Genomic DNA, 54,563 nt, shown 5'->3' with positions numbered 1-54,563 from the left:
AGGCCGATCTCCGCGAGGTACTCGCGGTGTTCGATCGCCTTGACGATCTTCTGGATCTCGCCCTCTTGGTCGCCGGTCAGCACGAGGTCGGCCAGCGTCGTCTCGATCTCCTCGGGGGCGCGGACGTTGACGAGGTCGAGCATCTCGCCGTCCTCGTCCTCGTCGAAGTACTCGGAGAGCAGCGCGTCGATCCAGACGCGGTCGGCCTGGACCGGCCGCACGTCGTCTCGGGCCTCCTCGCGGGTCACCGGCGCCGTCAGGTCCTCCGCGGCCTCCATCGCGGCGACGAGCGTCGGGTTCCCGGCGATCCGGTCGTCGCCCGCGCGGTCGCGGTACCACTCCAGCCCCATCGCCGGCTGGGTCAGAGAGATCTCGCCGGAGAACTCCGTGCGTTGGGTGAAGAGGAGGTCGGAGACCGCGTCCCACGGCCGCTCGACGCCGGTGGCGGTGCGGGTGGTCTCGTCGGTCGCCTTGAGCGGTCGCTCCACGCCGCCGGGGGCGTCGTCGGCGGCGTCGGCCGACCAGAACACCTGCCGGAATCGGGGCGGCAGGTCGTTCTCGTCGAGGTCGCGGTCCTGCGTGTAGAAGTGCGTCGTCAACACGAACTCGACGACGTCGAGCGCCGGGTCACTCATCCGCGCGAAGTAGCGCCGGGACGCGGTTAAGAGCGTCGAAGCACGGGCGGTGCGGGCGGACCGGCGACCGGCGCCAACGGACGCGCCGTCGGGGCGCGCGAACGGGAGCGTCGGCGGTGACGGACGGGAGCGTCGGCGGGGGTGTGAACGGACGCCGTATCGAACCCTTATTAGCCCTGGTCCGCGACGTATCGCGCATGAGTTCCGAAGACGCGGCCGCACCGGGGGACGCCGCCGGCGACGGCGCGAGCGAGACGGGCGACGCGAGCGACACGGACCACGAGAACGCGCTTCAGGACGTCATCGCCGTCGACCCCGACGACGTCGCGCAGGGCACGGTGAACCGGCTCGACGCGCACACCGGCGACGGGATCCGCCACCGCGCGTTCACCTGCCTCGTCTTCGACACCGACGGCCGGATCCTGCTGGCCCAGCGCGCGCCGACCAAGCGCCTGTGGGACGGCCACTGGGACGGCACGGTCGCCTCTCACCCCGTCGAGGGGCAGTCCCAGGAGGAGGCCACCGAGCAGCGCCTCGAAGAGGAGCTCGGCATCTCGCCGGACCAGTACGACGACCTCCGCGTGACGGACAAGTTCGAGTACAAGCGCTACTACCCCAACGAGGGCGTCGAGTGGGAGGTGTGCGCGGTGCTGAAGGTCACCCTCGACGACACCTCGCTCGACCCGGACGAGGAGGAGATCGGCGGCATGCTGTGGGCCGACTACGACCACCTCCACGAGAACCCCGCGCTGTACCGGCAGCTCCGCCTCTGCCCGTGGTTCGAGATCGCGATGCGGCGCGACTTCTCCTGAGCGGTCGAACCGGCGCACCCCGGCCGAGCAGGTCCGTGCCGCCGTCGGTCTCCCTCCGAACCGAAGCAGCGAGTTGAAGGCGCTCCCGCGCCGCGTTCCGGTATGACCGTCGTCGCCCTGCTGGCGAACCCGCCCCGCGAGGGGCTCGTCGGAACCGCGATCGCCGAGTCGACGCCGCTGTCGCCCGCCGAGGCGGCCGACCTCTACGAGGCGCAGTTCCGCGACGCCGTCCTCGCGGTCGAGCGCTCGGGCGGCGAGCTCCTCGTCAACTATCCCGACGAGGAGGACCTCCCCGCCGAGTACCGGACCGAGACGAGCCCGGAGGCGGAGCTGCGGACGCTGGTCGCGGACACCCTCGGCGGCACCGACGAGGTCCGCTTCGAGCGGCAGGTCGGCTCCTCGTTCGGCGCGCGCGCCGGCAACACCGTCACGCACCTGCTGCGCGAGGAGGGCGCCGACTCCGTCGCGGTCGTCACCCCCACCGCGCCGCTGCTCTCGCGGACGATCGTCGACTCCGCGGCGATGAAGCTGCGGACGACCGAGGTCGTCCTCGGGCCCTCGTCGAACGGCCGGGCGTACTACGCGGGCTTCACCGAGCCGATCGACTTCGACGGCGCGTTCGAGGCGCCCGCGCTGCCGACGCTCGCGGAGCGCGGGCGCGACGCTGACCGCTCGGTCGACTTCGTCGAGCCGTCGCCCTCGCTGGAGACCGGCGAGGACCTGCTCGACGTGGTGCCGAACCTCCGGGCGCGGTTCGCCGCCGAGCGCGTGGTGCCGGACTACACGGCCGCGTTCGTCCACGAGAAGGGACTGGACGTGGTCGTCGAAGACGGGGAGCAGCGGCTGGTTCGAGACTGATCGGTCGGTGCCGGGCGGTGCGGTCGAGTTCGTCGGATCCGACACCACTTAGTCGACCGACGCCGAGCGGTGACGTGTGGTGGGATGGCAGAGTGGCCCATTGCGCCTGCCTTGAAAGCAGGTAGCCTCACGGCTTCCTGGGTTCGAATCCCAGTCCCACCGCTTCTCCGCGAACGCTGGTGAGCGGAGAGCGGTAGCTGTGATTCGAATCAGGGAGCGACCCGAATCTTGATCGGTCGCGAAACCGAATGTGGTTATCAGTACGTGGCGTCCGTCGATTTCGGTCGGCACCGCGATCGGTCGGGTTCGAGGCCCGAACCGCAACACCACCGGTGACGGTCGCGTACACCCGATAACACTCGCGTCCGGTGACCCGTGGTAGCGCGTGCCGCATTATCTTTAACAGCGTTCCGACACATGTTCGTGGTAGGTGATACAAGCATGAGCTACGAACTCGATCCGCTGCCGTACGACTACGACGCGCTTGAGCCGCACATCTCCGAGCAGGTGCTCGAATGGCATCACGACACCCACCACCAGGGGTACGTCAACGGCTGGAACTCGGCCGAAGAGACGCTCGAAGAGAACCGTGAGAACCACGACTTCTCTTCGTCGGCCGGCGCCATCCGCAACGTGACCCACAACTCCTCGGGCCACATCCTCCACGACCTGTTCTGGCAGAACATGTCGCCGGAGGGCGGCGACGAGCCCGAGGGCGCGCTCGCGGACCGCATCGAGGAGGACTTCGGCTCGTACGAGGCCTGGAAGGGCGAGTTCGAAGCCGCTGCGGGCAACGCGAGCGGCTGGGCGCTGCTGGTGTACGACACGTTCTCGAACCAGCTCCGCAACGTCGTGGTCGACAAGCACGACCAGGGCGCGATCTGGGGCGGCCACCCGATCCTCGCGCTGGACGTCTGGGAGCACTCCTACTACCACGACTACGGCCCGGCCCGCGGCGAGTTCGTCGACAACTTCTTCGAGGTCGTCGACTGGCAGGAGCCGTCGTCCCGCTACGAGCAGGCCGTCGAGCTGTTCGAGTAAGCGCGTCCCTCGGGACGCGTTACGCGCGTCGAGATCCGGGTTTTTTCGCAGGACGCCACGCGGTTAGTGACTGCTCCGTTCAGGCTGATTGATTTATAAACGGTTCCCGATGGGTCAGCGGTGAACATCTCCACATCTCCGCCCGTCTACTCATAAACGATCGACTACGGACCGGCGGAATACACCGCCAAATCCCCAGCCGCTCGTTTATAAATAGTTGACTGCGGACCGGCGGAGAACACCTCCAAAGCCCCAGCCGCTCGTTTATAAATAGTTGATTGCTGATTGGCGGAACACACCTCCAAAGCCCCAGCCGCGAGGGCGGCGTACACTCGCTGCGCTCCTCGCTCAGTCGCTGACGCTCCTTCGCTGCGGTGCTTGCGTCGTCATCAGAACGCGAAGCGTTCTGATTGGCTCACGAGAGCTCCGCTCTCGTGAACGCCTACGCCGCCCTCGCGACTGCCCCTTTGAGTCCCACCCCGCACCGCTCCGCACGGCACCTCTCACCTCCCCAGCCTCGTCGCGGCCGCTTAAAAGCGGCCGCGACTCCCTCGCGCGTGCGGTTCGCGGCCTGCTGGCCGCTCACCGGCACGCGCCACCGCGTCGTACTGAGTGTCGTTAACTCAATTCGGTCCGTATCGGCAGCGTTTACGGACGCGGTCGCGTAGCCTCGCGCATGCCCGAACCGAAGTCGGCGTTCGACGCCACCTACCCGTGCGACTTCTACGAGCCCGCGGAGCTGTTCGAACCGGATCAGATGTACACCATCCCCGAGATCGGTCGCCTGCTTCAGGGGTTAGAGCCGGACGCCGAGGTCGACCCCGACACCGAGGCCGTCCTCGTCGACTGGGCGGTCCCGTGGGTGATGGTCCACGCCGAGGAGATGGTCGTCGCCGAGCCGCTGAGCGAGGACGGCCCGGGGTACTACGGGCTCGCGGAGCACGCCGCTCCGGACGACAGCGAGGCGACCGACGCCGACGAGTCCGCGTGACCGGGGACGCCTCCGATCCGCCGGTCTACCTCGTCGCCGGCGGCGCGCGCGTCGACGCCGGGAAGACCACCTTCTCCGCGGGGCTGGTCGCACACCTCGCCGAGCAGGCGGGCGACGCGGTCGGCGTCAAGCCCCGCGCGGGCAACGACTTCTGGTTCGACCACGACGACTACCGGGTCGCGACGGACGCGGGCCGGCTGTACGGGAAGGACGCACGCACGCTCGCGGCCGCGAACACCCGCGTGCTGGCGACGGTCGACGACGAGTCCCCGTCGCCCTCGGCGGTCACGCCCGAGTCGATCAACCCCGTTCACCGGCTCTGGAAGCCGACGCCCGGCCGGACCGGAATGCTCGGCGACGCCGACCGCACCTTCCTCTGCGACCGCGTGACGACCGACTCCGGCACGCGGTTCGTCGTCAACGGCGCGGCCGAGGAGGCTGGACTGCTCCCGAGCGAACTGACCGAGCGCCTCCCGCTCGCGGACGCGACTCGCGTGAGCGACGTCCCCGAGTTCAACGAGGTGATGGCCGAGGCGCACCTCCCCGCGATCGAACGGCTCGCGGGACGGGTCGCGCGCACCCCGGTCCCGCGAGTCGTCGAGTCGTACGCCGACGTCGCCGGGACGCTCCCCCGCGACGGGCCGGTCGCGCCGGACGCCGTCGCCGTCGTCGACCCCGGCCGCGCGCGGATCTACGCGGGCGACCGCTACGCGAAGGCCCGGGCCGTCGCCGCCGGGAGCCCGCGCGAGGGGTCCCGCGAGGAGCACGTCGACGCGGTGACGGAGATGATCGAACCGCTCGCGACCGAACCGTTGCCGGCGCTGTCCGGCGAGGTTCGCGGCGCTCCCGATCGCGTGGCGGCGGCGTACGAACCCGCGTACGTGTCGCTCGTCGGCGCGGTCGAGAACTGAAAAAGCGCCGCGCGCGGCCGCCGAACTCAGGCGTTTCGCTTCGTGTAGTGTTCCAGCGCGGACTCGATCGACGAGAGGTCCGTGTTCACCCGACTGTCCGCGACGCGCATGAAGCCGGGCGTGTACGACGACGAGTAATCGAAGATGCGGTTGACGGCGCGCTTGGGCGCGGAGACGGCGCTGAAGTCGGTGACCGTGTACACCCGCGTGGTCGGGAACGCGGTCCAGAACGTGCCGCTCGCCCAGCGGTCGTCGTCCGCGAACGCCTCGCCGACGCGGCCGGTCGCGACGTACTCGTCGTCCGCGTAGAACAGCAGGAGGTCGCCCGCCGCCATCTTCTCGAACGTCGAGCCGTTGCCGCTGTCGTCGTCGACGGCCCACAGGCGGGCCTCGTCGAGGTCCGCGAGTGGCTCCGGGCGGTCCGGGTAGTCGGTGAGGTCGACGGGGGACCGGACCGTTCGGTCGAAGTTCTCCGGGTCTATCGGGACCAGGAAGACGTTCTCGCTCATTACCCGTCGTTTCGCCGGCAGAGGTTTAAAGCCGTTCGTTGATGCGTCAGGTCGAGCCCCCTCCGGTCACGCGTCGTAGTCGGCGTACAGGCGGTCCATCCGCGCCGCCATCACGAAGTCGGCGCGCGTCAGGCCGCCGACCTCGTGGCTCCACATCTCGACCCCGACCTCGCCCCACGACAGCGCGATGTCCGGGTGGTGCCACTCCTGCTCGGCGAGCTCGCCCACGTCGTTCGTGAACGCCAGCGCGGTCTCGAAGTCGGGGAACTCGTAGCTCGCCTCCAAGTGGTGGTCGTCGACGACTTCCCACGCGTCGCCCAGGTCGTCGAGGTAGTCGGCGCACTCGTCGGCGTCGAGCGGCTCCGCGTCGTCGCCGGCCGGTTCGACAGGCTCGTCCGCGAGCGGTGAGGACATACCCCACTTTGGGCGACGAGCGGTTTGTACCTTCCGCGGGCGGACCCCGCCGCTCCCGACGAGCGAGAGTCCGGAGCTCACCGGAGCCGCGAGAGCGCGTCGCGGACCGTCCGGCGGAGCCGGGCGAGTCGTCCGTCGTCGCCCTCCGCGTCAGGCTCCGCCGCTCCCGGCTCCGAGAGCTCCCAGCCGGCCTTCTCGGCGGCCTCGTCGACCCGCAGGAACTCGTAGCCGGTCTCGGTCGCGACGCGCTCGTCCGCGCGGGTGGTGCCGACGAACACGTACCGCGGGGCGGCGCTCTCCTCGCGGACGTCCGCGAGCGTCCCCCACTTGTCCCAGCTCGTGAGCGCGTAGTCGTTGTCGACCCCGTGGTCGCGGGCGAACGCCGCGACCTGATCCGCCTCGTTCGCGACGATGCCGACGTGGCGGCTCCACCGGCGCGCGTCGGCGAACGCCGCGGCCGGGTCAGCGAGCGACCGCGCGGCGCCGAGCGAGAAGACGAGCGTCACGTCGCCGTCGCCGGGCTCCGTGGCGTCGATTCCCATCTCGGTCGGAGCAACGCGCCGGGGGCGCCTAAACGCTGTGGGGAGGCTTATGTCGGGCCGTCTCCTCGGCCCCATCGATGGAGTTCGAGTCCACCTTCGGCACGGCCGCGCCGCTGCTCGGCATGGTCCACCTCCCGCCGCTCCCCGGGGCCCCGCGAGCGCCCGACGACGGGCGCGAGGCGATGCGCGCGGCGGTCGACCGGGCCGCGAGCGACGCGCGGGCGCTCGACCGCGGCGGCGTCGACGGGATCGTGATCGAGAACTTCGGCGACGCGCCGTTCTACCCCGACGAGGTCCCGCCCCACGTCGTCGCGGGCGTGACGCGCGCCGCGACCGCGGTCGCCGACGAGACGGACCTCCCGCTCGGGATCAACGTCCTCAGAAACGACGCCGAGGCCGCGCTCTCGGTCGCCGCCGCGGTCGGCGCCGACTTCGTCCGCGTGAACGTCCACACCGGCGCCCGGGTGACCGACCAGGGGATCGTCCAAGGGCGCGCCCACGAGACGCTCCGCCTCCGCGACCGCCTCGGCGTCGACGTCGGCGTCTTCGCCGACACCGACGTGAAACACTCCGCGCCGCTGACCCCGGCGGGATACACCGCCGAGTCGTTCGCAGACACGGCCGAGCGCGGCCTCGCCGACGCCGTCATCGCCTCCGGACCCGGGACCGGCGAGGCGGTCGACGCGGACGCGCTGGAAGCGGTCGTCGCCGAGCGCGACCGCCACGGCCTCGACACGCCCGTCCTCGTCGGCAGCGGCGTCACGCCGGAGACGGTCGCCGACCTGCTCGGCGTCGCGGATGGCGCCATCGTCGGCACCGCGCTCAAGGACGGCGGCGAGACGACGGCCCCGGTCGACGCCGACCGCGTTGCGGACCTCGTCGCGGCCGCCGACGCGGTGCGGTGACCTCGTCGGCTCCGTTCCGTTCGTCGATTTCAGTCGGTCCCGAACCCGCGCTCCGCGAGGAACGACTCGACCTCGCACCGCGTCGGGAGCCCCGGCTGCGTGAACCGGCTCGTACAGTTGATCGCCGCGACCGCGGCCGCGAACCTGACGCCGGAGGCGACCTCGTCGCGGCCGCCGTCGCGGTCGCCGTCGCCGTCCGGCTCCCCGGACGCCTCCGGTGACCGTCCCGCGATCCACCGGTCGATCAGCCCGGCGGTGAACGCGTCGCCGGCGCCGGTCGCGTCGACCGTCTCGACGTCGAACGCGTCGAACTCGGTCGCCTCGCCGCCGGCGACCGCCGTCATCCCGTCCGCGCCGTGCGTGAGGACGGCGCGAGGCCACGTCGGCCCGCGTCGCGACCGCGATGCGGACGCCGCGTCGGATCCCGCGTCGGACGCGACCGCTCGGCGCTGCGCGTCCGCGATCCGCCCGACCGCCGCCTTCGCCGAGCCGAAGAACGCCGGGGCGGCGACCCCGTCGGCGACGAACAGGTCGGCCCGGTGGAGGAACCGGTGGATCGTCGCCGGTTCCGTCCCGCGTCCGACCAGCTCCTCGACGGACCCGGAGAGGTCGAAGATCAGCGCGGGCGGGGTTGCGCCCGAGTCGGCCGCGCTCTCCCGGAGCGACTCGACGCGGTCGAGCACCCGCCGCGCCGCGCGGTCGGGGGCGTAGGCGGTGAGGAAGACGGCGTCGGCGTCGGCCATCGCCGCGAGCGCGTCGTCGCCGAGCCGGAGGCCGCGGAAGCTCTCGCCCGCGGTGACGATGGCGCGCTCCCCGTCGGGGTCGCGGAGGATGAGCGAGCGCGTGTGGGGGTCGTCGCCGACCGCGACGTGGGTCCCGTCGACGCCGGTCTCGTCGAGGTACGCCAGCGCGCGCCGGCCGTACTCGTCGTCGCCGACGCGGCTGACGAGGCCGGCGTCGCGCCCGAGGCGGTCGAGCGCGACCGCGACGTTCGCGCCGACGCCGCCGAACGCGGAGGTCACCTCGTGAGCGAACGCGCCGCCGTCCGGCTCGGGGAGGTTGCTGATCGCGTACCACTCGTCGATGGCCGCGGCGCCGACGGAGAGGACCGCGGGGGTGCCGTCGTCGCGGATGCCGTCGCCGCGGATACCGTCGTCGGGCTCCGCCTCGGCCCCGGCGTCGGGCCCCGATCCTGACCTGGTGTTCGATCCGGTCGTCACGGCTCGCGGAAGAAGTCGTCGTGGACCGCCATCGCGGCGTCGACGGCGATCGGGCCCTCGACGGTCGTGTCGCCGTCGGCGCGCCGGATCACCTCTTCGAGGGGGATCGGCACCACGTCGCCGGAGAGTTCGCCGAGCGTCTCGCCGTCGACGCCGAAGACGACCCGCCCGATCCCCGCGTAGTGGATCGCGGTCGCGCACATCGGACACGGCTCCGTGCTGGCGTACATCGTACAGTCCGCGAGCTCGTCGGCGTCGAGTTCGCGCGCGGCCCAGCGCGCGAGCGTCAGCTCGGGGTGCGCCGCCACGTCGCCCTCGGTCCGCGTCTCGTTGCGCGCCTCGCCGACGACCTCGCCGTCGACGACGAGCAGCGCGCCGAACGGCGTGTTGCCGGCCTCCACCGCCTCCTCGGAGAGCCTGATGGTTCGCTCCACGTACTCCCGATCGGTCGGGTCCTCGGGGAGGTCCTCGAGGTCCTGAAACTCGCCGGCGCCGCCGGGCGCGTCCGCGTCTGTCATACTCCCTTGTTCGCCTCCGGGCACCTAACGGTTGGTACCGTCGTCGCCGGACGACTTCGGGCGGTCGTCGTCCGGCGGCCGCGTGCGGTCGTCGTCTGACGCTCCCGCGGGGTTCCCGTCGTCTTTCTCCTGCGAGTCGGCCGTCTCGTGCGACCTCCGGACGTCGCGGAGCGCGTCGACCGCGTCGTCGGTGGCGGTCGCGGTTCGCGTCTCGGTGGCGGCCGCGGGGTCGAGCCCGTCGGGCTCGTCGCCGTCGGTCGTGTCCCCGCCCGGTTCGTCGGCGTCGCCTGCGTCAGCCTCGCCGCCCGGTTCGCCGGCCTCGCCGCCCGGTTCGGCCGCGTCGTCCGCCTCGTCGTCCGCGCCGAAGAGCCACGCGCGGACCGCGTCGATGAATCCCATGGGTCTGTGTGGTCGTCGTCAGTAGTTCTTGAACAGCAGCGCGCGCACGTCGTCTTTCGTCCGCGCCGTCTCGACGCCCCCGTCCGGGAGGTCGACCTCGTACCGCGCGTCGCCGTCCGCCTCCCGCCACTTGTCGCCGTGGGTGTCGAGGAGGCTCATCATCGCGTCCAGCTGGCCGGCGCCGCCGTCGTCGCTTCCGGTAGTGTCCCCACCGGTGTCACCTTCGCTCGCTTCGTCCTCGACCGAGTCGTCTTCGTTGGCGGCGTCGTCTCCGACCGGCTCATTCGCGGACTCGGCCGCGTCGAGGTCGACGTCGACGCGCGCGAACGGGTCGGCGGCCAGCGCCTCGGCGGCGTCGAGGATCGCGTCGACGAGCTCGTCTTTCGTCATCTCGCTGCGCCCGGTGACGTCGAACGCGGCGGCGACGTCGGACAGGTCCATCGGGTCGTCCGGGTCGGGGTCGCCGTGCCGTCTGTTCCGCGCCGCGAGGAGTTCGCGGGCGCGGTCGCGGTCGAACGGGGCCGCGTCGGCCGCCGCCGCGCCGGCCGCCGCCGCGTCGCCCACGGCGTCGGTCGTCTCGTCGCCGCCGTCGCTCGCCGGCGCCGCGACGCGGTCGGGGTCGTCGACGGCGTCCGCGAGGTCGAGCAGGTACGCGAGCGCGTCCTCGCGGTCGACGGAGGCGTACGGGCCCGCGTGGGCCGCGGCCAGCTCCTCGCGGAGCGCTTCGATCCGGTCCGCGTGGTCGTCGGTGATGTCGAGCGTTGGCATGGTGTGGATCGGGGGGGCTGTGCCTCGGGCGGCTACCGGTTCTCCTCGAAGCGCGCGAGCGCGTCCGCCCAGCTCTCGGCGAACTCCGGCTCGCCGGAGTGGTCGGCCTCGACGTCGGCGTAGCCGCAGTCGTCGCAGGCGACGGCGGTGGCGGCCCCGAGCGACAGCGACGACAGCTCGGCGCCGCAGCGGGGGCACTCGTGCGACACGGATTCTCGCGTGGAACCTCGTCGCCCGCGGTGAAAAACGCACGGGTCGGGTGAGCAGTTCGGTCGCGAACGGCGTGCCCCGACCGCGCGGCCGGGGTAACAGTCATTACACTCGGCGGAAACGTTCGGATATGAGCGAAGCGGACGCCGAGAACGTCCTCATCGAGTACTACCGTCGCTACGTCGGCGACCCGGACCGGACGATCGACGTGTACGCCGGCTTCGGGCTGTTCTTCGCCGGCATCGCGCTCGGAGTGATCGGGGTCGTCGTGTTCCTCTACAGCGCGACGCTCGACCCGACCGCGCTCTCGACGTACGCGGTCCAAGAGGTCGCCGCGGTCGCGGGCGCGGTCGGCCTCCCGGCGCTGCTTTTCGGCATCGTCGTCCTCCTGCCGGTGGACCGGCGGATGCTGTACCTCGCGGGCGCCGGGATCGCGGTCACGCTCGTCGGGACGGGCGCGTTCACCTGGGCGTACCCGCACAACTGGAACGTCGTCGTCAACCCCGACTACAGCGCGCAGATCGTCGCCCTGTACACGCTCGGGCTGGTGGCGGTCATCGGCGCGACCGGCGGCGCCCTGGTCGCCCACCGGGTCGAGCGCGCGACGGGCGGCGCGGTCGCGAGCGGCGCGGCGGGCGGTACGGGCACCGGAGGCGGCGCCGCGGACGCGGGGGGCGCGTCGGGTTCGGGAGCGTCGGGGGCCGGCGGCGAGGAGGTCACCGAGGAGTCGGTCCGCGCGGACATCGAGCGCGAGCTGGAGGACGCGGAGCTGACGTGGGGCGGCGTCGAGCGCTCCGAGACGCGCCGGCTGGAGCTGAACACGAGCGCGGTCGACGAGGCCGACGTCGATACCGAGAAGCTCGCCGGGTCCGCGACCGAGACGCGGACGACCTCCGGCACAGTCAACGACGCGGTGTCGGAGTTAAAAGGTCTCCAGGGCGGTGAGGCGAAGACCGATAGCGGGCAGGGCACCGACGACCAGGCCGCGAAGCTCCGCGAGCTTCGCGAACAGCAGCGGAAGGAGGCCGAGTCGGAGGACGAGGACGGCTCGGTCGTCGACAAGATCAAGGGACTGTTCGGCTGAATCGGCCGTGGCTCCATTCGCTTATAAATAGCCGATGACGGGTCGGCGGATTACACCGCCACCGCCTCAGTCGCTCACTTATAAATGGCTGACTACGGATCGACGGCGAACACCGCCAAATGCCCAGTTGCTCGCTTATAAATGGCTGACAACGGATCGACGGCGAACACTTCCAAATGCCCAGTTGCTCGCTTATAAATGGCTGACAACGGATCGACGGCGAACACTTCCAAAGCCCCAGTCGCGAGGCGGGCGCACGCTCGCTGCGCGCTTCGGTCGCTCACTCCGTTCGCTCCCTCCAGTGCTTACGTCGCCTGCGCCCGCCTCGCGACTGCCCCTTTGAGTCCCACCCCGCACCGCTCCGCACAGCACCTCACGCCTCCCCAGCCTCGTCAGTCGCCGTCGCTCCGCTCCGGCGACTGACTCCCTCGCGCGACGCTGCTCGGCCGCGGGGCGGCCTCGCAGGCGCGCGCCACCGCCTGTTATTTATAAGCGGTCGCGAATCGATTTCCCGACTTGTCCGACGGCCGTCGCTCGCCCATTTATATATCTCCCGCCGCGTAGTTCGGGCGTGTCCCGCGTCACCGTCAGCATCGACCCGCACGTCCACTCCGAGGGGAGCTACGACGGCCACGAGCCGGTCGAGCTGATTCTCGAACACGCGGCCGAGATCGGGCTCGACGCGGTCGTCATCACCGACCACGACGTGATCCGGGAGTCGAAGCGAGCGGCCGAGATCGCGCCCGAGTACGGGCTGATCGGCATCCCCGGCGTGGAGGTGTCGACCGCGCACGGCCACCTGCTGGCGATCGGCGTCGAGCGGATGCCGCCCCGCGGCCGCCCCTACGCCGAGACGGTCAGCTGGATCCGCGACCGCGGCGGGGTCGCCGTCGTCCCGCACCCGTTCCAGCGCTCGCGCCACGGCGTCCGCCAGCGCAACATCCCGACGCCCGGGCCGGACGCGGACGCGGACGAGCCCGTCGCGGCGGACGGCGCCCCCGAAGCCGGAGAGGTCGAAACGGACCCGGACCCGAATCCGGACCCCGCCGCGCCGGTCGCCGAAGTCGACGCGATCGAGGTGTTCAACGCGTGGCTGTTCACGGGGTACCGGAACCGTCGCGCGCGGCGCTTCGCTGCCGAACACGGCTACCCCGGAATCGCCGCGAGCGACGCGCACCACCTCCAGTACGTCGGCCGGGCGTTCACGGAGCTGACGGTCGAGGGCGCCGAGTCCGTTCATGAGGTCACCGCCGACGACGTGCTGGCGGCGATCCGCCGCGGCACGACGACCGTCGAGGGGCGCCGCGCGCCGATCCGGATGGCCGCGAAACACTACGTCGGCGCGGCCGGGCGCCGGTCTGCGTACTACGCGCGAACCGGCGCGGCCCGCGGCGCGCGAGCCACCAAGCGGACCGCGGTCGACGGCGCCGTCGCCGCGAAGGTCGCCGCGCTTCAGTCGGTTCACCGCACCCGGCGGCTCCTCTCCTGGTTCGCCTGAGGAACCGAGACCGAGGCGCGGCGCCCGCGGAGAACGGGGTTTTTGCCCGCGGCCGCGAATGGATTCCCATGAGCCACGACAGACGCGAGTCCGGGTTCAAGCGGCGGACCCGGGTCGCGGACGCGAGGGCGACGCTGCTCGACGCCGTCACGCCCCACGACCGGACGGAGTCGGTCCCGGTCGAGGCGGCGGACGGCCGCGTCGTCGCCGAACCGATCGACGCGCCCGCGCCGGTGCCGGGGTACGATCGCGCCGCGATGGACGGGTACGCGGTCCGCGCCAGCGACACCTTCGGCGCGGGCGACCGCTCGCCCGCGGTCCTCGCGGCGAAGTCCGCCGAGGCCGAGGCCGACGCGGTCACGCCCGGCGAGGCCGCCCGCGTCCACACCGGCAGCGCGGTGCCCGAGGGCGCGGACGCGGTCGTGATGATCGAACAAGTCGAGGAGGTCGGCGACGAGGTGGAGGTGTTCGACGCGGTCGCGACCGGCGAGAACGTCGGCGAGGCCGGCGAGGACGTCGCCGACGGCCAGCGGCTGTACGAGCCCGGCCACGTCCTGCGCCCCTCCGACCTCGGGCTCCTGCGCTCGGTCGGCCTCGACCGCGTCTCGGTCCGCGAGCCGCCCGAGGTCGCCGTCATTCCGACCGGCGAGGAGTTAGTCGAGTCCGACCCCGGCCCGGGCGAGGTGATCGAGACGAACGGGCTCACGGTCTCGCGGCTCGTCGAGCGCTGGGGCGGCGAGGCGCGCTACCGCGACGTGGTCACCGACGACCCGGAGGCGCTCCGGGAGGCGGTCGCGGCCGACCTCGACGCCGACGTGGTCGTCACCACCGGCGGCTCCTCGGTGGGCGAGCGGGACTTGATCCCCGAGGTCGTCGACGGCCTCGGCGAGGTGCTGGTCCACGGCGTCGCCCTGAAGCCCGGCCACCCGGTCTGCCTCGGGGCGGCCGAGGGGACGCCGATCGTCTCGCTCCCGGGCTATCCGGTCGCGTGTATCGTCAACGCGGCGCAGTTCCTCCGGCCCGCCCTGAAACGCGCGGCCGGGACCGACGCCGAGCCGTTCCCGACGCGGCGCGCGACGCTCGCCCGGAAGGTCGCGAGCGAGCCCGGCGTGCGGACGTTCGCGCGGGTGACGCTCTCGGAGTCGGACGACGAAACCGACGGGGAAGCCGACGAGAGCGACGGAGACGACGACGAGAGCGCCGACGCGCTCCCGACCGCGACGCCGACGCGCGCGAGCGGCTCCGGTATCCTCTCAAGCGTCGCGCTCGCCGACGGCTGGGTCGTCGTCCCCGAGCCGCGGGAGGGACTCGACGCGGGCGAGGCGGTCGACGTCGAACTCTGGGAGGTGACCGAATGAGCGACCGCAAGGAGTTCCGCGACCTCGCGACGCCGGAGGCCGCGCGAGAAGCGATCGCGTCGCTCGACCTCTCGCCGGCGCCCGAGACGGTCCCGCTGCGGGAGGCCCGCGGGCGCGTCCTCGCCGAGCGGATCGACGCCGCCATCGACGTGCCCGGCTTCGACCGCGCCTCGATGGACGGCTACGCGGTTCGGGCCCGCGACACCTTCGGCGCGGACGAGGCCGACCCCGCCGAGCTCGACCTCGTCGGCGCGGTCCACGCGGGCGCGGCGCCAGACGTGACGGTCGAACCGGGCACCTGCGCCGAGATATCGACGGGCGCGGTGATGCCCGACGGCGCGGACGCGGTCGTGATGGTCGAGCGGACGGACGAGGTCGGCGAGGGCCACGGCGACACTGAGGGCTCCCCGCGGATCGCGTTCCGAACCTCGGTCGCGCCGGGCGACAACGTGATGACCGCGGGGACGGACATCGCGGCCGGCGCCCGCGCGCTCGGTCCGGGAACGCGGCTGACGCCCCGCGAGATCGGCCTGCTTTCGGCGCTCGGCGTCGACGAGGTCCCGGTCGAGGGGCGCCCGCGCGTCGGCATCGTCTCGACGGGCGACGAGCTCGTGCGGCCGGGCGACGAACTCGACCCGGACCGCGGCGAGATATACGACGTGAACTCGACGACGATCGCGGCCGGCGTCGAGGAGGCGGGCGGCGAGCCGGTGCTGTACCCGCACGCCGGCGACGACTACGAGGAGATGGAACGCCTGCTCCGCCGGGCGGCCGACGAGTGCGACCTCGTTCTCTCCTCGGGGTCGACCTCGGCGAGCGCGGTCGACGTCATCTACCGCGTGATAGAGGCGCGCGGCGAACTGCTCCTCCACGGTGTCGCCGTCAAGCCCGGCAAGCCGATGCTCGTCGGGCGGCTGGACCGTACCGAAGAGGCGGACGACTCCCGTGGGAGCGAGTCCGCATACATCGGCCTTCCCGGCTACCCGGTGTCGGCGCTCACCATCTTCCGGACGTTCGTCGCGCCCGCGATCCGCGAGGCCGCCGGGCAGCCCGAGCCGGCGACGGCGACCGTCGAGGGCCGGATGGGCGTCGAGGAGCGGTACGCCGAGGGCCGCCTCCGGCTGATGCCGGTCGGCCTGCTCGACCTCGACGAGGCCGCGACGGAGGGGGGCGACGACCGCCCGCTCGTCTACCCGGTCGACAAGGGGTCGGGCGCGACCACGAGCCTCGTCGAGGCGGACGGCGTCGTCGCGGTCGACCCTGACACGGAGTACCTCGACGTCGGCGAGACGGTCTCCGTCGACCTGTTCTCGCCGGACGTGCGCCCGCCGACCCTGCTCGGCGTCGGCGAGGACGACCCCGCGCTCAACCGCCTGCTCGACCGGCTCGACAACCCCCGCTACCTCGCCGTCGGCTCGCGCGAGGGGCTCCGCCGACTCCGCGACGGCGTCCCCGACGTGGCGGTGACCGCGGGGCCGACCGACCGCGACGTCGACGCCGCGGAACTCGGCGGCTGGACCCGCGAGTGGGGGCTCGCCGTTCCGTCGGGTAACCCCGAGGGGATCGAGGGGCTCGGGGACCTCGTCGACCGCGACCTCCGGTTCCGGAACCGTCCGACCGTCTCGGGGCTCCGGCGCAGCCTCGACGCCGCGCTCGACGACCGCGCGGACGGGCGCGACGCCGACCGCCGCGAACTTGCCGAGGAGATCGACGGCTACGAGCGGACCGCGAAGGGGTTCGAGAGCCCGGTCCGCGCGGTCGTCGCCGGCGACGCCGACGCCGGGCTCGGCCTCCGCGAGACGGCCGAGCGGCTCGGCTGCGGGTTCGTTCCGCTCGGCGAGCAGTCGGTCGTCGTGCGGGCGGCCACCGACCGCATCGACCGCGGGCCGGTCGCGGCGCTGGCGGCGGCACTGGACGGTCGAGACGGGGGCGGCGACGACGAGGCCGCCCTCGACGCGATCCTCGCCGGCCTCCCGGGCTACTCGCGGAACAGCCGGAACGACCCCTGACCGACGACGACCTCCGAGCGGTCGCCGTCGCTCTCGTCGTCTCCCGGGGCCCCTTCGCCACCGTTCCCGGCGGTGGTGACGGTCATCTCGCTGACGCCGATCGAGCCGCCGGCCCGCACCACCTCGGCCTCCGCGCGGAGGTCGCCGTTCGCGGGGCGGAGGTAGTTCGCGTTGAGGTTCACCGTCGCGACGCCGCCGTCGAGCGGGTCCTCGAACGTCGTGCGCTGGGCGACGCCGCCGGCCGTGTCGATCAGCGTCGCCGCGACGCCGCCGTGGATCGTCCGGCCGTCGGCGTTGGTGAGCTTCTCGTCGAAGGGGATCGAGAGGACGACGCGGCCGCGCTCGATCGTCTCCACCCTCGTGTTCAGCCACGAGAGGTAGCCGTGATCGTCCTCCAGCTTCCGCCTGACGAACTCCGTCGCCCCGTCGGGGAGCGGATCCATCGCCGCGATCTCCGTGCGGTCCATGTTCCGGGGAATATCCCGGGACGGTTTGTACCCCCCGGAAACGCGAGACAACCGGCCGCCGATTGACGATCTCGCTCACCCGACGCCGAGCCGGATCGGGTCGTCGCTCGGGACGACGTCGACCCTCACCGACTCGCCGATTGCGAACTCACGTTCGGGACAGACGACCTTGACCCCGAACCGGTCCCCACGCGCCGCGAACAGCGACAGGCCGGTCACGCGCTCGCCGTTCGCGAGGACGTCGACCGGCGCCCACTCGACACCGGGCGCTCCGGCGTCCGTGTCGCTGGCTCGGACCGTTCCGATCTCGGTCTCGAAGAGCGACAGCGTCGTCCCGTCCGCCGCGCGCGCCGCGTCGCCCGATACGCGCTTCCGACCCTCTGCCTCGAACGTCCCGCCGCCCGCGTAGTGCGTCAGCCCGCCGTCGAGGGGGACTCCCTCGTCGCTCGCGAGCGCAGCGAACGACGGGCCAGAACCGGACCGACCCGAGCCCGCGCGGCGCGGGCCGTCGAGAACGACGTGGGTCGGACCCCGCTCGACGACGGTCCCGGTCCCGTCCCACGCGACCGGTTCGACGGGCGCGTCGACGTCGACCGGGAGCGACCCGCTCGCGCGGAGGGGATTCGCGTTCGGCGGGCGGAACCCGAGGTGGACGTGGTCGTCGACCCACTGGCCGAAGAAGCCGGAGCGGGTCGTCGGGCCGAGCGCGTCGCCGACGGCGACCCGGTCGCCCGGTTTCACCTCGGGGATCACGTGGAGGATCCGCGCGACGGTGCCGGCGGGGGCGCCGGCGCACCACTCGCCGTCGAGGTCGACGACGATCAGGTGGTCCTCGGCGGCCGCGTACGGACGGTCGGGGCAGCCGACGGTCCGGACCTCGCGGACGACCCCGGCGACCGGGGAGTGCCCGACGCCGTCGCCGGGGTACAGGTCGACCGCCCGCCCGCGGTCGTGGGCGGGGTACGGGGAGTTGAACCGCGAGAACTTCTCGTAGTGTTCGACGACGTCGGCGGGGAGCGCGACGGTCGCGTTCGACGGGTCGAGCCCCTCGGTCCGCGGTTCGGTCACGACTCCGCCGCCTCCATCCCCTCGATCACGAAGCGCGCGCCGCCGGCGTCGGACTCGGCGACCGAGAGCGACCACCCGTGCGCCTCGACGATGTCGCCGACGATGGCGAGCCCCAGCCCCGTGCCGCCGCCGAGCGACACGCCGCGCTCGGTGACGCGCTCGCGCTCGTCGGCCGGGATCCCGGGGCCGTCGTCGCCGACCGCGAGCGAGACGGCGTCGCCGTCCGTCGAGACCGTGACGGTGACGGCGACGTCCTCGCCCGCGTGATCGACCGCGTTGCGGAACAGGTTCGAGACCAGCTGTTCGAGGCGGTCGCGGTCGGCCAGCGCGGTCGCGTCGCCCTCGACGGTCAGCGTCGCCTCCGCGGTCTCCAGCCGGGACCAGACCCGTCTGACCGTGCCGTCCAGCGAGACGCGGTCGAGGTCGTCGACCGTCTCCCCCGCCGTCGCCAGCGCGAGCAGCCCCTCGATCATGTCGTCCATCCGCTCGTGGGCGTTCGCCGCCCGCTCTAGGGCGCCGTCCGGGTCGTCGCCGCGCTGGCGGGCCAGTTCGACGGCCGCCGAGGCGGCGGCGAGGGGGTTCCGGAGGTCGTGCGAGACCACGCCGGCGAACTCCTCGAGCCGCTCGTTCTGCCGTTCGAGCTCGGCCTCCCGGCGCTCGAGCTCGGTCTGCCGCCGCTCGCGCGCTGTGACGTCGCGCAGCAGGAAGACGTGCCCGCGGTCGGTCCCGCGGGGGTCGGTTATCGGGTTCTCCTGGATGTCGAACCGGCGGTCGCCGATGGCGATCGGGTGTTCGTCGCCGACCTCCAGGCGCGGGAACGCCTCCGACAGCGACGAGCCGACCGCGTCCGGCGGGAGGATCGCCTCGGCGGCGGGATTGAGGTCGCGGATGCGGCCGTCGGAACCGGAGACGATGACGGGGTCTTGCATCACCTCGACGGCGGTGTCGCGCGCGACGACCGCGGCGTCGAGCGTGCCGAGCCAGAAGACGGTGCCGTAGAGGAACACGCCGTGGATCACGAACGCGGTCGGCAGCCACGAGAGGTGCGCGTAGCTCCCGACGTCGACGAAGGTTGCGATGCCAGCCAGGAACGGGAACAGCGTGCCGAGCAGCACGACGAACGTCTGGAGGCGGTAGCGGTTCCCGGTCCGCTCGTAGAGGTCGACGACGAGGAGCGCGCCGGCGATACACAGCCCGTACGCGAGGAGGACGAACGCGCCCCCGACGGGGCCGAGCCCGTACCCGAGCAGCGTGAACGGGCCGTCGACGACGGGGGCGATCGAGCGCCGGGCCAGCCCGTGGGTGCCGCTCGACCACGCGAGGAGGACCCAGACGAACGCCGGGGTCGAGAGCGCGACGATCCGGTTCTCCGTCCGCCAGCGGTCGTGCCCGGTGAACGCGAAGGCGAAGAGGATCCAGAGGACGGGTAACGCGCCCATGAGCGGCGTCGCCAGGTTGAGCGCGACCGTCATCGCGACCTCGCCGGGCGCGGCGACGCGGAGCGCGTACAGGAGGGAGACGCCGCCGCCGCACAGCAGGTAGAGGGCGACCTCGATCCCGCCGGGCTCGTCGCGCTCGCGCCACGCGACCCGGCCGAGCCAGAGCCCGATGCCTCCCGCCAGCAGGCAGGCGGTCAGGTACGCTTGGACCGGCAGCGCGCCGAGGTCGCTCATCGATACCTGAACCACTTCCAGGGTCGACAAAACTGTTGTGTCACGCGCCGGCCGGCGGGCCGCCTCGTCTCCGGGGCTCGCAGCGCGCCGACGGGCGACCGCTCCCGACGCAAAGGGCTTGTACGCCCCCGTCGTCAGATTCGGCATGCGCGTGTACAGGGGCGGGTTCGAGACGCCCGCCGCGGACCGCGAGCCGACGGCGGACCTGCTCGCGTCCGCCGCGGACGGCGTCCCGGCCGTGCGCGTGACCGCGCCGCCGCGACAGGTCGCGTTCGGTCGGCGCGACGCCCGCGAGCCCGGGTTCGAGGCGGCGAAGCGGGCGGCCGAGGAGGCGGGGTTCCCGCCCCTCGAACGCGACGTCGGCGGGCGCGCGGTCGCGTACACGGGGTCGACGCTCTCGTTCGGCGTCGCGGTGCCGACCGGCGACGGCCGCGGGTCGATCGACTCGCGGTACGAGACCGCGACCGAGACGCTCCGCGACGCGCTCAGCGACCTCGGCGCCGACGTGGTCCGGGGAGAGCCGCGGGCCGCGTTCTGTCCGGGGGACCACTCGCTTCGGATCGCGGGCAGAACTGATGCCTCTGTCGGCGGCAAGGTCGCGGGCCTCGCCCAGCGCGTCCGCGCCGACGCGGCGCTCGTCGCGGGGGTCCTCGTCGTCTCGGCGGCCGACCCCGAGCCGATCGCGCGGGTCACCGAACCCGTCTACGACGCGCTCGACGTGGCGTTCGACCCGGACTCGGTCGGGAGCGTCGCCGGCGCCGGCGCCCCGGACGACCCGACCGCCGTCGCCCGCGCCGTCGAGGCCGCGCTCGTCGACGGGCCGTGGGGCGACGGCGAGCGCGAGATCGTCCGCGTCGACGGGGAAGACGCCTGAGCGCGTCGCGGCCCGCGGTTCCGACGTTTCGACGTGCTTTTTATGCGCGGGGGACTGGGTTCGCGCATGGCCGAATTCAAAGTCGTCGTCGCCGACCCCGAGACCGGCGAGACGTTCCAGCGAGAGGTCGACGGACAGGACGCCAACCGATTCCTCGGTCGCGAACTCGGCGACGAGATCGGCGGCGACGCCGTCGGACTCTCCGAGCACACCATCGAGCTCACCGGCGGCTCCGACGAGACCGGGCGCCCGATGCGCGAGGACGTCTCCGGCACGCGCCTGAAGGAGCTCCTCTTGGAGGGCGGCGTGGGCTTCGAGCCGTCCCGAGAGGGCGAGCGCAAGCGCATCACCGTCCGCGGCCGCGAGATCGACGACGACGTCGCGCAGATCAACGCGAGCGTCGTCGACGGCGAGGGCGACGTGGCGGCCGCGCTCGGCGAGGGCGACGCGGATGGCGACGAGGCCGACGAGTAACGACGCCGCGATGCCTCGCGTTCCCTCCGACGGCGAGGACGTCTCTTCGATCCGCGTCTCGCTCGCCCGGAGCGGCGGCACTCGCCGCCCCTGCGTCAGGCTCCCCGACGACGACGCGCTCGACGGCCGCGTCGAGTCCGGGACCTGCGACGCGCTCGGCGTGAGCCAGGGGGACCTGATCCGGGTCGCGATCGACCGCGAGGAGCGCCACGCGCGGGTCGCGAGCGACTCGCGGGGGCGGCTCCTCCGCGGCGCGTTCGACAACCGGCGGCTCGCGCGCGAGGCGAGCGAGGGGACGAACCGGTTGGTCGAGTGGCTCGACGCGAACGGCCGGGAGCCGGGCGACAGCGTCGTCCTCGACGTCGTGGTGCCCGGCGAGCTGTACGGGCTCCGGGTCCCCGGCGAGCGGACCGTGTACGACGCGAATCGGAGCCCGCGGTCGTCGCTCGCGGACATCGCCCGCGACGTGGACGGCTGAGTGAGGGCCGCGGCGGTCGACGGTCGTCGCCGGCGGACAGCGGCGTCAGGCCGAACCGCTTATTCTCGCTCGGTCCCGAGGTCGCGCCATGCGAGAGGTCGACGCGGATCTGACGGCGCTCGACCGCGCGATCATCAACGCGTTCCAGGGCGGGTTCCCGGTCGCGGAACGGCCCTTCGACGCCGCGGCGGCCGCGCTCGCGGAGCGCGGCGTCGACGTGACGGGCCCGGAGCTCTGCGAGCGCGTCCGCGAACTCGACGAGGAGGGAATCCTCTCGCGGTTCGGCGCGCTCGTCAACGCCGAGGAGATCGGCGGCGCGGCGTCGCTCGTGGCGATGCACGCCCCCGAGGACCGCTACGACGAGATCGCGGAGACCGTCAACGAGTTCACCGCGGTGGCGCACAACTACGAGCGGGAGCACCCCCACCTCAACATGTGGTTCGTGGTGAGCGTCGCCGACCACCCGGACCCCGACAAGGACGGGAGCGACCGCGTCGAGGAGGTGCTCGAAGAGATCGAGGCCGCGACGGGCCAGGAGACGTACAACCTCCCGAAGCTCCGGGAGTTCCACGTCGGCGCGAAGTTCCTCGTCGACGGACCGGTCCCCGACGGCGACGTGGACCTGTCGGACCTCGGGCCCACCGTGGAACCGAGCGACCGGGAGACGCTCACCCCCGACGAGCGCGACCTGATCGTCGAGATCCAGGGCGGGCTCCCGGTGACGGAGACCCCGTACGCGGACGTCGCGGCCGCGATCGGCGCCGACGTCGGGTGGGTGATCGAGACGGTCAAGCGGTTCGAGCGGGAGGGGAAGGTGCGCCGCGTCGGCGTCATCCCGAACCACTACGCGCTCGGCTACACGGAGAACGGGATGACGGTCTGGAACGTGCCCGAGGAGGTCTTAGACGAGGTCGGCCCCGCCGTCGCTGACTTGGACTTCGTCACGCACTGCTACGAGCGGCCGCGCCACGCCGGCGTCTGGGAGTACAACTTCTTCGCGATGACGCACGGCCGCACCGAGGCGGAGAGCGAGCGCCGGATCGCGGAGGTGCGGGAGCTGATGGACGAGTACTGGGACGTCGGCGCCGACGACTGGGACACGCTGTTCTCGACGCGTATCCTGAAGAAGACCGGGATCCGCATCGCGGACCGGGCGGACAGCAACACGGCGTGACTCCGCTGTACCACGACCTCGCGGGCGAGACGGTCGCCGTCTTCGGCGGCGGTTCCGTGGGGGCGCGAAAGGCTGCCGGGTTCGACGAGGCGGGCCGGATCGTCGTCGTCAGCCCCGAGTTTGACGAGCGGCTGCGCTCGCTCGCGGACGGGCGCGAGGCGGACGGGCGCGCGGACGGCGACGGTGCGGACGGGCCGCCGGTCGAACTGGTCCGCGCCGCTCCGGACACGGACGAGATTCCCGACTGGCTCGACCGGCTCGACCCGGCGCTCGCGGTCGCGGCGACCGACGACGCCGCGGTCAACGCCGCCGTCGAGGCCGCGGCGCTCGATCGGGGAATCTTAGTCAACCGGACGGACGTCTCCGGCGGCCGCGATCCGGGCAGCGTCGTGGTGCCCGCGACGGTCGAGGACGAGCCGGTGACCGTGGCGCTCTCGACGGGGGGCACGAGCCCCGCCTTGGCGAAGGCGCTCCGGGAGCGGATCGAGGCCGAGATCGAGGGGGCCGGCGAGATGGCTGCGCTCTCGGGGGAGATCCGCGAGGAGCTGAAATCGGAGGGTGTCGACCCCGAAACGCGGCGGGAAGCGGTCCGGCGCGTTGTCAGATCCCGGGGGGTTTGGAAGGGTTTACAAAAGGGGAGATCCAACGGACGGCAAGAGGCCGACACCGTGATCGAGGAGGTACTCGACCGATGAGAGAGACGGGTGCGATCGCCGGCGCGAGCGTCGCCCACGCCGACGCGACCGTCGACGAGATCGAGGCCGCCGGCGGCGACGGCGTCCGCGCGACCGTCTCCGACCTGCTCGCGCGCGAAGGAGTCGAGGAGGCGTTCGCGGTCCAGACGTGTAACCGCTCGGAGGCGTACGTCGTCACGGACCGGACCGTCGACGGGGCGACGGCGCTGTCGACGTTCGCGCCGGAGGTGCGCGCCGGCGCGGTCCGCCGCCTCGACCACGAGGAGAGCTTAGAACACCTGATGCGGGTCGCCTCCGGGCTGGAGTCGCTCGTGCTCGGCGAGGACCAGATCATCGGCCAGCTGCGGGAGGCCTACGAGGAGTCGAAGTCCGCGGGCGGGATCGGCCCCGTCCTCAAGGACGCCGTGACGAAGGCGCTCCACGTCGGCGAGCGCGCGCGGACGGAGACCGAGATCAACGAGGGGGTCGTCTCGCTCGGCTCCGCGGCCGTCCGGCTCGCGGCCGGCGAGATCGACCTGACAGACGGGACGGCCGTCGTCGTCGGCGCCGGCGAGATGGGAACGCTCGCCGCTCGAACGCTCGACGACACCGCCGTCTCGGAGATCGTCGTCGCCAACCGCACGGTGCCGCACGCGGAGTTCGTCGTCGAGGAGGTCGACACCCCCGCGGAGGCGGTGTCGCTCGCGGACCTCCCCGCGATCATCCCCGACGCCGACCTCGTCGTCACCGCGACCGGGAGCCCGGATCTGGTCGTCCACCCCTCGTACGTCGACGGCGCGGGGCGGCTCGTCTGTATCGACATCGCGCAGCCGCGCGACGTCGACCCCGCGGCGGGCGCCCGCGAGGGTGTCACCGTCTACGACATCGACGACCTCGAGGACGTCACCCGGCGGACCCGCGAGAGCCGCGCGGAGGAGGCCCGGAAGGTCGAGTCGATCATCGACGAGGAGCTCGACCGCATCCTGGAGGCGTACAAGCGGAAGCGCGCCGACGACGCGATCTCGGCGATGTACGCCGGCGCGGACCAGGTGAAGGCCCGCGAGCTCGACCGCGCGATGTCGAAGCTGGAGGCGCAGGGCGACCTGACCGACGAGCAGCGCGAGACGGTCGCGGACCTGGCCGACGCCCTCGTCGGCCAGCTGCTCGCGGCGCCGACGCGCTCGCTCCGCGACGCCGCGGGCGAGGACGACTGGGAGACGATCCGGACCGCGCTCCGGCTGTTCGACCCCGAGTTCGCGTCGGAGGCCGAAAGCCCGGAGGAGGCGGACATCGCCGACGCCGCGGCCGGCGGCCCGGACGCGGTTCCGGACTCCGTCGCCGAGGAGCTCGACGACTAATTTAAGCAGTCGCTCGCGAGACCGGCGCTCCGTTTCGGGTTCCAATCCATATAAGACCGCGCGGGCGGAACGGAGGCGTAATGGAACTCGGTTCGCGGGACGCGTTCTCCCGGATGGGGACGCTCGGCATCGAGGAGGAGTTCTACATCGTCGATGCCGACGGCAATCCCACGTCCGGGACCGACGACCTCGTGTACGGCCGCGACCCGCCAGCGGCGGTGCCGGAGGGGTTCGACCACGAGCTGTTCGAGTGTACCATCGAGGCGCAGACGGAACTGATCGAGGACCCGGCGAACGCCGCGGACGCGCTCGCGACGGTCCGCGAGGCGCTCGTCGACCACGCCGCCGCGGACGGGTATCAGATCGCGGCCGCGGGCCTCCACCCGGCGGCGAAGTGGCGCGAGCTCGACCACGTTCGGAAGCCGCGGTATCAGGCCCAGCTGGACCGGATCCAGTACCCGCAACACCGGAACACGACCGCGGGGCTCCACGTCCACGTCGGCGTCGACGACGCGGACAAGGCCGTCTGGGTCGCGAACCGCCTGCGGTGGCACTGCCCGGTGCTGCTCGCCTTGTCCGCGAACTCCCCGTTCTGGAACGGGTTCGACACCGGACTCGCCTCGGCCCGCGCGAAGGTGTTCGAGAACCTCCCGAACACCGGGATCCCCTCGGCGTTCGACGACTTCGACGCGTTCCAGCGGTACGAACGCCGGATGGTCGAGACGGACTCCATCGCGGACCGCGGCGAGCTGTGGTTCGACGTGCGCCCCCACACGGGCCACGGCACGGTGGAGGTTCGCGCGCCCGACGCGCAGCGCGACCCCGAGGTCACGCTCGCGCTCGCCGAGTACGTCCGCGCGCTGGTCGTCGACTACGCCGAGCGGTACGAGGACGGCGAGTCGCCGTCGACGCTGCGCCGCGAGCTGCTCGACGAGAACAAGTGGCGCGCGATCCGTCACGGCCACGAGGCCGCGTTCGTCGACCGCGACGGCGAGGGGACGACCGCGCTCGGCGAGGTCGTCGCGGCGGAGTGCGACCGGCTCGGCGTCGACGGTATCCGCGAGGTGTACGAGGCGGAGAGCGGCGCCGCGCGCCAGCGCCGGATCCGCGACGAGGAGGGCGCCGACGCGCTGCGTTCGGACCTCCTCGTGAGCCCCTAACCCCGGAATCGAACGCCTCTGGGGCGCTCCCGGGAGTTCCGTCGGAACGAAAGCGACGAGAAACGCTTTTGGCCGCGTAGCCCCCAGTTTCCGGCATGACCACGGACGATTCACCGACCGAGCCGGGAGACGACCCGGAGGAGTCGCCGACGGACCGGACCCGCGAGGAGCTTCGGAAGACGAAAGAGCGGCTCGGCGAGGGCGCGGACAGGGCGGTGAAGGGGTTCGACGACAACGTCGTCGACCTGCTCGCGTGGCTGCTCGACACCGAGACCCGCGCGCGCATCTACGTCTACCTCCGCGATAACCCCCACAGCACGAGCGACGAGGTCGCCGACGGCACGGGGCTGTACCCCAGCACCGTCCGCGAGGCGCTCGCCGAGCTCCACGACGAGGGGACCGTCGAGCGCGGCAAGCGGAAGGCGGAGGGGGCGGGCAACAACCCCTACGAGTACGAGGCCATCGCGCCGAGCGAACTGGTCCGCACCGTCGTCGGCGACGTCCAGGCCGAGCTGAACGCCGTCTTCAACCTCGACCGCCGGCTCGGCGGCGAGTCGCCCGACGGCGACACCGAACCGGTCCAGATATCCGTCGACGGCGAGGACGGCGACGGCGTCGACGACGAGGCATCTGACGGAGATGAAGCCGAAGGCGGCGAAGACACCGGAGGCGACGAAGCGGACAGTGACGACGACGCGGACGGTGACGACGCGGACGGCGACGAGCCGACGAACTGATTCGGCCGGCACCGACCGCGCACCGCCCGACCGCGGTTCGGGACGTTTTAAGTTCGACCCGCGCAACGGAGAGGCATGAACGTCGCGCTGGGGGGTACGTTCGATCCCGTTCACGACGGCCACCGCAAGCTGTTCGAACGGGCGTTCGAGCTGGGTGACGTCACGGTCGGGCTCACCTCCGACGACTTGGCGCCGGAGACCCGACACGTCGAGCGGTACGTCCGCCCCTACGACCGGCGCGAGCGCGACCTGGAGGCGGAGCTGGCCCCGCGGGCCGAAGCGCACGGGCGCGAGTACGAGATCCGCGAACTGACGGAGCCGACCGGCATCGCGGTCGAACCGGAGTTCGACGCGCTGATCGTCTCCCCCGAGACGAAGGCCGGCGGCGAGCGGATCAACGAGATCCGCGCCGAGCGCGGCCGCGACCCGCTCGATCTGGTCGTCGTCGACCACGTGATCGCCGAGGACGGCGAGCGCATCTCCTCGACGCGGATCGTCGCGGGCGAGATCGACGAACACGGTAACCTCACCCCCGACCGCGAGGGGCGGGGCGCGACGCGACCGGAATGACGGGCGACGACGCGAGCGACGAGCGAACGGCGGACGGCGCGAGCGACGGCGGCGCGGCCGCGTCTCGACGCGCGGCGCTCCGACGGATAGCCCTCGGCGAGACCGGATTCGAGCGGGCGACGGTGTGGAGCGCGGTCGGCCTCGCGCTGTCGTACGTCGCGTTCGACGTGACGGCCGCGGCCGGCGTCGGAAGCGCGCAGACCACCGGCGTCCTCGCCGCGGTGACGGCGATCGGCGCGGTCGCGTTCGCCGCGACCGGCGGCGGCGCGTTCCCGGCGATACTGCTCGCCTACGGACCGTTCGCGGGGACGCTGCTTCGGGAGCTCGGACCGGAGCCGTACCTCCTCCCGCTCGCGGCCGGCGCCCCGGCCGCCGCCGCGTTCACGGCCCCGCTGGCGCTCGCCGGCGCGGTCGCGGTCGCGGTGGGCGCCGCGTCGGCGGTCGTCGGCTTCCTCCTCTCGCGGATCGCCGCGTCGCGGTAGCGTCGCGACCCGAACCGCCTCACTCGTTGAGCTTCCCGTTCAGCACCTTCGCGGCGACGAGTATCGGGTCCCACACCGGACTGAACGGCGGCGCGTACGCGAGGTCCAAGCGCTCGACCTCGGGGACGGTCATGTCCGCCTCGATCGCGGTCGCGAGCGTGTCGATCCGGACCGCGGCCCGGTCGGTGCCGACGATGCTCCCGCCGAGCAGACGCCCGGTGTCCCGGTCGGCGACGAGGGTCACGTCGGTTTCGGCCGCGCCCGGGTAGTAGCCGGAGCGCGAGCCGGCGGTCACCGTCTCGTCCACCGGGTCGAAGCCGGCCGCCTCGGCCTTCTCGGGGTCGAGTAGCCCGACACGGGCGGCCTCGGCGTCGAACGCCTTCACGGCCGCGGTGCCCGCGATGTCGCCGACGGGCGTCGGGTCGCCGGCGACGGTCGCACCGATGGCGCGCCCGGCACGGTTCGCGGTGAGGCCGAGCGGGAGCCAGTCGGGCTCTCCGGTCACCGCGTGGCGGGCGGTCGCGCAGTCGCCCGCGGCGTACACGTCCGGGAGGCTGGTGCGGCCGCGGTCGTCGACGCGGACCGCGTCGCCCGGTCCGAGGTCGACGCCGGTGCCGTCGAGGAGGTCGGTGTTCGGCCGGATGCCGACGCCGACGACGGCCATATCGACCGGGAAGCGCTCGGGAACGGTCCCGTCGAGGTCGCCCCCGACCTCGACCGCCTCGATCCGGTCGTCGCCGACGAGCGCCTCGACCGGCGAGTCGGTGTGAACCGTGACGTCCTCGGCTTCGAGGGCCGCCTCGACGCGGTTCCCGACAGTCTCGCCGAACGGCGAGAGGAGGTGGCCGGAGCGGTGGAACACGTGGACGTCCAGCCCGCGCTCGGTCAGCGCCTCCGCGACCTCGACGCCGACGTACCCGCCGCCGACGACCGCGGCGGTCTCGGGCGCCGGCATCGCGGCGTTGCGCTCGACGCGCTCGCGGTCGACCGCGCTCACGTCCGCGCGCTCGGGGTCGTAGGCGTCCGGATCGGCGACGTACGCGTCGATGGCGGCGGCCGCGTCCATGTCGTGGAGCGTGAACGCGCCGTCGACGCCGCGCACGTCGAAGGGACCGGTCGTCGCGCGCGCGCCGGTGGCGACGAGCAGGTCGCCGTACGCCTGCTCGAAGCGGTCGCCGTCGGCCGTCTCGACGGTGACGCGCTTCGCGTCGGGGTCGACGGCGACGACCTCGCTACCCCGACGGAGGTCGATCCCCCGCTCGTCGACGTCGCTCGGCGACAGCGAGAGGAGGTTCGACATGCGGTCGACGTAGCCCGCGATGAAGTACGGCATCCCGCAGTAGGCGTACGAGATCCACCGGCCCTTCTCGAAGACGACGACCTCGCGGTCGGGCGCCTCGCGCCGGAACTTGCTGGCCGCGCTCAACCCCGCCGCGTCGGCGCCGACGACCACGAACGGATCGCTCATAGCCGGACATCGACGGGGCGGGTGAAAAAGTCACGCCGCGGGTGCGGGCCGGACACGCGACCGGGAGAGCGCGGCCTCGCGCGGCCGTCGGCGGTCGACCGCACGCGGGTGCGGTCGGGCGCGCTCAGTCCTCGTCCGCGAGCCGCGAGAGCGTCTCGCGGGCGTTCGCGACCGCCTTCTCCTTTTTCGCCGGGTACGCCTCCACCTTCGTGCGGACGGTGAGCCCCGGGCCGAGCCGGACCTCGTCGCGGAACGCCGCCTGCTTGTCGAGGCGGAGGAACAGCGCGCAGTTGTCGTCGACGCGCTCGTCGAGCTCGTCGAGAACGCGGTCGAGGTCCTCCAGCTCGGAGAGCCGGTCGAGCACGTGTCGCATCTCGTCGGCCCGCTCGACGCGCGCCGAGAGGACGACGATCCGGTCCCCGTGATGCCCCACGTTCTCGACGCGTTCGAGCTCGACGTCGTCGGGCAGCAGGGAGAACAGCGCCTGCTCGACGCGTTTCACGTCCTCAGTGGCGTACGAGAACGCGCGGAGGTCGACGTAGTGGAAGGGGACTTTCGGCATGCGGTACGAGTGGGGGCGGCGTTACTCCTCGCTCTCGACGGCGTCGAGCGCGTCCTCCGGGACGCCCGTCTCCTGGCCATCCTCGAAGCTGACCGTGTACGTCGCGTCGCCGAACATCGTCTCCATCACCTGCGTAATCGTCCCCGTCTCGCCGTCGTACTCGCTGTGTTTGTCGTGGAGCACGACCTCGTCTTCCTTCTCGAAGCTCATGGCGTCTCGTTCCGGTGGGACGGTTAAAAGCGCGCGGATCCGGAGCGAGACGGGGGGTGCGAGACGGGGGGTGCGAGACGGGGGGTGCGAGACGGGGGGTGCGAGACGAGAGGGACGAGCCGCTGGAAACAGCGGAGTCGAGCCGGCGGAGGCCGCGGGGCGGACACGCCCGTCGCCTCACGTCAGCGCGAGCAGCGCCGCGCCGAACGCGACCATCAGCGCGAGCCCGACCGCGAGCCAGACGACGGCGCTGTCGACGGCGACCGCGACCGCGACCGCGACGCCGACCGCGACCAGCCCGAAGACCGCGCCCGCGACCCCGCCGCGCTGTACCAGGCGGTCGAGGCCGTTCACCGCGCGCTGTCGGGCCGGCGGCTCCGGCGTGCGCTCCGGAGAGGCGGAGAGCTCCTCGTCGACGGCGACCGCCTCCTCGGGGGCCTCGGGCGACGGGTCGACCCGAACGTCGACGTACGTCGTGTTCGACCCGTAGCCGGTGACGATCTTCAGTTTGCCGCGAACGGCCTCGTCGACGGCGGCCGTCGAGACGTGGACGTGGCGGGTGGCCTCGTCGGCGACGAAGTGGTTCCCCTCGTCGAGCGCGGCCACCCGGTCGAGCTCGTCGTCGAAGTGGAGGTGGACGTGCGTCGAGCGCCCGCTGTTCTCGAGCACGACCGGGAACGGGCCGTCGGTGACGAACGAGTCCGGGGCGTCGATGTCGTGGACCGCCTCCCCGTTCAGTTCGACGTCGAGTGTCGGCACGGGTGGGACCACGACCCCGTACTAAAAAAAGATTCACACGAGTGAGGGCTTCCGAGGGCGCGCGGGAGCGACTCGTTCCGCGGCGGCCGGTCGATCGCGGTCCGCTACGCCGCGGCCTCTTCGCGCATGTCCGGCGGGAGGAGGTTCGGGATCCCGTCCTCGATGGGGTACGTCTCGCCGCACTCCGTACAGGTGAGCGTCCCGGCGAGGATCTCCTCGTCGTCCGCGTCGTCGACGTCGAGTTCGAGGGCCGCCTTGTCGAGCGGACAGCAGATCACGTCCATCAGGGATTCCTTCATACCGCTCGGTTGGGTTGGACCGATAAAAAAGCGTGCGGGTCGCGGCGGCTCGGAAGCTAACGTATTTGTCACCCGTCCGCGTACGTCGGTTTTATGCGGTTCTGTGACGAGTGCGGGTCGACGATGTACGCCAAGGGGGACGCGTGGGTGTGTCGCTCCTGCGACAGCGAGGAGCCGCGTGACTCGGGAGACGAGGCGGCGATGGCGACGCGGGACGCGCAACGGGACGACGGGGCGCCCGCCGTGGCCGACGCGACGGACGGCTCCGCCGAGACGACGCGGGAGCCCTGTCCGGCGGACGGCTGCGACGGCGACCGGGCCCGCTACGAGATGCTGCCGAAGCCGGGGGGCTCCTACGAGGTCCGATTGTTCACCTGCGTCGAGTGCGGCCACAAGTGGCGCGAGTCCTGACGGCGCCGCTCGCGGAACGTCTGAACGGAGGGCCCCGCGGGATCGACCGCTCCGGATAACAACCTCTTTGCCGCCGCGCGCCGCCCTCCGTGACATGGGCATCCCGTCGGAGCGGATCGAGCGGCTGTTCGCCCTCGCCCGCGAGGCGGTCGTCGACGACGAGTACGACCGCGCCCGCGAGTACGTCGCCCGCGCCCGCCGCATCGCCGAGCGCAACCGCTGTGGCGTTCCCTCCGAGCTCTCCAGGCGCGCCTGCGACGACTGCGCCGTCTACCTCCGGCCCGGAAGGACGAGCCGCGTCCGGACGCGACCCGGTCGCGTGGTCGTCCGCTGCCTGGAGTGCGGGGCGACGGCGCGGTACCCCTACGGCGGGGAGTGAGCGGGAAGAAGACGCCGCGCCTACTCGCCGCGCTCGCGCAGTCTTTCGAGCACCGAGACCGTCCCGTCCATGAACCCCTCGTCGAGCACCGCGTCGGCGGCCTCGCGCGCGGCGGCGTCCGCGTTGGCGACCGCGTAGGACTCGCCGGCGACGCCGAACGTCGAGACGTCGTTCTCGCTGTCGCCGACCGCGACGAACTCGTCGGCCGCGAGACCGAGCGCGTCGGCGACGACGCGGAGCGCCCGCCCCTTGCTCACGCCCGTCGACTTGACGTGGAAGGCGTAGCCGGTGTCGACGACCTCCACGTCGTCGACGGCCGCGGCGACCTCGCGGAGCAGGGCCTCGTCGGCGTCGGGCGAGACCGCGACCTCCGTCTCGCGCCAGCGGTTCACCGTGTCGCCGTCGCCCCAGCCGACCTCGCCGCCGCGCTCGCGGAACGCCTCGACGACGGCCCGGGCTGCGTCCGGGTCGCCGACGAGCGTCGTCTCGCCGTCGACGTACGCGACGCCCCCGTTCTCCGCGATCACCGTCTCCTCGCGGCCGAGGAAGTGCGCGAGCGCGACCGGGTACGGGAACGCCTTCCCGGTGGCGAAGACTATCGGCGCGTCCCAGTCCGGCAGCAGCTCGAAGGCTCGCGGGTCGATCCGACCGGTCGGCGTCGTCAGCGTGCCGTCGATGTCGAGCGCGAGGGGCGGAACCATACCCGCGAGTCGACGACTCGGCGACAACTGTCTTCCGTTCGATCGGCTCTGGTACCTCGAGGGAGCGACTGGATGGTTTTTATAAGTAGATCGTGAATTCGCGACAAACGTTGCTAAAGTCCCAGTCGCTTATTTATAAATAGTTGCTGGCAGATCGGCGGCAAACACCTCCAAAGCCCCAGCCGCTCGCTTATAAATGGTTGATTTGGGGTCTACGATGAACATCTCCAAAGACCCAGCCGCTCGCTTATAAATAGTTGATTTGGGGTCTGCGACGAACACCTCCAAAGCCCCAGCCGCGAGGACTCGCGCGGCTCGCTGTCGCCCGAAAATCTCCGATTTTCGGGATGACGAGACGCCGAAGGCGTCTCGAACCACGCTCCTCGTCACTCGCTTCGCTCGTTCCTGCGGTGCTTACGTCGCCGTGCTTCGTCCTCGCGGCTGCCCCTTTGAGTCCCACCCCACCGGAAGACGTTCCTGCTCGCTTCGCTGCGCGGGCTGCGACTTCCGTGTTCCCGCTCGCTTCGCTCGCGGGAACGCACCGCAACCGACCTCACGCCTCCCCAGCCTCGTCGGTCGCCGTCGCTTCGCTCGGCGACCGACTCCCTCGCGCGTGCTGACTCGCGGCCGCCGGTGGCGGCCACTCGCAGGCACACGCCACCGCGTCCATTTATAAGCAATTGCCGCTGTCACTTACGTCCTTTAAAAAACGTATCGCTGCTGTTGATCCGGTTGGGTCGCCCCCTTTGGCCGCTACCCGGTCCGGACGCGTCGCTCGAACAGCTCGCGGAAAACGACCGTCGGGAACAGCGGCACGAGCCGGCTCGGGGGGCGCCCCTTGCCGTCGCTCTGATGGACGGTGACGCGTTCGAGCAGGCCGGCGTCGGCCAGCTCGTAGAGCACGCGCCGCACCGTCGACGCCGAGAGGTCGACGCCCGGGCGGGCGGCGATGGCCTCGGTCGCCACGCCGACCGTCGACCGCTCCTCCTCGGAGAGCCCGGCGAGCTCGTAGAGGAGGCGCTGGCGGCTCTCGGGGAGCGCCAGCACCCGCCCCAGCGCGACGCAGGGGCGGGGCACGCCGTCGATACCGGCGTCGACATCGCCGGAGCGGACCGTCGACGCCCCCACCCGCTCCGCGTTGACCGCCGCGCCCATTACGGCGGCGAGCGCGTCGTGGGCGTCGCCCGCGGCCCACTCGACGATCTCGCGGATCTGGTCGTGCGAGAGCGCTTCGCGGCCGAGCCCGGTCGAACACCGGCTCGTCAGCAGCTCGACGAGCACGTGCCGGCGGTACTTCGCGAACTCGACGGTCGTCTCGGGCTCCCAGTCGATCGCGTCCGGCGGGTCGCGGCCGATACAGGCCGGCGTGACCCGATCGCCAACGTCGTTCAGCCAGTCGATCAGCGTCGCCGCCGTCGGCGTCTCGGTCTCGTTCGTGTGGTCGACCGCGACGACGAGGTCGGGGCCCGTGCGCATCGCGTCGCGCAGCGAGTCGGCCAGCTCCTCGGTCCCGATCCCGTGGTCCGGGACGGGGTCGTCGCTCATCGCGGCCAGCATCGCGTGGTACAGCCGGAATCGGGTCGACGCCTTCCGAGCGTCGACGTAGACGAACCCGGGGATCGTCGGCTCGACCGCCCGCGTCGTCGTCTGGATGGCGCGCCGCGGACCGCTGTGGCTCGCCAGCCGGTCGAACAGCGCGGAGACGACCGCCGACTTCCCGCTCCCCTTCGGGCCGTACACGTAGACGCTCGGCGGGAGCGAGCCGGAGAAGGCGGGCTCGAACACGTCGAGGAGCCGCTCTATCGCCGGGCCGCGGCCGACCGGCGAGTCGACGTGTCTGACCGGTGAGACGGCTTCGAAGTCGGCGAGAACGCTCATGCCGGCGTCGTAGCCGAGCCGCCGTTCGATCCGGTCGTCGATGTTCACGGCCGACCCTCCGAGACAGCCGAACAAAACTGGCACGAAGCGGAGTCGGTGCGCGGTCGATCGCGGTCGGGACCGGCGTCGGCGGCAGGGGCGTCGGGACCGGCGGGTGCGTCGGGAGCGACGGAGCGGCCGCGAGCGGCGGCGACGCCGGCCGAGCGACGGCCGTCGCTCTCGAACCGAGCGCCTCGGCGTTCGCGTGTCCGGTCTGGTCTCATTGGTATCCGGCGGCTTGGTCGGAGGGTGTCTCGCGTGCGGAACGGTCCCAGGCCGCTACGGGAGAGCCGACGCGGCGTCGGCTCCCGCGAGCGGTCTCAGAGGTACCCGGCGTTCGGCAGGATGCCGAGGATGGCGAGGACGCCCACGACGAGCATCATGATCGCGATGGCCATCGCCGGGGGGTCCACGTGGGTCCCTGAGTGCGAGTAGAACAGCCGCTGGGTGACCTCGCCGACGAGGCCGCTGAGGGCCCCGAGGACGCCGCCGGCAAGCAGCGCGACGACGGCGCCGCTCGTCCCGACCGACGCGAGCGGCGTCACCGCGCCGATGTCCCCGAACGCGCCGACGCCGATCACGGCGCCGACGGAGCCGAGCAGGGTGATGTGGTGTGTCACCGGGATCTTCTCGACGCCGAGGTTCAGGAACAGCAGGCTGATCGCCGAGATGCCGTAGCCGAGGAAGATGCTCCCCGTCTGGAGGTAGATGTACCCGCCGAGGATACCGCCGACGAGGCCGATGGCGGCGACGCCGGACCACTTGTACTGGTGGGGGAGCCACGGCTCGGTCGCCGGCCGGCCGGCGTGCTCTTCCGGACCGCCGTCGGCCTGCGGATGCATGTCGCCGCGCTCGAACGGCGACATGTCGAGCAGCCCCTTCCCGGCCGGCTTCCCGACGATCGGGTAGCCGAACACCGGGCGGGCGAGGAACGCGGTCGCGAACACCGACACCGCGATGAAGTCGGTCGGCGGCGTCATCCCGATGACGTTGATGAAGACGCCGTTCAGCACGCGGGTGAGCAGCATCCCGATCACGCCGAAGACGGCCCCGACGGCGAGGATGTCCGGCTTCGTGCCGAACGCGTACGTGATGTCCTTCCCGAAGTGATATCCGCCGTCGGCGGGGTTCATGTCGGGGTACTTCTTGCCCGCGTACGCCGAGGCGGCGACGCCGCCCGCGAACGCGATGTGCGGGCCGGTTATGGCACCGAACCCGATGACGCCGGTGATGCCCGCGGCGAGCTCGCCCGCGGGGATGCCTTCGATCGCGCCGATCTGTCGCTGAAGGATGCCGATACCCTCGCCGAGGAAGACGACGAACCCGGTGAAGATGAACGCCGGGAGCGCGCCGATCGCGGCCCCGAACGCGCCGCCCGCCAGCGCGGTGATGAGCAGCATGACGAACAGCTTGACCTCGATCCCGAGGACCGGGATCTGGAGGAGGAGCTCGTTCATTTACTCGTCCTCCTCGTCGATCGCCCAGTTCTTCGAGCGCTCGACCGCGTCGTCCCAGCGGCTGTACAGCTTGTCGACCTCCGCCTGGTCCTTCTCGGGCGTGAACTCGCGGTCGATCTGCCAGTTGTCGCGCAGCTCGTCGACGTTGTCCCAGTAGCCGACCGCGAGCCCGGCGGCGTACGCCGAGCCGAGCGCGGTCGTCTCGTCGACCTCAGGCCGCGCGATCTCGGTCTGGATGATGTCGGACTGGAGCTGACAGAGGAAGTTGTTCTTCACCGCGCCGCCGTCGACGCGGAGGCTCGTCGTCTCCACGCCGGAGTCGGCCTCCATGGCCTCGGCGATGTCGCGGGTCTGGTAGGCGATCGATTCGAGCGTCGCCCGCACGATGTGCTCCTTGCTCGTGCCGCGGGTCATCCCGACGATGGTGCCGCGGGCGCGGCCGTCCCAGTGCGGGGCGCCGAGGCCCGTGAACGCCGGGACCATGTAGACGCCGTCGGTCGAGTCGACCGAGCGCGCCAGCTCCGCGGTCTGGGCCGCGTTGTTGATCAGGTCGACGTCCTCGAGCCACTCGATCGCGGCGCCGGTGATGAAGATCGAGCCTTCCAGCGCGTACTGGACGGGCTCGCCGGACATCTGGAAGCCGATCGTGGTGAGGAGCCCGTGGTCGGACTCGACGGCCTCGTTGCCCGTGTTCATCAGGTAAAAGGAGCCCGTGCCGTAGGTGTTCTTCGCGTCGCCCTCGTCGAAACAGGTCTGGCCGAACAGCGCGGCCTGCTGGTCGCCGAGCGCGCCCGCGACGGGCACCTCCTCGCCGAGGAAGCCGTCGGGGTCCGTGTGACCGTAGTAGTCCTCGTCTGAGGAGGGGCGCACCTCGGGCACCATCTCCTTCGGTACGTCGAACTCGTCGAGCAGCTCGTCGTCCCACTCCAGGTCCCGGATGTTGTACAGCATCGTCCGGGAGGCGTTGGTGACGTCAGTGATGTGGTTGCCCGTCAGGTTGTAGATGAGCCACGAGTCGATGGTGCCCATCACCAGCTCGCCGGCGCGGGCGCGGTCGCGGAGGTCGCCCCCGCGGGAACTCTGCATCTTGAGCGGCTCCGCGTTGTCGAGGATCCACTCGGTCTTGGTCGCGGAGAAGTACGCGTCGGCCTCGAGGCCGGTCTTCTCGCGGATCTCCTCGATCTTGTCCGCCTCCTGGAGCTCCTCGACGCGGTCGGTCGTCCGCCGGTCCTGCCACACGAGGGCGTTGTGGACCGGTCGCCCGGAGTCTTTGTCCCAGACGATGGTCGTCTCGCGCTGGTTGGTGATGCCGATCGCTTCGAGCTGGTCCGCCTCCAGCCCGGCGTCCGCGAGGCCGTCGAGGACGACCTGCTGGGTGTTCTCCCAGATCTCCATCGGGTCGTGTTCGACCCAGCCCGGGTTCGGGTAGATCTGTTCGTGCTGTTCGTAGGCGTTCGCGACGACCTGGCCCTCATGGTCGAACACCATGAATCGGGTGCCGGTCGTCCCCTGGTCTATCGCACCGACGTACTGTGTCATGTTGTGGATCCCTCCTGTGGCGCTGGTCCGTGCGCGGCGGTGGCCGGGTCGCACTCGCCGTCGAGAGCGATCCCGACGCCGCGTCCGCTGTCGCGTCGCGCGTCCGCTCGGTCAGACCCGTCCGGAGCCGACCCGAGGCGGCCGCGAGGCGTATCGACGCCGCCGCGACATATCTTCACGGAAGCTACCACGCCAATCGTGAACATAATGTACTACCATAATAATCTTCCTGTTAAAATCCGGATGCCGGCGGGAGTGAAAAAGTATAGTATATAAACGCACCGGCACCGACAGCGATTACACTACTTGAATGACCCTGATAGTTATGGGTAGGACGCCTCGGGAGGTAAAGTAAAGTGGTCGTGGTCCAAGGGCCTCGCATGGACAGACAAGTGGACGTCGTCGTCGTCGGTGGGGGGTCGACGGGGTGCGGCGTCGTCAGGGACCTGGCGCGGCGCGGGCTCGATACGGTCCTCGTCGAGAAGGGGAACCTGACGCACGGCACGACCGGACGGATGCACGGCCTCCTCCACAGCGGGGGCCGCTACGCGGTCTCGGACCGGAAGAGCGCGAAGGAGTGTATCGAGGAGAACATGGTCCTCCGCGACATCGCGGGTCACTGCGTCGAGGAGACCGGCGGGCTGTTCGTCAAGCGACCGGAGGACTCCGAGGAGTACTTCCAGGAGAAGCTGGAGGGGTGTAAGGCGTGTGACATCCCGGTCGAGGTGATCGACGGCGAGGAGGCGCGGCGCCGCGAGCCGTACCTCGCGCGCGACGTGGAGAAGGCGATCGCCTTACCCGACGGCGCGGTCGACCCCTTCCGCCTCTGCGTCTCCAACGCCGCCGACGCCCGCGAGCACGGCGCGCGGGTCGAGACGCACGCCCCGGTGACCGACGTGCTCGTCGAGGACGGCGAGGTCGTCGGCGTCGAGATCGAACACGAGACCGGCCCCGGGAAACGCGTCCATCGCGAGCCCGGGACGACCGAGGAGATCCGCGCGCGCCACGTGGTCAACGCGACCGGCGCGTGGGCGGGCAACGTCGGCGAGATGGCCGGCGTCGACGTGGAGGTCCGCCCCTCGAAGGGCGTGATGACGGTGATGAACACCCGGCAGGTCGACACCGTGATCAACCGGTGCCGGCCGAAGGGCGACGCAGACATCATCGTCCCCCACGAGACGGCCTGTATCCTCGGTACGACCGACGAGGAGGTCGACGACCCCGAGGACTACCCCGAGGAGGAGTGGGAGGTCGACCTGATGATCGAGACGCTCTCGGAGCTCGTGCCCGCCCTCGAAGACGCCCGGACGCTCCGCTCGTTCTGGGGCGTCCGCCCCCTCTACGAGCCCCCGGGAACGGGCACCGAGGACCCGACGGACATCACGCGCGACTACTTCCTCCTCGACCACGGCGACCGCGACGACCTCCCGGGGATGACCACCATCGTCGGCGGGAAGCTCACCACCTACCGGATGATGGCCGAGTCCATCTCGGACCACGTCTGCGAGACGCTCGGCCACGAGGCGACCTGCGACACCGCCGAGGCGCCGCTGCCGGGCTCGGAGAGCGAGGCGCGCATGGAGGAGCTGATGGACGAGTTCGGCCTCCGCTCGCCGGTCGCACGGCGCTCGGGCCAGCGGCTCGGCTCCCGGGCCGACGACGTGCTCGACGAGTACGACCCGAACCCGATCGTCTGTAACTGCGAGAGCGTGACGCGCGCCGAAGTTCAGGACGCGATCGGCGAGGCCGGCTCCGACCTCAACGCGGTCCGCCTGCGGACCCGCGCCTCGATGGGGAACTGCCAGGGCGGCTTCTGTACGCACCGGATCGCCGCGGAGCTGGCCGAGGAGTATCCCGAGCCGGTCGTCCGCGACGCCGAGGACGAGCTGTATCAGGAGCGGTGGAAGGGTCAGCGCCACGCGCTGTGGGGCGAGCAGCTCTCGCAGGCGATGCTGAACCACATGCTCCACGCGACGACGATGAACCGCGACGGCGACCCCGCGAACCTCGACGGCGAGGTCGACTTCGCTGCGTTCGACGCGGGCGCCGACGATGGTGCGGCCGACGCCGACGGTTCGGGAGGAGAAGCGGGGACCGCGGCCACCGACGGGGGTCGCGCAGATGACGACGCGGCCACCGACGGGGGTCGCGCAGATGACGACGCGACCACCGACGGGGGGCGCTGATGGCGATAACCAGCGACGTCCTCGTGGTCGGCGGCGGCCTCGCCGCGGTCACGGCGGCGGTGTCGGCGGCCCGCGAGGGCGCGGACGTGCGGCTCGTCTCCCACAAGGCGAGCACGCTGCGGCAGGCCTCGGGACTGATCGACGCGCTCGGCTACGTCCCGGCGACCGAGCCCGCGAAGCCGCTGCGCGACGGGCCGCCGACCGCCGGCCGCGAGCTCGACCCCGACGAGTGGCCCGACCCGGAGGGGCCGCTCGCGGACCCGTTCGAGGGGATCGACCGGCTCCCCGAGAGCCATCCCTACCGGGTCGTCGGCGCCGACGCGCTCCGCGAGGGGCTCGACCTGTTCGACGACCTCGTCGGCGACGCGTACCGCGGCGGCCACACCGACCGCAACGCGCTCGTACCGACGTTCGGCGGCGCGGTGAAGCCGACGGCGCGGTACCCCGCGGCCGCCGAGGCCGGACTCGCCAGCGACGACCGGCCGATGCTGGTCGTCGGCTTCCGGTCGCTCACGGAGTACGACGCGCGCGCGTTCGCGGGGCGGCTGGAGGCCGCGGGCGTCCCGTTTGACGTCGCCGGCGCCGAGGTGGAGTTCGCCGAGGCGTTCCGCGCCGACGCGAAGATCACTCGGCTCGCGAAGGCGCTCGACCACGACGAGGAGATAGACGGCACGCCGGCCCGCGAGGCGCTCGCGAAGGCGGTCTCGCCGCACCTCCACGACGTGGTCGACGAGTCGGGCGGCGTCGACCGCGTCGAGCGCGTCGGCTTCCCGGCGTTCCTCGGCGACGACGAGGGCGACGAGGTCCGCGCGGAGCTCGCCGACCGCCTCGGCGCCGACGTCTTCGAGATTCCGATGGGCCCGCCGAGCCTCCCCGGCCTCCGCCTGGAGGACCGGCTGTTCGACGCGCTCGACGCCGAGGGCGTCCGGTTCGAGACCGGCAACCCCGTGGTCGGCGTCGAGTCCGCGAGCGACGGCCGGGTCGAGGCGGTCGCGGTCGACCGGAAGGGGCGGACGGCGCCGTACGGCGCGGACGCGTTCGTGCTGGCGACCGGCGGCCTCGTCGGGAAGGGGCTCGACTCCGACCGCGAGGGCGTCCGGGAGCCGGTGTTCGACCTCCACGTCGAACAGCCCGACGACCGGTACGAGTGGTTCGTCGACGACGCGTTCGGCGACCAGCCGTACGCGCGCTTCGGCGTCCGGCCCGACGAGCGGTGTCGGCCCACGGACGCCGACGGGGCGGTAGAGTACGAGAACGTGTTCGCGGCCGGCGGCGTCGTCGGCGGGGCGGACGCGGCGAGAGAGAAGTCCGCGAGCGGGGTGTCGCTCGCGACCGGCCTCGTGGCCGGGCGGCAGGCGGCGACGGAGGCGAACCAATGACACGACACACCGAGGACGACGGCGACGCGGGGGATTCGAACGGGACGAGCGAACCGAGCGGCTGGCGCGACGGGGGCGGAGAGAACGCCGGCTCCGGAGGCTGCGGCTGCGGTGAGCCGACTCCCGGCGTCCCCGAGGCCGGACGCGACGAGCAGCCGTCGATATTCGTCCCCGACGACGGGGAGGTCCCGGACGGCGGCGCGGAGGCGGCCTCGGACGCGGACGCCGTCGGCGCCGCGGAGCGCGCCGCCACCGACGGCGGCGTCGAGAGCGCGTCGGGCGGGGGCGAGAGCGCGACCGGCGGAACCGACTCGACCGAGCTCGATCCGGACGCGTACGACCCGGTCGACGTGTTCCCGGGCGGCGACCTCGACCTCCGCGAGGGGGCCGACTCCTGTTACAAGTGTACGAGCTGCGACACCTCCTGTCCGGTGGCGGAGGTCGACGACGAGTTCCCCGGCCCGAAGTTCCAGGGCCCCGAGCAGTGGCGGCTCAAGCGGAAGGACGACCACGACATCGACGAGTCGATCACCTCCTGCTCGAACTGTATGCGCTGCGACGACGCCTGTCCCTCCTCCGTGCCGCTCTCGCAGATGCACAACGAGGCGCGCGGGCAGTTCGTCGAGCGGCAGATGGAGAAGCTCTCCGTCGAGTACATTCGGAACCGTATCCTCGCCAACTACCGCACGTCGGCGAGCCTCGCGAGCAAGTTCCCGCGGACGGCGTCGTTCGCGATGAACTTCGGGCCCGCGCGGTGGGCGATGGAGAAGGTGATGGGGATCCCCAAGGAGCGCGACTTCCCCGAGTTCGCCACGGAGACGTTCCGCGAATGGTGGAAGGCGCGCGGCGGGGCGCAGGTGGAGAACCCCGACAAGCGCGTGGCGTACTTCCACGGCTGCTACTCCAACTACAACACTCCCGAGGTCGGTAAGGCGATGGTCCGCGTCTACGAGCACTTCGGCTACGAGGTCATGGTGCCGCCCCAGAAGTGTTCGGGCACGCCGATGTTCGCGAACGGGATGTTGGACGACGCGCGCCGCCACGCCGAGACGAACGTCGAGAACCTCGTGGAGGCCATCGGCGAGGGCGCCGACGTGATCGCCTCCTGTACCTCCTGCTCGATGTCGCTGCGTCAGGAGTACCCCGAGCTGTTCGACCTCCACGGGATCGAGGACCTCGCCGAGCACACCTTCGAGGCGCTGGAGTACCTCCGGATCCACGAGGACTTAGAGGGCGAACTCGACGCGGCCGGCGGGCTCGACGACGAGCGCGCGTTCGCGTACCACGCGCCGTGTCACGCCCGCAACCAGGGGCTCTCCCGGCAGGCGGTCGAGACGTTCCGCGACGTCGACGGCGTGACGATGGAGGACGTCGGCGACTCCTGTTCGGGCATCTCCGGCACCTACGGCTGGAAGGAGGAGAAGTACGAGAAGTCGATGGAGATCGGCGCGGAGATGTTCGAACACATGGAGGACGCCGAGGGCGAGGTCGGGATGACGGAGTGTCCGACCTGCGCGATGCAGATGGAACACGGCACCGGCTACGAGATCGAACACCCCCTCCAGCTGCTGGAGGACGCGCTCGGCGCGTAGGCGGCGCCGGTCGTTCTCAGGGCCGATAACCGAGTGGGAATTCTTATCAACCGAACTCGCTGACTCCGGACCACGTGACTCTCGAACAGTTTCTCGATCGCTTCGACGGACCCGAGCGCTCCGTGGTCATCGTCAACCGAACCGACCCGGATCCCGTCCTGAACATGCTCGTGGACACGTTCGGCGACGACGCAGTACGGGTGGTCGACGGTCGGGTCACGCCGGGCGACGCCGAGCGACCGGCGACCGACGGCGCCGGGATCGCCGGTCCCGACCGACGGGGCGGGCTGACCGCCCGGAAGCTGACGACGACCGCCGTGGTCGACGGGGCGGGCGAGGCCGTCCCATCGATCGACGTGGACGTGCTGCGCCGCCACGACGACGTCCCCTTCGACGGCGACGACCCCGACGAAATCGAGAACCTCGTGCTGCTCATGGAGGGAGACGAGGTGGTCGCCGGCTCGACGCTCGGCGAGCTCGGCGACGCGGTGCTGTTCGTCAACTCGGACCTGTACATCACCGGGAGCCGGTCGCTCGCGGACGTCGACCTCCCCTCGGTGATAAGCGGCCTCGACGACGCGACGTTCACGCTCCGGGGGTACCCCGAGTCGAACCGACAGAAGCTGCTCCTGATCACCATCTCGCGGTTCATCGAGCGGGCGGCGTGGACCGCCGGCGACGGCACCCTGCGCTCGTCGTTCCAGCGGCTCTCGCGCATCGACGACGAGGTCGGCACGCGCGAGGTGTACGAGCGGATTTCGGCCACGGGCGTCGACACGCACCTCTACGGCGTGCCGGACGAGCTCCCGGCGGACCTCGACGCGGTGGTCCACGCCGGCGACGACCCCGACTTCACCGACAGCTGGTTCGTGGTGTACCGACCTCCGGAGGGAGCCCACCCCGCCGAGAGCGACCCGGACAGCGACCTCGTCCGGGGGATCGAGGGGGGCGTCGGCCTCCTCGCGGTCGAGACCGAGCCGCGCGTCTGGCGCGGCCTCTGGACGTTCGACGCGGACCGGATCTCGCGGGTGAACCGGTACATCGAACGGAACCTGTAGGCGCGGCGTCCATTTCCTCCCGCCGGTCGCTGCCCGTATCCAACCCGTGCGTTCATATTCTCGGAGCGGTGACGGGCGGCCATGTTCACGGAGCGGTCCGCGCTCGTCGACGACGCGCGCCCGATGCGGGGGTACGGCGTCGCGGTGACGCCCGGCCGCGGCGGGCCGCTCGTCTTCGTCGCCGGTTACGGCGAGCCGAACCGGCTGTACGCCCGGGAGGACGACCGCTTCTCCGACACCGCCTGCGGCATCGTCGCCGACGGGACGCGCCACGGAATGGGGGTGTGCGCGGCCGACCTCGACGCCGACGGCTGCGAGGAGGTGTACGTCCACAACTGCGCGCGCGGCGTCGACGGCGGCGACCCCGACCTCCTCTTGAGCCGCCTGGAGGCCGACCGGTACCGCTGGACGGACGTCTTCGCCCGCGAGGTGAACGCCGACCGCATCGACGTCCGCGCCGGCCGGTCGGTCGCCGCCCTCGACCGGCTCGGGACCGGCCGGTACGGCGTCGCGGTCTCCGGCTACGCCGCCCCGCTCGCGTTCTACGAGCTGGGCGACGACGGCGAGGTGACCGACATGGCCGAGGCGGTCGGCTTAGAGGTCGAGGGGGGCTGCCGGTCGCTGCTCGCGGTCCCGTACCGCTCCCGCGAGGGCGACCTGTTCGCGGGCGTCGAAGGGGGGCCGAACCGGCTGTTCAGCAACCGCGACGGCCACTACGCCCGGACCGACGGCGGCCCCGACCTCTCGGACCCCGGCGGCGACACGCGCGGCGCCGCGCTCGTCGACGAGGGCGGGACGTTCGCGCTCGCGGTCGGCAACGAGTCGGCGCCGAGCCGCCTCCTCCGCTGTTCGCCGGACGGCGGCTACGACGACGTGGCCCCCGATCCGCTCCGCGACGTGGGTCCGGTCCGGACGGTCGTCGCCGCGGACCTCGACAACGACGGGCGAGAGGAGCTCTTCTTCAACGTCTGCGGCGCCGAGAACCGGCTGTTCGAGCGCGTGGACCGCCCCGACGAGCCGCCGGAGTGGGAGCCCGTCGACCTCGGCGCGGCCGCGGAGCCGGACGGGTTCGGCACCGGCGCGGTGGCGGCCGACCTCGACGGCGACGGCGCCCTCGAACTCCTCGTCGTCCACGGCGAGGTCGCCGCGCAGCCGGTGACCGCCTACGGGGACCCTGACGCGCCCGACGCCGGCTGGCTCCGCGTGCGGCCGACGACGCGCCACGGCGCGCCGGCGCGCGGCGCCGTCGTCACCTTAGAGACCGCCGACGGGGTCCAGCGGCGGACGATAGACGCGGGCGGCGGCTGCCTCTGTCAGACGGAGCCGGTCGCCCACTTCGGGCTCGGGAGCGCGGAGCCGCTGCGCGTGGACGTGCGGTGGCCGGACGGCCGCGAGCGGACCGTCGTCGGTCCGAGCGCGGACCGAGAGATGACCGTCAAACACCCGTCGCTGAAGGCGACCGACCGCGACGCGCGGACGCGGCGATAGCGGCCGAGACGCACCGGGAGCGGGGGCCGCCGGAACGGTAGCCACAGCCGTGGCCAGAACTGCCGCCCTTCGCGGGTTCAAGTGTCCCCGGGCGAACGGGGAGGTATGGTGGATCCGACCTCGGAACTCGAGGAGGACGTCGACGAGGAGTCCGCACCGAGCTGCGCCGCGTGCGGCGAGCCGGCGCTGGGGACCGGGCGACGGACGGTCACGTGGGTCGACGGCGACGACGTCGTCCACCGACACTTCTGTTCGGAGTCGTGCCGCGAGGACTGGGACGACGAGCGGCCGGCGGCGACCGAGTAGTCGGCCGCGGCGCGCGAACTCGGCCCCCGGCAATCCGATTCGACGTGACGGCCGGTGACGGCGGGAGGCTTTTTGCCCGCGGGGGTGGTATCGTTCGGTATGATATCGCTCGACGAGGCCGTGACGGCCCGACTGGAGTCACACGGGGAGCGCTTCGAGGTCCTGATCGACCCCGACGCCGCGCTCGCGATCAAGCGCGGGGAGTTCGAGGGGGACCTCGAAGAGGTCATCGCGGCCGAGGACGTCTTCGAGAACGCCTCGCGGGGCGATCGACCGGCCGAGGAGGACTTAGAGACGGTCTTCGGCACCACGGACCCGCTCGAAATCATCCCCGAGGTCGTCGAGCGCGGGGAGATCCAGATCACCGCCGAGCAGCGCGCGGAGATGCAAGAGCGGAAGCACAACCAGCTCGTGACCACCATCACGCGAAACGCCGTGAACCCGCAGATGGACGACTCGCCGCACCCGCCCGAGCGGATCGAGCGCGCCTTGGAGGAGGCCGGCTTCCAGATCGACCCGATGGAGCCGGTCGAGAACCAGGTCGACGACGCGCTCGACGCGCTCCGACCGGTGATCCCGATCCGGTTCGAGGAGGTGACGATGGCGGTCCAGCTTCCCGCCGACTACGCGGGGTCCGGACAGGCGCAGATCCGCGAGTTCGGCGACTTAGAGCGAGAGGAGTGGCAGAACGACGGTTCGTGGGTGGGAGTCCTCACCTTCCCGGCTGGGCTCCAGAACGACCTCTACGACCTCGTCAACGAACTCACCTCGGGAGAGGGCGACGCCCGCGTGATCAAGGACAAGGACGAACTGCGGACCCGCTGACGGGCCCCCGACGGCCGGCCCGCGGACGCAGCTTCACCGCCTCCAGGAGGTTGATACCGGCGGGACGCGGCTCGGATCGCATGCATCCACGCGCGGCGGAGTTCCAAGAGCGAGCCAGGGATCGGTACGAGGTCGACGTCGAGGTACTGGAGTTCGACGCGGGCACGGAGACGGCGGCCGCCGCGGCCGACGCCGTCGGCTGCGAGACGGGCGCCATCGCGTCGACCATCGTCGTCTCGCTCGCCGGTGGCGAACGCGACGGCGGCCTCGTCGCGGCGGTCACGAGCGGCGCGAATCGGCTGGACCTCGACGCGGTCGCCGGTCACTTCGGCGCCGACGCCGCCGAGATGGGCGACCCGAGCCGGATCCGGGAAGTCGTCGGCTGGAGCATCGGCGGCGTTCCGCCGATCGGTCACGACGCCGCGCTCCAGACCGTCTTCGACCCGACGCTCACCGAGTACGACACCGTCTACGGTGCCGCCGGGACGCCGAGCGCGGTGTTCGCGGTCGACCCCGAGATGCTCGCCGAACTCGCGGACGCGACCGTCGTCGACCTCACGGAGTGAGGCGGTCGGTCCGAGGCCCGTTCCCCGCGCGCGACCGGGCGGAGTTGTTAATCTCGGGCGCTCTCGGCGGCCGAGTTATTAATTGAGAGTTGTGAAATAATAGCTTTTTTCTATTAACCCGCGCTACCGATCGGTATGACTCACTCACGGCGGTCGGTGCTGCGGCGGGGCGCCGGGCTCGCGGTCGCGGGGACGGCCGCGTCGCTGGCCGGGTGTTCCGGCGCCGCGGACGGCGGGTCCGAGGGGTTCGACTCCGGCTACGCCGCCTTCTTCACCCTCAACGACTGGGCGAACGAGGTCGCGGGCGAGAACGCGAGCTTCGAGGACCCGGTCGACGTGGGGCAGCTCGGTCACGGGTGGACGCCGGACGGGACCCTCGCGGCGGACGTCGCCGTGACGGACGCGTTCGTCTACCTCGACAGCCCGGAGTTCTCGTGGGCGCAGGACCTGGCCGCGACGCTGGAGAGCGACTACGACTCCGTCGCCGTCATCGACGGGCTGGACGGGCTCGAAGGCGACCTGCTCGACTGGGACCACTCGCACGGCGGCGAGGGGGTGGGCCACGACGAGGGGAGCGGAGATCACGCGGGCGACGACGGGGCCCACGAAGACGACCGCCAGCACGACCCGCACGTCTGGGTCGATCCGGTGTTCGCCGCCGACATCGTCGACACGATCGCGACCGGACTGGGCGAGGCGGACCCGGACCACGCCGACGCGTACGCCGCGAACGCCGAGGAGTACGCCGCGGAACTCGACGCGGTCGACTCGGCCTTCCAGTCGATCGCCGACGAGGCCACTCGCGACGTGGCGGTGCTCGCGGGCCACAACTCGTTTCAGTACCTGGAGGCGCGCTACGGCTTCCGGCTTCGCTCGCCGGTCGGCGTCTCGCCGCAGAACGAGCCGACGCAGTCGGAGATCGCCGACACGATCGAACTCGTCGACGCCGAGGGGATCGACGTCGTGCTGTACGACCGCTTCCAGTCGCCCCGGCTCGCCGAGTCGATCGTCGAGAACAGCGACGCGACGGAGGCGGTCCCCGTCACGCCTGCCGGCGGGACGACGCGGGAGTGGAACGACGCCGGCTACGGCTACCTCGAACAGATGACCGAGATCAACGTCCCCGCCTTCGAGCGGGCGTTCGGCGCACAGTGAGCCGTTCGGCCCGCGCGACGACCGTCGAGCCGCCCGGCGACGGCGACGCCGCCGGACTAAAAGAGCTAAACGTGCGGCCGCCCCAGATCGGAGACACGCAGTGAGCGCAATCGTCGACCTCGACGGCGTAACCTTCTCCTACGGCGATACCGTCGCCGTGAGAGACGTCTCCCTCACCGTCGAGGAGGGGGACTTCCTCGGACTCGTCGGCCCGAACGGCTCCGGGAAGACCACCCTCCTCCACCTCATGCTCGGTCTCCACGAGGCGGACGAGGGGTCGGTCGAGCTGTTCGGGCGCCCGATCGAGGAGTTCGACGACGGCGGTCGGATCGGCTACGTCTCACAGAAGGCGACGAGCCGCGGCGGCGCGATGCCGGTCACGGTCCGCGAGTGCGTCACCATGGGCCGGTTCGCGCACGCCGGACGGGGGCGCCTCTCGGACGCCGACCGCGCCGCCGTCGCGGACGCCATCGAGACGGTGGGTATCGGTGATCTGACCGACCGGCTCGTCTCGGAGCTGTCCGGCGGGCAGAAGCAGCGCGCGTACATCGCGCGGGCCCTCGCGAGCGACGCGGACCTGCTCGCGCTCGACGAGCCGACGGTCGGCGTCGACGCCGAGTCGCGCGACGCGTTCTACGCCCTCCTCGACGATCTCAACGACGAGGGTATCACGATCATCCTCATCGAGCACGACATCGGCGTCGTCACCGACCGCGCGAACCGCATCGCCTGTATCAACACCGAGCTGTACCACCACGGGGACACCGAGTCGTTCGTCGAGAGCGACGCCCTCGCCGAGGCGTACGGGACGACCGGACAGGTCGTCCACCACCACCACTGATGGCGGGGAACTCGGCCGAGGAGGACGGGGACCGCGCGGGCGGCGGGCGGGGGCGCCGCAGAACCGCGGAGCTCGTCGGAATCGGCATCACGGGCGTCGTCGCGGTCGGCATGCTCGGGTTCCTCCTGCTGTACTGGGCGCAGGATCTCCCGGTCGCGAGCGAGCTGTACGCCGCGTTCCGCTCGCTCGGCCGCGCGATGGACGCCGCGTTCGGCACGAACGTGTTCCGGCACCCGATCATGTGGCAGTCGATGTCGGTGGGCGTGCTCGTCGGGGTGGTCGCCCCGCTCGTCGGCTCGTTCCTCGTCCACCGCGAGATGGCGCTGATCGGCGAGACGCTCGCGCACACGGCGTTCGCCGGCGTCGCCCTCGGCATCCTCGTCACCTCCTCGACCGGGTGGAACGGGTCGCTGCTGCTCGTCGCGCTCGCGGTCGGCATCCTCGGCGCGCTCGCGGTCCAGTGGCTCACCGAGCGCACCGAGGCCTACGGCGACGTGCCGATCGCGATCATGCTCAGCGGGAGCTTCGCGGTCGGCACGCTGATCATCAGCTACGGCGACGGGCTCACCGGGGTCAACGTCGAGGGGTTCCTGTTCGGGAACCTCGCGGTGGTCACCCCGGAGGGCGCGCGGCTGATGGGCGCGCTCTCCCTGATCGTCGTCGCCGGCGTGGCGCTGACGTACAAGCAGCTCCTCTTCATCACCTTCGACGAGCAGGCCGCGCGGGTCGCGCAGCTGAACGTCACCGGCTACAACACCCTGCTCGTGGTGCTGACCGCGGTCGTCGTCGTCGGCGCGATGCAGGTGCTCGGCGTCATCCTCGTCGCCGCGATGCTCGTCGTCCCCGTCGCGGCCGCCTCGCAGGTCGCCCGGAGCTTCCGGGAGACGATGTACCTCGGCGTGATCTTCGGCCAGCTGTCGGTGCTCGGCGGCTTCGCGGTCTCGATCGGGTTCGGCCTCCCCTCCGGGGGGTCGATCGTCGTCACGGCCATCGCGGTGTACCTCGCGAGCGTCGTCGGCTCGGGCTCCTCCGTGACGGCCGTCTCGGCGCACGGGTGAACCCGATCGGTCCGCACGGTTTCGACCCGACGCCCGCCCGCGTCCGGTTTCCACAGACCCTTATGTCGCGGCCGCGACCCACACCTATGGGAGACACCGAGACCTACACGATCACCGGTCCCGACGGTGACGAAGAGTCGTTCGAACTGCCCGCCGGCCTCGTCGACGTGCTCAGCGAGCAGGGCGAGCCCGCGACGGCCGTCGTCTCCGACGTGATCGTCCAGGCGATGGCCCAGCAGGCGCACGTCATCGTCCACCACAGCGAGGGCGACGTGCCCGAGGACATCGCGGAGATGGAGGAGACGGCCGCGGAGCTGTTCGAGGAGCGGTTCGGGCAGCCCCTCGAAGAGGCGCTCGGCCACTCGCACTGAGCGGGATCGGCGGCGCGTCGCAGCCGCCGGCCGCGCCCCCGTAACGGCCGAACGCGCGCCCCCGTGACGCCCGAACGAGTTCGGCCGACGGGCCGCTTAAACCGATAGAGACCCTACTTTTCGACATGCCTACCGACCCGGACGACGCGGACGCGCCGGTGTTGATCTTCGACGGCGACTGCCCGTACTGCTCGGTCGCGGCCGTCGCGCTCCGCCGGCTCGACGGCGTCGTCGCGGTCCCGTGGGCGGCCGACCCGGTCGGCCCGTTCCTCGACGCGCAGTTCGGCTCGCGCCCGTTCGCGATGGTGCTCGTCGACCCCGCCGAGCGCCGGGTGTACGCCGGGCGCTCGGCCGCCGAGGAGCTGGCCGACCGCGCGGGCACCCCCGGGATCGTCGGCGGGCTCGTCCGCGACAACTACGACCGCATCGCCGACGTCGTCGGGACGCTCTCCGGCCGCGGCCGCGACCCGGCGGACTTCCACGACACCTACCGCCTCGACGACGAGGCGAACGACCTGGTCGGCTCGCTCCGGGCGGCCGCCGACGAGGCGCCGGCCGCGCTGTCGTGAGCAGGGCGTCGGCGGGGAGAGCCGAGGTGACCGACCGATGAGCGACGCCGCGGGCGGCAGCTACACGCTCGTCGTCGCCCTGACGGACGACACGACGGTGTCGGCGGGCGCGCTCGGTGAGTACCGGCTGTCTGCCGGCGCGTACGCCTACACCGGGAGCGCGCTCGGGGCGGGCGGGTTCTCCCGGGTCGACAGGCACCGCCGGACCGCCCGCGGCGACAACGACACCCGGCACTGGCACGTCGACTACCTGCTCGGCCACCCGGCGGCGCGGATCGACCGCGTCGTCCGCAGCGTCGGCGTCGACGTCGAGTGCGCGGTCGCCGAGCGGCTGCCGCCGGGACCGGTCGACGGGTTCGGCGCCTCCGACTGCGGCTGTCCGAGTCATCTCGCGAGCGGGGATCAGGGCGAGCGCAGCGGCGACGCCAACGAGGCGCTCGACGCCCTCGCGGAGCGCGCGCTGGCGGCGCACGAGGCGGCGGCCGCGTCGTCGGGCGATCCGGACGCGACGGTCGAGGTCGTCGCGGGCTCGGCGGAGTAGTCCCCGAGCTCCGTCCTCAGAGGTCGTACCGGCCGACGACCTGCCGCAGCTGCTCCTCCCGGCCGTCCATGGCGTCGTCGCGGAGGACTTCCTCGTCCTCGGTCGGACACGCCAGGCCGGGGACCGGCGTCGGGCGGCCGTCGTCGTCGAGCGCGACGAACGTGAAGTAGGAGGTGGTCGTCCGGCGCGTCTCGTCCGTTCGGGGGTTCTCGGCGCGCACGTCGACCTTCACGTCGACGCTCGTCCGGCCGGTGTTGAACACGTACCCCTCGATGATGGCGACCTCGCCCATCTCGATGGGCGCGATGAAGTCGACGTGGTCCATCGAAGCGGTGACCACCTGTCGGTTCGAGAAGCGCATGCCGGCGATGGCGCCGCAGATGTCCATCCAGTGTAACACGGCGCCCCCGAGCGCGCGGCCGAGGTTGTTCGTGTCGTTCGGGAGCAGCATCTCCGTCATCTCGGTGTGCGAGGAGGCGAGCGTGGCCGTCTCGTCCATGCCCGTCGTGGGAGGGCCGGCGACTTGAACGGCCGGCTTCGGCGGCGGCCGAGCGGGAAGCGAAGCCGAGACCGAAGCGCCCCCTCAGCGCTCCCCAGGGGGGTCCTCGGAAGGGTCGTCGTCGCCGAACCGGAGCGAGTCCCGCGAGCGGCCCGCCTCGTCAATCACCTCGTCGGTCACGACGATCGGACAGTCGACGCGCACGGCGAGCGCGAGCGCGTCCGAGGGGCGGGCGTCGAAGACGAACTGCTCCGGCTCGCCGTCGTCGTAGCGCTCGGCGTCGACCTTCGCGTAGAAGGTGCCGTCGTGGAGGTCGTCGACCCGAACGCGGTCGATGGCGCCGCCGAACTCCGTGAGGATGTCCACGAGGAGATCGTGCGTGAGCGGTCGGTCGAACGGTTCGCCCTCCAGCGCCAGTCCGATCGAGCGGGCCTGGTCGCCGCTGACGAATATCGGGACGTACTCGCCGCGCGCGGAGAGGATCACCGCCGGGACGTCGCCGCTCGGCGCCGAGCCCGCGCCGACACCGACGACCTCGGCTTCGTGTTCCATACGCGAACGTGGTGGCGGCGGCTTGAATAGCTGTCCCACGCGCGGCCCGCTCGCTCGCGTCCGGTCCGAACACGCGTCCCTCAGTTCGACGCGCGGTGTCCCTCAGTTCGACGCGCGGTACCAGTACGCCCACGCGAGCGTGAACACGACCGCGGCGCCGACGAAGAAGACGACGCCGGGCTCGACGAGCGAGACGGCGTACTCCGCGAGCGGGTCGCCGACGAGCTCGATCGCGCCGTCCGCGCTCTCGGCGGCGGTGTTCTGGTCCGGCACGCTCTCTATCGTGGGGCCGTCGGCGCCGTCCGTCGCGCCCCCGTCGCCGCCAGCCGTGGTGGCCGTCCCCGCGTCGCCGCCGGAGCGCACGGTGAACCGCGAGCCGCCGAGCGACCCGACCGCGAGCAGGCGCTGGACCGCGACCGCCGCGAGGCCGATGATCCCGTACCCGCCGAGCAGCCGCATGAGCGCGGTCTTGATCCCGGTCGACTCCTCGGAGCCGCCCGAGAACAGCACGAGCGGTTCGTCCGCGGCGGCGTACACGTCCATCTCCCGGCCCTTCTCGGAGTAGGCGGTGTCGACGACGTCGACGAGGTCGGCCTCGTCGAGCCGCGAGAGGTGGTACTGGACGTTCTGGAGCGAGGTGTCGACCTCGTCGGCGAGCTCGGACTTCGTCGCCGGGCGGTCGTGGAGCGTCGAGAGGATGGCCCGCGCCGTCTCGGAGCCGAGGGCGGCGATGAGGTCGTCGGCCTCGTCGTCGTCGACGCCGACGACCCGGGGCTCGCGCTCCTCGGGGGTCGCGTCCGGCAGGGAGGGCAACAGCCGGGACATACGAACACGTGAGACGCGTGAGAATACAAATTTGTTGGATCGGCGGGAACGCGCGGACGGTCGGGGTGCGGCCCGGAGCCAGCGACCGACTCACAAACCCTAAACGCGGCGACCGAGTACGAGGGGTGATGACAGAGCCGTCACGGGGGAGCGAGGAGGCGCCCCCGTCGACCGACCGATCCCCGCGGGCCGACGGCGGCGACCTTGACAGCGCGCCGCGCGGCGACGCGGCCGGCGAGGGGAGGGTCACGGTCGTCGGGACCGCGCACGTGTCGGAGCAGTCCGTCGACGAGGTTGAGGAGGCGATAGAGCGGGAACGACCCGACGTCGTCGCCGTCGAGCTCGACGAGGGGCGCTACCGCCAGCTCAACGGCGAGACTCCCGACGACCTCGACGCCGGCGACCTGCTCAAGGGGAACACCGTGTTCCAGTTCCTCGCGTACTGGATGCTCTCGTACGTCCAGACCCAACTGGGCGAGCGGTTCGACATCGAGCCGGGGGCGGACATGAAGGCCGCCGTCGACCTCGCGGAGTCGCTCGGCATCGACGTGGCCCTCGTCGACCGCGACATCCAGACGACGATCCAGCGCTTCTGGGCGCGGATGACGGTCACGGAGAAGCTCAGGCTCGTCGGCGGACTGGCGTTCGGCGTCAGCGACCCGCGCGTCGCCGGCGTGATCGGCGGGCTCTTCGTCGGGATCCTCGCGGGGCCGGCGATCGGCCTCTTCGGCGGCGCGGTGGGGATCACGACGGCGATCCTGACGAGCGTCGCAGCGGGCGTCCTCGTCGCGCTCGCCGTGGGCGTCGTCGTCGACCAAGTGGGCACGCTCGCGCTCTCGCCGGACCAGCGGCTCTACGCCGCTGTGGGCACCGGACTGGCCGCCGGCGTCGCCGCCGGGGTCACGGGCGTCGCGAACGGCGTCGTCTCGACGTACCTCGGCGGCTTCCCCGTGACGGCGATCGGCGGCTTCGGGATCGGCATCGGCCTCGGCCTGGTCTTCGGCGCCGTCCTCGCGGTCGCGGTCGGGGCGTTCGCCGGCGGCGAGGTCGACGCCGAGGCCGGCGGGATCGAGGAGCTCGACGAGGCCGACCTCACCGACACCGACGTGGTGACGATGATGATGGAGGAGTTCCGGCAGTTCTCCCCGGGCGGTGCGGAGGCGCTCATCGACGAGCGCG

61 protein-coding genes and 1 tRNA gene (2 of these 62 only partly in view) are annotated in these 54,563 nt (G+C 71.8%); 38 read left to right on the top strand and 24 right to left on the bottom strand.

What is annotated here, in order from left to right; all coding sequences use genetic code 11:
- On the bottom strand, window positions 1-635 hold the 5' portion of the coding sequence (locus CPZ01_RS03020) for an ATP-binding protein (RefSeq protein WP_096393370.1). The gene continues 841 nt to the left of window position 1, outside the view; the window shows 635 of its 1,476 coding nt (coding positions 1-635); it begins with the start codon at window positions 633-635; the stop codon falls past the left edge of the window.
- Window positions 636-832: 197 nt separating this feature from the next.
- Here CPZ01_RS03020 and idi point away from each other — a divergent pair, with 197 nt between their 5' ends.
- From idi to CPZ01_RS02990, 6 genes are all read left to right on the top strand, one after another.
- The gene (gene idi, locus CPZ01_RS03015; RefSeq protein ID WP_096393369.1) at window positions 833-1,447 is read left to right on the top strand and encodes an isopentenyl-diphosphate Delta-isomerase; all 615 of its coding nucleotides are present in this window, start codon (window positions 833-835) and stop codon (window positions 1,445-1,447) included.
- A gap of 102 nt (window positions 1,448-1,549) precedes the next feature.
- Window positions 1,550-2,305 carry a DUF2064 domain-containing protein gene (locus CPZ01_RS03010; protein ID WP_096393368.1) on the top strand — a complete coding sequence of 252 codons (756 nt, stop codon included), beginning with the start codon at window positions 1,550-1,552 and terminating at the stop codon, window positions 2,303-2,305.
- A gap of 78 nt (window positions 2,306-2,383) precedes the next feature.
- Window positions 2,384-2,467 (top strand) — tRNA-Ser (locus tag CPZ01_RS03005).
- A gap of 279 nt (window positions 2,468-2,746) precedes the next feature.
- On the top strand, window positions 2,747-3,346 hold the full coding sequence (gene sod, locus CPZ01_RS03000; RefSeq protein ID WP_096393367.1) for a superoxide dismutase: 600 nt from the start codon (window positions 2,747-2,749) through the stop codon (window positions 3,344-3,346).
- Window positions 3,347-4,022: 676 nt separating this feature from the next.
- On the top strand, window positions 4,023-4,337 hold the full coding sequence (locus tag CPZ01_RS02995; RefSeq protein WP_096393366.1) for a DUF5827 family protein: 315 nt from the start codon (window positions 4,023-4,025) through the stop codon (window positions 4,335-4,337).
- Complete coding sequence (locus tag CPZ01_RS02990) at window positions 4,334-5,248, top strand: ATPase (protein ID WP_096393365.1); 915 nt, start codon at window positions 4,334-4,336, stop codon at window positions 5,246-5,248. The genes CPZ01_RS02995 and CPZ01_RS02990 overlap by 4 nt, the downstream gene beginning before the upstream one ends.
- 26 nt (window positions 5,249-5,274) lie before the next feature.
- Here CPZ01_RS02990 and CPZ01_RS02985 read toward each other — a convergent pair whose 3' ends face one another.
- From CPZ01_RS02985 to CPZ01_RS02975, 3 genes are all read right to left on the bottom strand, one after another.
- Window positions 5,275-5,757 (bottom strand): hypothetical protein, encoded by a 483-nt coding sequence (locus CPZ01_RS02985; protein WP_096393364.1) that lies wholly within the window; start codon window positions 5,755-5,757, stop codon window positions 5,275-5,277.
- A gap of 66 nt (window positions 5,758-5,823) precedes the next feature.
- A complete protein-coding gene (locus CPZ01_RS02980) occupies window positions 5,824-6,171 on the bottom strand; it encodes a 4a-hydroxytetrahydrobiopterin dehydratase (RefSeq protein WP_096393363.1) in 348 nt (115 codons plus the stop codon).
- Between the two features lie 77 nt (window positions 6,172-6,248).
- Window positions 6,249-6,713, bottom strand: coding sequence for a DUF7124 domain-containing protein (locus tag CPZ01_RS02975; protein WP_096393362.1), 465 nt, complete (start codon window positions 6,711-6,713; stop codon window positions 6,249-6,251).
- Window positions 6,714-6,790: 77 nt separating this feature from the next.
- Here CPZ01_RS02975 and CPZ01_RS02970 point away from each other — a divergent pair, with 77 nt between their 5' ends.
- Window positions 6,791-7,618, top strand: a complete 828-nt coding sequence (locus tag CPZ01_RS02970; protein ID WP_096393361.1) for a BtpA/SgcQ family protein — start codon at window positions 6,791-6,793, stop codon at window positions 7,616-7,618.
- A 29-nt stretch (window positions 7,619-7,647) separates the two neighbouring features.
- Here the strand turns inward: CPZ01_RS02970 and CPZ01_RS02965 are convergent, their stop codons facing one another.
- The 5 genes from CPZ01_RS02965 to CPZ01_RS15330 form a co-directional block, all read right to left on the bottom strand.
- Window positions 7,648-8,766: a carbohydrate kinase family protein gene (locus tag CPZ01_RS02965; RefSeq protein WP_096396108.1), complete on the bottom strand. Its 1,119-nt coding sequence runs from the start codon at window positions 8,764-8,766 to the stop codon at window positions 7,648-7,650.
- Window positions 8,767-8,834: 68 nt separating this feature from the next.
- Complete coding sequence (locus tag CPZ01_RS02960; protein ID WP_096393360.1) at window positions 8,835-9,356, bottom strand: nucleoside deaminase; 522 nt, start codon at window positions 9,354-9,356, stop codon at window positions 8,835-8,837.
- Between the two features lie 24 nt (window positions 9,357-9,380).
- Window positions 9,381-9,755, bottom strand: a complete 375-nt coding sequence (locus tag CPZ01_RS02955) for a hypothetical protein (protein WP_096393359.1) — start codon at window positions 9,753-9,755, stop codon at window positions 9,381-9,383.
- A gap of 18 nt (window positions 9,756-9,773) precedes the next feature.
- A complete protein-coding gene (locus tag CPZ01_RS02950; protein WP_096393358.1) occupies window positions 9,774-10,523 on the bottom strand; it encodes a hypothetical protein in 750 nt (249 codons plus the stop codon).
- A gap of 32 nt (window positions 10,524-10,555) precedes the next feature.
- Window positions 10,556-10,732 carry a hypothetical protein gene (locus tag CPZ01_RS15330; protein WP_172863923.1) on the bottom strand — a complete coding sequence of 59 codons (177 nt, stop codon included), beginning with the start codon at window positions 10,730-10,732 and terminating at the stop codon, window positions 10,556-10,558.
- A 131-nt stretch (window positions 10,733-10,863) separates the two neighbouring features.
- On the opposite strand from CPZ01_RS15330, the gene CPZ01_RS02945 reads away from it, so the two are divergent.
- The 4 genes from CPZ01_RS02945 (at window position 10,864) to CPZ01_RS02925 (ending at window position 16,682) form a co-directional block, all read left to right on the top strand.
- On the top strand, window positions 10,864-11,817 hold the full coding sequence (locus tag CPZ01_RS02945) for a cell division protein CdpA domain-containing protein (RefSeq protein ID WP_096393357.1): 954 nt from the start codon (window positions 10,864-10,866) through the stop codon (window positions 11,815-11,817).
- A gap of 571 nt (window positions 11,818-12,388) precedes the next feature.
- A complete protein-coding gene (locus CPZ01_RS02935) occupies window positions 12,389-13,315 on the top strand; it encodes a CehA/McbA family metallohydrolase (protein ID WP_096393355.1) in 927 nt (308 codons plus the stop codon).
- Window positions 13,316-13,383: 68 nt separating this feature from the next.
- Entirely contained in the window at window positions 13,384-14,673 is a 1,290-nt protein-coding gene (locus CPZ01_RS02930) for a molybdopterin molybdotransferase MoeA (RefSeq protein WP_096393354.1), read from the top strand.
- Complete coding sequence (locus CPZ01_RS02925) at window positions 14,670-16,682, top strand: molybdopterin biosynthesis protein (protein WP_096393353.1); 2,013 nt, start codon at window positions 14,670-14,672, stop codon at window positions 16,680-16,682. Before CPZ01_RS02930 ends, CPZ01_RS02925 begins: the two co-directional genes overlap by 4 nt.
- Here the strand turns inward: CPZ01_RS02925 and CPZ01_RS02920 are convergent.
- From CPZ01_RS02920 to CPZ01_RS02910, 3 genes are all read right to left on the bottom strand, one after another.
- Window positions 16,652-17,149: a PaaI family thioesterase gene (locus CPZ01_RS02920; RefSeq protein ID WP_096393352.1), complete on the bottom strand. Its 498-nt coding sequence runs from the start codon at window positions 17,147-17,149 to the stop codon at window positions 16,652-16,654. The genes CPZ01_RS02925 and CPZ01_RS02920 overlap by 31 nt on opposite strands.
- 75 nt (window positions 17,150-17,224) lie before the next feature.
- On the bottom strand, window positions 17,225-18,217 hold the full coding sequence (locus tag CPZ01_RS02915; protein ID WP_096393351.1) for a hypothetical protein: 993 nt from the start codon (window positions 18,215-18,217) through the stop codon (window positions 17,225-17,227).
- Window positions 18,214-19,890 (bottom strand): sensor histidine kinase, encoded by a 1,677-nt coding sequence (locus CPZ01_RS02910; RefSeq protein ID WP_096393350.1) that lies wholly within the window; start codon window positions 19,888-19,890, stop codon window positions 18,214-18,216. Before CPZ01_RS02910 ends, CPZ01_RS02915 begins: the two co-directional genes overlap by 4 nt.
- A gap of 145 nt (window positions 19,891-20,035) precedes the next feature.
- Here CPZ01_RS02910 and CPZ01_RS02905 point away from each other — a divergent pair, with 145 nt between their 5' ends.
- The 10 genes from CPZ01_RS02905 to CPZ01_RS02860 all read left to right on the top strand — a co-directional run bounded on the left by CPZ01_RS02905 (window position 20,036) and on the right by CPZ01_RS02860 (window position 27,871).
- Entirely contained in the window at window positions 20,036-20,764 is a 729-nt protein-coding gene (locus CPZ01_RS02905; protein WP_096393349.1) for a lipoyl protein ligase domain-containing protein, read from the top strand.
- Between the two features lie 66 nt (window positions 20,765-20,830).
- Window positions 20,831-21,238 (top strand): 30S ribosomal protein S6e, encoded by a 408-nt coding sequence (locus CPZ01_RS02900; RefSeq protein WP_096393348.1) that lies wholly within the window; start codon window positions 20,831-20,833, stop codon window positions 21,236-21,238.
- A gap of 10 nt (window positions 21,239-21,248) precedes the next feature.
- Window positions 21,249-21,716, top strand: coding sequence for a DUF7112 family protein (locus tag CPZ01_RS02895; protein ID WP_096396106.1), 468 nt, complete (start codon window positions 21,249-21,251; stop codon window positions 21,714-21,716).
- Between the two features lie 88 nt (window positions 21,717-21,804).
- On the top strand, window positions 21,805-22,890 hold the full coding sequence (gene ahbB / locus CPZ01_RS02890; protein WP_096393347.1) for a siroheme decarboxylase subunit beta: 1,086 nt from the start codon (window positions 21,805-21,807) through the stop codon (window positions 22,888-22,890).
- Complete coding sequence (locus CPZ01_RS02885) at window positions 22,887-23,585, top strand: precorrin-2 dehydrogenase/sirohydrochlorin ferrochelatase family protein (protein ID WP_096393346.1); 699 nt, start codon at window positions 22,887-22,889, stop codon at window positions 23,583-23,585. Before ahbB ends, CPZ01_RS02885 begins: the two co-directional genes overlap by 4 nt.
- Window positions 23,582-24,922, top strand: a complete 1,341-nt coding sequence (gene hemA / locus CPZ01_RS02880; RefSeq protein WP_096393345.1) for a glutamyl-tRNA reductase — start codon at window positions 23,582-23,584, stop codon at window positions 24,920-24,922. The genes CPZ01_RS02885 and hemA overlap by 4 nt, the downstream gene beginning before the upstream one ends.
- An 80-nt stretch (window positions 24,923-25,002) precedes the next feature.
- Complete coding sequence (locus tag CPZ01_RS02875) at window positions 25,003-26,082, top strand: glutamate--cysteine ligase (RefSeq protein WP_096393344.1); 1,080 nt, start codon at window positions 25,003-25,005, stop codon at window positions 26,080-26,082.
- Window positions 26,083-26,177: 95 nt separating this feature from the next.
- Window positions 26,178-26,819, top strand: coding sequence for a winged helix-turn-helix domain-containing protein (locus tag CPZ01_RS02870; RefSeq protein ID WP_096393343.1), 642 nt, complete (start codon window positions 26,178-26,180; stop codon window positions 26,817-26,819).
- 75 nt (window positions 26,820-26,894) lie between these two features.
- A complete protein-coding gene (locus tag CPZ01_RS02865; protein WP_096393342.1) occupies window positions 26,895-27,389 on the top strand; it encodes a phosphopantetheine adenylyltransferase in 495 nt (164 codons plus the stop codon).
- Window positions 27,386-27,871, top strand: a complete 486-nt coding sequence (locus CPZ01_RS02860; protein WP_096393341.1) for a hypothetical protein — start codon at window positions 27,386-27,388, stop codon at window positions 27,869-27,871. Before CPZ01_RS02865 ends, CPZ01_RS02860 begins: the two co-directional genes overlap by 4 nt.
- Window positions 27,872-27,890: 19 nt before the next feature.
- Here CPZ01_RS02860 and CPZ01_RS02855 read toward each other — a convergent pair whose 3' ends face one another.
- From CPZ01_RS02855 to CPZ01_RS02835, 5 genes are all read right to left on the bottom strand, one after another.
- Complete coding sequence (locus tag CPZ01_RS02855) at window positions 27,891-29,339, bottom strand: FAD-dependent oxidoreductase (RefSeq protein ID WP_096393340.1); 1,449 nt, start codon at window positions 29,337-29,339, stop codon at window positions 27,891-27,893.
- Window positions 29,340-29,463: 124 nt separating this feature from the next.
- Window positions 29,464-29,901, bottom strand: coding sequence for an RNA-binding protein (locus CPZ01_RS02850; protein ID WP_096393339.1), 438 nt, complete (start codon window positions 29,899-29,901; stop codon window positions 29,464-29,466).
- Between the two features lie 21 nt (window positions 29,902-29,922).
- A complete protein-coding gene (locus tag CPZ01_RS02845; RefSeq protein ID WP_004050211.1) occupies window positions 29,923-30,111 on the bottom strand; it encodes a hypothetical protein in 189 nt (62 codons plus the stop codon).
- A 177-nt stretch (window positions 30,112-30,288) separates the two neighbouring features.
- Window positions 30,289-30,870, bottom strand: a complete 582-nt coding sequence (locus CPZ01_RS02840; protein WP_172863922.1) for a DUF7524 family protein — start codon at window positions 30,868-30,870, stop codon at window positions 30,289-30,291.
- A gap of 104 nt (window positions 30,871-30,974) precedes the next feature.
- Complete coding sequence (locus CPZ01_RS02835; protein WP_186814974.1) at window positions 30,975-31,169, bottom strand: methytransferase partner Trm112; 195 nt, start codon at window positions 31,167-31,169, stop codon at window positions 30,975-30,977.
- A gap of 93 nt (window positions 31,170-31,262) precedes the next feature.
- Here CPZ01_RS02835 and CPZ01_RS02830 point away from each other — a divergent pair, with 93 nt between their 5' ends.
- Window positions 31,263-31,580: an RPA12/RPB9/RPC11 RNA polymerase family protein gene (locus CPZ01_RS02830; RefSeq protein WP_096393337.1), complete on the top strand. Its 318-nt coding sequence runs from the start codon at window positions 31,263-31,265 to the stop codon at window positions 31,578-31,580.
- A 94-nt stretch (window positions 31,581-31,674) separates the two neighbouring features.
- The gene (locus CPZ01_RS02825) at window positions 31,675-31,959 is read left to right on the top strand and encodes a ribonuclease P protein component 4 (RefSeq protein ID WP_096393336.1); all 285 of its coding nucleotides are present in this window, start codon (window positions 31,675-31,677) and stop codon (window positions 31,957-31,959) included.
- Between the two features lie 20 nt (window positions 31,960-31,979).
- Here the strand turns inward: CPZ01_RS02825 and CPZ01_RS02820 are convergent, their stop codons facing one another.
- The 4 genes from CPZ01_RS02820 to glpK form a co-directional block, all read right to left on the bottom strand.
- Window positions 31,980-32,660, bottom strand: a complete 681-nt coding sequence (locus tag CPZ01_RS02820; protein ID WP_096393335.1) for an HAD-IIB family hydrolase — start codon at window positions 32,658-32,660, stop codon at window positions 31,980-31,982.
- A gap of 753 nt (window positions 32,661-33,413) precedes the next feature.
- Entirely contained in the window at window positions 33,414-34,586 is a 1,173-nt protein-coding gene (locus tag CPZ01_RS02815) for a Cdc6/Cdc18 family protein (protein WP_096393334.1), read from the bottom strand.
- Window positions 34,587-34,897: 311 nt separating this feature from the next.
- Entirely contained in the window at window positions 34,898-36,034 is a 1,137-nt protein-coding gene (locus CPZ01_RS02810; RefSeq protein WP_096393333.1) for a hypothetical protein, read from the bottom strand.
- Window positions 36,035-37,573: a glycerol kinase GlpK gene (gene glpK, locus CPZ01_RS02805; RefSeq protein WP_096393332.1), complete on the bottom strand. Its 1,539-nt coding sequence runs from the start codon at window positions 37,571-37,573 to the stop codon at window positions 36,035-36,037. It lies immediately after the preceding gene.
- Between the two features lie 380 nt (window positions 37,574-37,953).
- Here glpK and glpA point away from each other — a divergent pair, with 380 nt between their 5' ends.
- The 14 genes from glpA (at window position 37,954) to CPZ01_RS02735 (ending at window position 51,508) form a co-directional block, all read left to right on the top strand.
- Window positions 37,954-39,759, top strand: coding sequence for an anaerobic glycerol-3-phosphate dehydrogenase subunit GlpA (glpA, locus tag CPZ01_RS02800; protein WP_096393331.1), 1,806 nt, complete (start codon window positions 37,954-37,956; stop codon window positions 39,757-39,759).
- On the top strand, window positions 39,759-41,138 hold the full coding sequence (gene glpB / locus CPZ01_RS02795; protein ID WP_096393330.1) for a glycerol-3-phosphate dehydrogenase subunit GlpB: 1,380 nt from the start codon (window positions 39,759-39,761) through the stop codon (window positions 41,136-41,138). The genes glpA and glpB overlap by 1 nt, the downstream gene beginning before the upstream one ends.
- Window positions 41,135-42,730 (top strand): anaerobic glycerol-3-phosphate dehydrogenase subunit C, encoded by a 1,596-nt coding sequence (locus tag CPZ01_RS02790; protein ID WP_096393329.1) that lies wholly within the window; start codon window positions 41,135-41,137, stop codon window positions 42,728-42,730. Before glpB ends, CPZ01_RS02790 begins: the two co-directional genes overlap by 4 nt.
- A 74-nt stretch (window positions 42,731-42,804) precedes the next feature.
- Window positions 42,805-43,788: a hypothetical protein gene (locus CPZ01_RS02785; protein WP_096393328.1), complete on the top strand. Its 984-nt coding sequence runs from the start codon at window positions 42,805-42,807 to the stop codon at window positions 43,786-43,788.
- Between the two features lie 81 nt (window positions 43,789-43,869).
- The gene (locus CPZ01_RS02780; protein WP_096393327.1) at window positions 43,870-45,276 is read left to right on the top strand and encodes a CRTAC1 family protein; all 1,407 of its coding nucleotides are present in this window, start codon (window positions 43,870-43,872) and stop codon (window positions 45,274-45,276) included.
- 105 nt (window positions 45,277-45,381) lie between these two features.
- Entirely contained in the window at window positions 45,382-45,582 is a 201-nt protein-coding gene (locus tag CPZ01_RS02775; RefSeq protein ID WP_096393326.1) for a DUF7576 family protein, read from the top strand.
- A gap of 99 nt (window positions 45,583-45,681) precedes the next feature.
- A complete protein-coding gene (locus CPZ01_RS02770) occupies window positions 45,682-46,407 on the top strand; it encodes a ribosome assembly factor SBDS (RefSeq protein WP_096393325.1) in 726 nt (241 codons plus the stop codon).
- Between the two features lie 80 nt (window positions 46,408-46,487).
- A complete protein-coding gene (locus CPZ01_RS02765; RefSeq protein ID WP_096393324.1) occupies window positions 46,488-46,973 on the top strand; it encodes an aminoacyl-tRNA deacylase in 486 nt (161 codons plus the stop codon).
- Between the two features lie 135 nt (window positions 46,974-47,108).
- Window positions 47,109-48,128: a metal ABC transporter substrate-binding protein gene (locus CPZ01_RS02760; RefSeq protein WP_096393323.1), complete on the top strand. Its 1,020-nt coding sequence runs from the start codon at window positions 47,109-47,111 to the stop codon at window positions 48,126-48,128.
- A gap of 100 nt (window positions 48,129-48,228) precedes the next feature.
- Complete coding sequence (locus CPZ01_RS02755; protein ID WP_096393322.1) at window positions 48,229-48,969, top strand: metal ABC transporter ATP-binding protein; 741 nt, start codon at window positions 48,229-48,231, stop codon at window positions 48,967-48,969.
- Window positions 48,969-50,027, top strand: a complete 1,059-nt coding sequence (locus CPZ01_RS02750; RefSeq protein WP_096393321.1) for a metal ABC transporter permease — start codon at window positions 48,969-48,971, stop codon at window positions 50,025-50,027. Before CPZ01_RS02755 ends, CPZ01_RS02750 begins: the two co-directional genes overlap by 1 nt.
- An 86-nt stretch (window positions 50,028-50,113) precedes the next feature.
- Complete coding sequence (locus CPZ01_RS02745; protein ID WP_096393320.1) at window positions 50,114-50,398, top strand: DUF7545 family protein; 285 nt, start codon at window positions 50,114-50,116, stop codon at window positions 50,396-50,398.
- A gap of 125 nt (window positions 50,399-50,523) precedes the next feature.
- Window positions 50,524-50,967, top strand: a complete 444-nt coding sequence (locus tag CPZ01_RS02740; RefSeq protein ID WP_096393319.1) for a thioredoxin domain-containing protein — start codon at window positions 50,524-50,526, stop codon at window positions 50,965-50,967.
- 37 nt (window positions 50,968-51,004) lie between these two features.
- Entirely contained in the window at window positions 51,005-51,508 is a 504-nt protein-coding gene (locus tag CPZ01_RS02735; protein WP_096393318.1) for a GIY-YIG nuclease family protein, read from the top strand.
- A gap of 16 nt (window positions 51,509-51,524) precedes the next feature.
- On the opposite strand, the gene CPZ01_RS02730 is transcribed toward CPZ01_RS02735, so the two are convergent.
- The 3 genes from CPZ01_RS02730 to CPZ01_RS02720 form a co-directional block, all read right to left on the bottom strand.
- Entirely contained in the window at window positions 51,525-52,007 is a 483-nt protein-coding gene (locus CPZ01_RS02730) for an acyl-CoA thioesterase (RefSeq protein WP_096393317.1), read from the bottom strand.
- An 84-nt stretch (window positions 52,008-52,091) separates the two neighbouring features.
- Window positions 52,092-52,559 (bottom strand): bifunctional nuclease family protein, encoded by a 468-nt coding sequence (locus tag CPZ01_RS02725; protein WP_096393316.1) that lies wholly within the window; start codon window positions 52,557-52,559, stop codon window positions 52,092-52,094.
- A gap of 102 nt (window positions 52,560-52,661) precedes the next feature.
- Entirely contained in the window at window positions 52,662-53,384 is a 723-nt protein-coding gene (locus CPZ01_RS02720) for an ArsR/SmtB family transcription factor (protein WP_096393315.1), read from the bottom strand.
- A 128-nt stretch (window positions 53,385-53,512) separates the two neighbouring features.
- Here CPZ01_RS02720 and CPZ01_RS02715 point away from each other — a divergent pair, with 128 nt between their 5' ends.
- A protein-coding gene (locus CPZ01_RS02715) for a TraB/GumN family protein (protein ID WP_096393314.1) crosses the window boundary here: on the top strand, window positions 53,513-54,563 show its 5' portion. The gene runs 725 nt beyond the window's last position; 1,051 of the gene's 1,776 nt are visible here — the first part of the coding sequence; its start codon is at window positions 53,513-53,515; its stop codon lies beyond the right edge, outside the window.

The sequence above is a fragment of the Halorubrum trapanicum genome, from assembly GCF_002355655.1.
Lineage (GTDB): Archaea > Halobacteriota > Halobacteria > Halobacteriales > Haloferacaceae > Halorubrum > Halorubrum trapanicum_A.
The sequence above is the reverse complement of the archived record's forward strand: the minus strand, read 5'-3'. Positions and strand labels throughout refer to the sequence as shown.

Coding starts and splice junctions, on each gene's coding strand:
- CPZ01_RS02810 (WP_096393333.1), bottom strand. CDS start 36,034: ATGAACGAGCTCCTCCTCCAGATCCCGGTCCTCGGGATCGAGGTCAAG.
- CPZ01_RS02820 (WP_096393335.1), bottom strand. CDS start 32,660: ATGGTTCCGCCCCTCGCGCTCGACATCGACGGCACGCTGACGACGCCG.
- CPZ01_RS02875 (WP_096393344.1), top strand. CDS start 25,003: ATGGAACTCGGTTCGCGGGACGCGTTCTCCCGGATGGGGACGCTCGGC.
- CPZ01_RS02870 (WP_096393343.1), top strand. CDS start 26,178: ATGACCACGGACGATTCACCGACCGAGCCGGGAGACGACCCGGAGGAG.
- glpB (WP_096393330.1), top strand. CDS start 39,759: ATGGCGATAACCAGCGACGTCCTCGTGGTCGGCGGCGGCCTCGCCGCG.
- CPZ01_RS02900 (WP_096393348.1), top strand. CDS start 20,831: ATGGCCGAATTCAAAGTCGTCGTCGCCGACCCCGAGACCGGCGAGACG.
- CPZ01_RS02855 (WP_096393340.1), bottom strand. CDS start 29,339: ATGAGCGATCCGTTCGTGGTCGTCGGCGCCGACGCGGCGGGGTTGAGC.
- CPZ01_RS02945 (WP_096393357.1), top strand. CDS start 10,864: ATGAGCGAAGCGGACGCCGAGAACGTCCTCATCGAGTACTACCGTCGC.
- CPZ01_RS02920 (WP_096393352.1), bottom strand. CDS start 17,149: ATGGACCGCACGGAGATCGCGGCGATGGATCCGCTCCCCGACGGGGCG.
- CPZ01_RS02925 (WP_096393353.1), top strand. CDS start 14,670: ATGAGCGACCGCAAGGAGTTCCGCGACCTCGCGACGCCGGAGGCCGCG.
- CPZ01_RS02730 (WP_096393317.1), bottom strand. CDS start 52,007: ATGGACGAGACGGCCACGCTCGCCTCCTCGCACACCGAGATGACGGAG.
- CPZ01_RS02790 (WP_096393329.1), top strand. CDS start 41,135: ATGACACGACACACCGAGGACGACGGCGACGCGGGGGATTCGAACGGG.
- CPZ01_RS02910 (WP_096393350.1), bottom strand. CDS start 19,890: ATGAGCGACCTCGGCGCGCTGCCGGTCCAAGCGTACCTGACCGCCTGC.
- CPZ01_RS02905 (WP_096393349.1), top strand. CDS start 20,036: ATGCGCGTGTACAGGGGCGGGTTCGAGACGCCCGCCGCGGACCGCGAG.
- CPZ01_RS02950 (WP_096393358.1), bottom strand. CDS start 10,523: ATGCCAACGCTCGACATCACCGACGACCACGCGGACCGGATCGAAGCG.
- CPZ01_RS02725 (WP_096393316.1), bottom strand. CDS start 52,559: ATGGAACACGAAGCCGAGGTCGTCGGTGTCGGCGCGGGCTCGGCGCCG.
- CPZ01_RS02845 (WP_004050211.1), bottom strand. CDS start 30,111: ATGAGCTTCGAGAAGGAAGACGAGGTCGTGCTCCACGACAAACACAGC.
- CPZ01_RS02760 (WP_096393323.1), top strand. CDS start 47,109: ATGACTCACTCACGGCGGTCGGTGCTGCGGCGGGGCGCCGGGCTCGCG.
- CPZ01_RS02985 (WP_096393364.1), bottom strand. CDS start 5,757: ATGAGCGAGAACGTCTTCCTGGTCCCGATAGACCCGGAGAACTTCGAC.
- CPZ01_RS02850 (WP_096393339.1), bottom strand. CDS start 29,901: ATGCCGAAAGTCCCCTTCCACTACGTCGACCTCCGCGCGTTCTCGTAC.
- ahbB (WP_096393347.1), top strand. CDS start 21,805: ATGCGAGAGGTCGACGCGGATCTGACGGCGCTCGACCGCGCGATCATC.
- CPZ01_RS02835 (WP_186814974.1), bottom strand. CDS start 31,169: ATGAAGGAATCCCTGATGGACGTGATCTGCTGTCCGCTCGACAAGGCG.
- CPZ01_RS02750 (WP_096393321.1), top strand. CDS start 48,969: ATGGCGGGGAACTCGGCCGAGGAGGACGGGGACCGCGCGGGCGGCGGG.
- CPZ01_RS02825 (WP_096393336.1), top strand. CDS start 31,675: ATGGGCATCCCGTCGGAGCGGATCGAGCGGCTGTTCGCCCTCGCCCGC.
- hemA (WP_096393345.1), top strand. CDS start 23,582: ATGAGAGAGACGGGTGCGATCGCCGGCGCGAGCGTCGCCCACGCCGAC.
- CPZ01_RS02970 (WP_096393361.1), top strand. CDS start 6,791: ATGGAGTTCGAGTCCACCTTCGGCACGGCCGCGCCGCTGCTCGGCATG.
- CPZ01_RS02930 (WP_096393354.1), top strand. CDS start 13,384: ATGAGCCACGACAGACGCGAGTCCGGGTTCAAGCGGCGGACCCGGGTC.
- CPZ01_RS02980 (WP_096393363.1), bottom strand. CDS start 6,171: ATGTCCTCACCGCTCGCGGACGAGCCTGTCGAACCGGCCGGCGACGAC.
- CPZ01_RS02860 (WP_096393341.1), top strand. CDS start 27,386: ATGACGGGCGACGACGCGAGCGACGAGCGAACGGCGGACGGCGCGAGC.
- sod (WP_096393367.1), top strand. CDS start 2,747: ATGAGCTACGAACTCGATCCGCTGCCGTACGACTACGACGCGCTTGAG.
- CPZ01_RS02770 (WP_096393325.1), top strand. CDS start 45,682: ATGATATCGCTCGACGAGGCCGTGACGGCCCGACTGGAGTCACACGGG.
- idi (WP_096393369.1), top strand. CDS start 833: ATGAGTTCCGAAGACGCGGCCGCACCGGGGGACGCCGCCGGCGACGGC.
- CPZ01_RS02765 (WP_096393324.1), top strand. CDS start 46,488: ATGCATCCACGCGCGGCGGAGTTCCAAGAGCGAGCCAGGGATCGGTAC.
- CPZ01_RS02975 (WP_096393362.1), bottom strand. CDS start 6,713: ATGGGAATCGACGCCACGGAGCCCGGCGACGGCGACGTGACGCTCGTC.
- CPZ01_RS02865 (WP_096393342.1), top strand. CDS start 26,895: ATGAACGTCGCGCTGGGGGGTACGTTCGATCCCGTTCACGACGGCCAC.
- CPZ01_RS02830 (WP_096393337.1), top strand. CDS start 31,263: ATGCGGTTCTGTGACGAGTGCGGGTCGACGATGTACGCCAAGGGGGAC.
- CPZ01_RS02735 (WP_096393318.1), top strand. CDS start 51,005: ATGAGCGACGCCGCGGGCGGCAGCTACACGCTCGTCGTCGCCCTGACG.
- CPZ01_RS02995 (WP_096393366.1), top strand. CDS start 4,023: ATGCCCGAACCGAAGTCGGCGTTCGACGCCACCTACCCGTGCGACTTC.
- CPZ01_RS02960 (WP_096393360.1), bottom strand. CDS start 9,356: ATGACAGACGCGGACGCGCCCGGCGGCGCCGGCGAGTTTCAGGACCTC.
- CPZ01_RS02895 (WP_096396106.1), top strand. CDS start 21,249: ATGCCTCGCGTTCCCTCCGACGGCGAGGACGTCTCTTCGATCCGCGTC.
- CPZ01_RS02780 (WP_096393327.1), top strand. CDS start 43,870: ATGTTCACGGAGCGGTCCGCGCTCGTCGACGACGCGCGCCCGATGCGG.
- CPZ01_RS02775 (WP_096393326.1), top strand. CDS start 45,382: ATGGTGGATCCGACCTCGGAACTCGAGGAGGACGTCGACGAGGAGTCC.
- CPZ01_RS02955 (WP_096393359.1), bottom strand. CDS start 9,755: ATGGGATTCATCGACGCGGTCCGCGCGTGGCTCTTCGGCGCGGACGAC.
- CPZ01_RS02740 (WP_096393319.1), top strand. CDS start 50,524: ATGCCTACCGACCCGGACGACGCGGACGCGCCGGTGTTGATCTTCGAC.
- CPZ01_RS02720 (WP_096393315.1), bottom strand. CDS start 53,384: ATGTCCCGGCTGTTGCCCTCCCTGCCGGACGCGACCCCCGAGGAGCGC.
- glpA (WP_096393331.1), top strand. CDS start 37,954: ATGGACAGACAAGTGGACGTCGTCGTCGTCGGTGGGGGGTCGACGGGG.
- CPZ01_RS03010 (WP_096393368.1), top strand. CDS start 1,550: ATGACCGTCGTCGCCCTGCTGGCGAACCCGCCCCGCGAGGGGCTCGTC.
- glpK (WP_096393332.1), bottom strand. CDS start 37,573: ATGACACAGTACGTCGGTGCGATAGACCAGGGGACGACCGGCACCCGA.
- CPZ01_RS02745 (WP_096393320.1), top strand. CDS start 50,114: ATGGGAGACACCGAGACCTACACGATCACCGGTCCCGACGGTGACGAA.